63 protein-coding genes (1 of these 63 cut by a window edge) are annotated in these 54300 nt (G+C 57.4%); 25 read left to right on the top strand and 38 right to left on the bottom strand.

Translation table 11 applies throughout. The annotated features are described in order from the left end of the window. Positions 1 to 107: 107 nt before the first annotated feature. The 6 genes from dnaA to ACR0DG_RS15980 form a co-directional block, all read right to left on the bottom strand. Positions 108 to 1493 (bottom strand): chromosomal replication initiator protein DnaA, encoded by a 1386-nt coding sequence (dnaA, locus tag ACR0DG_RS16005; protein WP_480698201.1) that lies wholly within the window; start codon positions 1491 to 1493, stop codon positions 108 to 110. Between the two features lie 137 nt (positions 1494 to 1630). After that, a complete protein-coding gene (locus tag ACR0DG_RS16000; RefSeq protein ID WP_480707221.1) occupies positions 1631 to 1762 on the bottom strand; it encodes a hypothetical protein in 132 nt (43 codons plus the stop codon). A gap of 280 nt (positions 1763 to 2042) precedes the next feature. After that, on the bottom strand, positions 2043 to 2306 hold the full coding sequence (gene rpsT / locus ACR0DG_RS15995) for a 30S ribosomal protein S20 (protein WP_170351928.1): 264 nt from the start codon (positions 2304 to 2306) through the stop codon (positions 2043 to 2045). A 226-nt stretch (positions 2307 to 2532) separates the two neighbouring features. After that, on the bottom strand, positions 2533 to 3309 hold the full coding sequence (locus tag ACR0DG_RS15990; protein ID WP_480698203.1) for an enoyl-CoA hydratase: 777 nt from the start codon (positions 3307 to 3309) through the stop codon (positions 2533 to 2535). Between the two features lie 66 nt (positions 3310 to 3375). Further along, the gene (mutM, locus tag ACR0DG_RS15985; protein WP_480698205.1) at positions 3376 to 4227 is read right to left on the bottom strand and encodes a bifunctional DNA-formamidopyrimidine glycosylase/DNA-(apurinic or apyrimidinic site) lyase; all 852 of its coding nucleotides are present in this window, start codon (positions 4225 to 4227) and stop codon (positions 3376 to 3378) included. Beyond that, positions 4185 to 4871, bottom strand: a complete 687-nt coding sequence (locus ACR0DG_RS15980) for a hypothetical protein (RefSeq protein WP_480698207.1) — start codon at positions 4869 to 4871, stop codon at positions 4185 to 4187. Before ACR0DG_RS15980 ends, mutM begins: the two co-directional genes overlap by 43 nt. Before the next feature lie 160 nt (positions 4872 to 5031). Here ACR0DG_RS15980 and ubiE point away from each other — a divergent pair, with 160 nt between their 5' ends. Continuing rightward, entirely contained in the window at positions 5032 to 5784 is a 753-nt protein-coding gene (gene ubiE, locus ACR0DG_RS15975; protein ID WP_480698209.1) for a bifunctional demethylmenaquinone methyltransferase/2-methoxy-6-polyprenyl-1,4-benzoquinol methylase UbiE, read from the top strand. Further along, positions 5784 to 7313: a 2-polyprenylphenol 6-hydroxylase gene (gene ubiB, locus ACR0DG_RS15970; protein WP_480698211.1), complete on the top strand. Its 1530-nt coding sequence runs from the start codon at positions 5784 to 5786 to the stop codon at positions 7311 to 7313. The genes ubiE and ubiB overlap by 1 nt, the downstream gene beginning before the upstream one ends. A 97-nt stretch (positions 7314 to 7410) precedes the next feature. Here the strand turns inward: ubiB and ACR0DG_RS15965 are convergent, their stop codons facing one another. Beyond that, entirely contained in the window at positions 7411 to 8586 is a 1176-nt protein-coding gene (locus tag ACR0DG_RS15965; RefSeq protein ID WP_480698213.1) for an acetyl-CoA C-acyltransferase family protein, read from the bottom strand. Between the two features lie 115 nt (positions 8587 to 8701). On the opposite strand from ACR0DG_RS15965, the gene ACR0DG_RS15960 reads away from it, so the two are divergent. From ACR0DG_RS15960 to ACR0DG_RS15935, 6 genes are all read left to right on the top strand, one after another. After that, a complete protein-coding gene (locus ACR0DG_RS15960; RefSeq protein ID WP_480698215.1) occupies positions 8702 to 9265 on the top strand; it encodes a helix-turn-helix domain-containing protein in 564 nt (187 codons plus the stop codon). Positions 9266 to 9511: 246 nt separating this feature from the next. Next, positions 9512 to 10699: a glycine C-acetyltransferase gene (locus tag ACR0DG_RS15955; RefSeq protein ID WP_480698217.1), complete on the top strand. Its 1188-nt coding sequence runs from the start codon at positions 9512 to 9514 to the stop codon at positions 10697 to 10699. After that, positions 10696 to 11646: a PLP-dependent cysteine synthase family protein gene (locus tag ACR0DG_RS15950; protein WP_480698219.1), complete on the top strand. Its 951-nt coding sequence runs from the start codon at positions 10696 to 10698 to the stop codon at positions 11644 to 11646. The genes ACR0DG_RS15955 and ACR0DG_RS15950 overlap by 4 nt, the downstream gene beginning before the upstream one ends. Before the next feature lie 19 nt (positions 11647 to 11665). Then, on the top strand, positions 11666 to 12694 hold the full coding sequence (gene tdh, locus ACR0DG_RS15945; protein ID WP_480698491.1) for an L-threonine 3-dehydrogenase: 1029 nt from the start codon (positions 11666 to 11668) through the stop codon (positions 12692 to 12694). 62 nt (positions 12695 to 12756) lie between these two features. Continuing rightward, entirely contained in the window at positions 12757 to 13641 is an 885-nt protein-coding gene (locus ACR0DG_RS15940; RefSeq protein WP_480698221.1) for a tryptophan 2,3-dioxygenase, read from the top strand. Then, the gene (locus ACR0DG_RS15935) at positions 13642 to 14469 is read left to right on the top strand and encodes an alpha/beta hydrolase (RefSeq protein WP_480698223.1); all 828 of its coding nucleotides are present in this window, start codon (positions 13642 to 13644) and stop codon (positions 14467 to 14469) included. A gap of 63 nt (positions 14470 to 14532) precedes the next feature. On the opposite strand, the gene ACR0DG_RS15930 is transcribed toward ACR0DG_RS15935, so the two are convergent. From ACR0DG_RS15930 to pip, 7 genes are all read right to left on the bottom strand, one after another. Further along, on the bottom strand, positions 14533 to 15294 hold the full coding sequence (locus ACR0DG_RS15930) for a caspase family protein (protein WP_480698225.1): 762 nt from the start codon (positions 15292 to 15294) through the stop codon (positions 14533 to 14535). A 315-nt stretch (positions 15295 to 15609) separates the two neighbouring features. Next, positions 15610 to 18084, bottom strand: coding sequence for a translation initiation factor IF-2 (gene infB / locus ACR0DG_RS15925; RefSeq protein ID WP_480698226.1), 2475 nt, complete (start codon positions 18082 to 18084; stop codon positions 15610 to 15612). 8 nt (positions 18085 to 18092) lie between these two features. Further along, on the bottom strand, positions 18093 to 18716 hold the full coding sequence (locus ACR0DG_RS15920; RefSeq protein WP_480698228.1) for an RNA-binding protein: 624 nt from the start codon (positions 18714 to 18716) through the stop codon (positions 18093 to 18095). Positions 18717 to 18740: 24 nt separating this feature from the next. Beyond that, on the bottom strand, positions 18741 to 20351 hold the full coding sequence (gene nusA, locus ACR0DG_RS15915) for a transcription termination factor NusA (protein ID WP_480698230.1): 1611 nt from the start codon (positions 20349 to 20351) through the stop codon (positions 18741 to 18743). Next, positions 20351 to 20941: a ribosome maturation factor RimP gene (gene rimP / locus ACR0DG_RS15910; RefSeq protein WP_170386826.1), complete on the bottom strand. Its 591-nt coding sequence runs from the start codon at positions 20939 to 20941 to the stop codon at positions 20351 to 20353. Before rimP ends, nusA begins: the two co-directional genes overlap by 1 nt. 159 nt (positions 20942 to 21100) lie before the next feature. Further along, complete coding sequence (locus ACR0DG_RS15905; protein ID WP_480698232.1) at positions 21101 to 21922, bottom strand: ABC transporter substrate-binding protein; 822 nt, start codon at positions 21920 to 21922, stop codon at positions 21101 to 21103. Next, positions 21919 to 22896 carry a prolyl aminopeptidase gene (gene pip / locus ACR0DG_RS15900; protein WP_480698234.1) on the bottom strand — a complete coding sequence of 326 codons (978 nt, stop codon included), beginning with the start codon at positions 22894 to 22896 and terminating at the stop codon, positions 21919 to 21921. The genes ACR0DG_RS15905 and pip overlap by 4 nt, the downstream gene beginning before the upstream one ends. Before the next feature lie 48 nt (positions 22897 to 22944). On the opposite strand from pip, the gene ubiG reads away from it, so the two are divergent. Further along, entirely contained in the window at positions 22945 to 23691 is a 747-nt protein-coding gene (gene ubiG / locus ACR0DG_RS15895) for a bifunctional 2-polyprenyl-6-hydroxyphenol methylase/3-demethylubiquinol 3-O-methyltransferase UbiG (RefSeq protein ID WP_480698236.1), read from the top strand. On the opposite strand, the gene ACR0DG_RS15890 is transcribed toward ubiG, so the two are convergent. From ACR0DG_RS15890 to ACR0DG_RS15875, 4 genes are read right to left on the bottom strand one after another with little or no spacing between them, the layout of a single operon-like run. Beyond that, on the bottom strand, positions 23688 to 24134 hold the full coding sequence (locus tag ACR0DG_RS15890; RefSeq protein ID WP_480698238.1) for a MarR family winged helix-turn-helix transcriptional regulator: 447 nt from the start codon (positions 24132 to 24134) through the stop codon (positions 23688 to 23690). The genes ubiG and ACR0DG_RS15890 overlap by 4 nt on opposite strands. Before the next feature lie 14 nt (positions 24135 to 24148). Further along, positions 24149 to 24979 carry a carbon-nitrogen hydrolase family protein gene (locus ACR0DG_RS15885; RefSeq protein ID WP_480698240.1) on the bottom strand — a complete coding sequence of 277 codons (831 nt, stop codon included), beginning with the start codon at positions 24977 to 24979 and terminating at the stop codon, positions 24149 to 24151. Beyond that, positions 24979 to 25236: a glutaredoxin 3 gene (gene grxC / locus ACR0DG_RS15880; RefSeq protein ID WP_480656496.1), complete on the bottom strand. Its 258-nt coding sequence runs from the start codon at positions 25234 to 25236 to the stop codon at positions 24979 to 24981. The genes ACR0DG_RS15885 and grxC overlap by 1 nt, the downstream gene beginning before the upstream one ends. Positions 25237 to 25272: 36 nt before the next feature. Then, entirely contained in the window at positions 25273 to 25971 is a 699-nt protein-coding gene (locus ACR0DG_RS15875; protein ID WP_480698242.1) for a double zinc ribbon domain-containing protein, read from the bottom strand. Between the two features lie 46 nt (positions 25972 to 26017). Between ACR0DG_RS15875 and ACR0DG_RS15870 the strand changes: the two genes are divergently transcribed. Next, positions 26018 to 26848 carry a methyltransferase domain-containing protein gene (locus ACR0DG_RS15870; RefSeq protein WP_480698244.1) on the top strand — a complete coding sequence of 277 codons (831 nt, stop codon included), beginning with the start codon at positions 26018 to 26020 and terminating at the stop codon, positions 26846 to 26848. Between the two features lie 57 nt (positions 26849 to 26905). Beyond that, complete coding sequence (gene hemH / locus ACR0DG_RS15865) at positions 26906 to 27955, top strand: ferrochelatase (RefSeq protein ID WP_480698245.1); 1050 nt, start codon at positions 26906 to 26908, stop codon at positions 27953 to 27955. A gap of 79 nt (positions 27956 to 28034) precedes the next feature. Here the strand turns inward: hemH and ACR0DG_RS15860 are convergent, their stop codons facing one another. After that, positions 28035 to 28217, bottom strand: a complete 183-nt coding sequence (locus ACR0DG_RS15860) for a hypothetical protein (protein ID WP_005979327.1) — start codon at positions 28215 to 28217, stop codon at positions 28035 to 28037. Positions 28218 to 28356: 139 nt separating this feature from the next. After that, the gene (locus ACR0DG_RS15855; RefSeq protein ID WP_480698247.1) at positions 28357 to 28956 is read right to left on the bottom strand and encodes a L,D-transpeptidase; all 600 of its coding nucleotides are present in this window, start codon (positions 28954 to 28956) and stop codon (positions 28357 to 28359) included. Between the two features lie 169 nt (positions 28957 to 29125). Between ACR0DG_RS15855 and dalA the strand changes: the two genes are divergently transcribed. Next, positions 29126 to 29641: a divisome-associated lipoprotein DalA gene (gene dalA, locus ACR0DG_RS15850; protein WP_480698249.1), complete on the top strand. Its 516-nt coding sequence runs from the start codon at positions 29126 to 29128 to the stop codon at positions 29639 to 29641. Positions 29642 to 29702: 61 nt separating this feature from the next. On the opposite strand, the gene ACR0DG_RS15845 is transcribed toward dalA, so the two are convergent. The 7 genes from ACR0DG_RS15845 to ACR0DG_RS15815 form a co-directional block, all read right to left on the bottom strand. After that, positions 29703 to 30167: a PTS sugar transporter subunit IIA gene (locus ACR0DG_RS15845; RefSeq protein WP_480698251.1), complete on the bottom strand. Its 465-nt coding sequence runs from the start codon at positions 30165 to 30167 to the stop codon at positions 29703 to 29705. A 60-nt stretch (positions 30168 to 30227) separates the two neighbouring features. After that, complete coding sequence (hpf, locus tag ACR0DG_RS15840) at positions 30228 to 30791, bottom strand: ribosome hibernation-promoting factor, HPF/YfiA family (RefSeq protein WP_480698253.1); 564 nt, start codon at positions 30789 to 30791, stop codon at positions 30228 to 30230. A 252-nt stretch (positions 30792 to 31043) separates the two neighbouring features. After that, a complete protein-coding gene (lptB, locus tag ACR0DG_RS15835) occupies positions 31044 to 31802 on the bottom strand; it encodes an LPS export ABC transporter ATP-binding protein (RefSeq protein ID WP_480698255.1) in 759 nt (252 codons plus the stop codon). Continuing rightward, on the bottom strand, positions 31802 to 32293 hold the full coding sequence (locus ACR0DG_RS15830) for an LptA/OstA family protein (protein ID WP_480698256.1): 492 nt from the start codon (positions 32291 to 32293) through the stop codon (positions 31802 to 31804). The genes lptB and ACR0DG_RS15830 overlap by 1 nt, the downstream gene beginning before the upstream one ends. A 3-nt stretch (positions 32294 to 32296) precedes the next feature. Next, entirely contained in the window at positions 32297 to 32878 is a 582-nt protein-coding gene (gene lptC, locus ACR0DG_RS15825; RefSeq protein ID WP_480707218.1) for an LPS export ABC transporter periplasmic protein LptC, read from the bottom strand. Positions 32879 to 32907: 29 nt separating this feature from the next. Beyond that, complete coding sequence (locus tag ACR0DG_RS15820) at positions 32908 to 33876, bottom strand: KpsF/GutQ family sugar-phosphate isomerase (protein WP_480698260.1); 969 nt, start codon at positions 33874 to 33876, stop codon at positions 32908 to 32910. Then, positions 33873 to 34487 carry a ribonuclease D gene (locus ACR0DG_RS15815; protein WP_480698262.1) on the bottom strand — a complete coding sequence of 205 codons (615 nt, stop codon included), beginning with the start codon at positions 34485 to 34487 and terminating at the stop codon, positions 33873 to 33875. Before ACR0DG_RS15815 ends, ACR0DG_RS15820 begins: the two co-directional genes overlap by 4 nt. A gap of 182 nt (positions 34488 to 34669) precedes the next feature. Between ACR0DG_RS15815 and ACR0DG_RS15810 the strand changes: the two genes are divergently transcribed. The 7 genes from ACR0DG_RS15810 (at position 34670) to ACR0DG_RS15780 (ending at position 41450) form a co-directional block, all read left to right on the top strand. Further along, positions 34670 to 35902: an MFS transporter gene (locus ACR0DG_RS15810; RefSeq protein ID WP_480698493.1), complete on the top strand. Its 1233-nt coding sequence runs from the start codon at positions 34670 to 34672 to the stop codon at positions 35900 to 35902. Positions 35903 to 35935: 33 nt separating this feature from the next. After that, positions 35936 to 36364, top strand: coding sequence for an Lrp/AsnC family transcriptional regulator (locus ACR0DG_RS15805; protein ID WP_480698263.1), 429 nt, complete (start codon positions 35936 to 35938; stop codon positions 36362 to 36364). A gap of 73 nt (positions 36365 to 36437) precedes the next feature. After that, positions 36438 to 37127: a transglycosylase SLT domain-containing protein gene (locus tag ACR0DG_RS15800; RefSeq protein ID WP_480698265.1), complete on the top strand. Its 690-nt coding sequence runs from the start codon at positions 36438 to 36440 to the stop codon at positions 37125 to 37127. A 9-nt stretch (positions 37128 to 37136) separates the two neighbouring features. Next, positions 37137 to 39224, top strand: a complete 2088-nt coding sequence (gene flhA / locus ACR0DG_RS15795; protein WP_480698267.1) for a flagellar biosynthesis protein FlhA — start codon at positions 37137 to 37139, stop codon at positions 39222 to 39224. Beyond that, on the top strand, positions 39221 to 39994 hold the full coding sequence (locus ACR0DG_RS15790) for a flagellar biosynthetic protein FliR (RefSeq protein WP_480698268.1): 774 nt from the start codon (positions 39221 to 39223) through the stop codon (positions 39992 to 39994). Before flhA ends, ACR0DG_RS15790 begins: the two co-directional genes overlap by 4 nt. Beyond that, entirely contained in the window at positions 39991 to 41079 is a 1089-nt protein-coding gene (locus ACR0DG_RS15785) for an EscU/YscU/HrcU family type III secretion system export apparatus switch protein (protein ID WP_480698270.1), read from the top strand. Before ACR0DG_RS15790 ends, ACR0DG_RS15785 begins: the two co-directional genes overlap by 4 nt. Further along, complete coding sequence (locus tag ACR0DG_RS15780; RefSeq protein ID WP_480698272.1) at positions 41076 to 41450, top strand: hypothetical protein; 375 nt, start codon at positions 41076 to 41078, stop codon at positions 41448 to 41450. The genes ACR0DG_RS15785 and ACR0DG_RS15780 overlap by 4 nt, the downstream gene beginning before the upstream one ends. A 28-nt stretch (positions 41451 to 41478) precedes the next feature. Here ACR0DG_RS15780 and ACR0DG_RS15775 read toward each other — a convergent pair whose 3' ends face one another. Genes ACR0DG_RS15775 through ACR0DG_RS15735 form a run of 9 tightly spaced genes read right to left on the bottom strand, consistent with a single transcriptional unit; the run spans position 41479 to position 46030 of the window. Next, positions 41479 to 41988, bottom strand: a complete 510-nt coding sequence (locus ACR0DG_RS15775; RefSeq protein WP_480698273.1) for a flagellar basal body-associated FliL family protein — start codon at positions 41986 to 41988, stop codon at positions 41479 to 41481. Positions 41989 to 42000: 12 nt separating this feature from the next. Then, a complete protein-coding gene (flgH, locus tag ACR0DG_RS15770; protein ID WP_480698494.1) occupies positions 42001 to 42732 on the bottom strand; it encodes a flagellar basal body L-ring protein FlgH in 732 nt (243 codons plus the stop codon). Continuing rightward, positions 42732 to 43148: a flagellar basal body P-ring formation chaperone FlgA gene (gene flgA, locus ACR0DG_RS15765; RefSeq protein WP_480698497.1), complete on the bottom strand. Its 417-nt coding sequence runs from the start codon at positions 43146 to 43148 to the stop codon at positions 42732 to 42734. Before flgA ends, flgH begins: the two co-directional genes overlap by 1 nt. Then, positions 43148 to 43933, bottom strand: coding sequence for a flagellar basal-body rod protein FlgG (gene flgG / locus ACR0DG_RS15760; RefSeq protein ID WP_480698275.1), 786 nt, complete (start codon positions 43931 to 43933; stop codon positions 43148 to 43150). The genes flgA and flgG overlap by 1 nt, the downstream gene beginning before the upstream one ends. A gap of 22 nt (positions 43934 to 43955) precedes the next feature. Continuing rightward, on the bottom strand, positions 43956 to 44666 hold the full coding sequence (locus ACR0DG_RS15755) for a flagellar hook-basal body complex protein (protein WP_480698276.1): 711 nt from the start codon (positions 44664 to 44666) through the stop codon (positions 43956 to 43958). Next, complete coding sequence (locus ACR0DG_RS15750) at positions 44666 to 44938, bottom strand: flagellar biosynthetic protein FliQ (RefSeq protein WP_058282142.1); 273 nt, start codon at positions 44936 to 44938, stop codon at positions 44666 to 44668. The genes ACR0DG_RS15755 and ACR0DG_RS15750 overlap by 1 nt, the downstream gene beginning before the upstream one ends. A 4-nt stretch (positions 44939 to 44942) precedes the next feature. After that, positions 44943 to 45233 carry a flagellar hook-basal body complex protein FliE gene (gene fliE, locus ACR0DG_RS15745; RefSeq protein WP_480698278.1) on the bottom strand — a complete coding sequence of 97 codons (291 nt, stop codon included), beginning with the start codon at positions 45231 to 45233 and terminating at the stop codon, positions 44943 to 44945. An 11-nt stretch (positions 45234 to 45244) separates the two neighbouring features. Continuing rightward, complete coding sequence (gene flgC, locus ACR0DG_RS15740) at positions 45245 to 45631, bottom strand: flagellar basal body rod protein FlgC (RefSeq protein WP_480656548.1); 387 nt, start codon at positions 45629 to 45631, stop codon at positions 45245 to 45247. A 12-nt stretch (positions 45632 to 45643) separates the two neighbouring features. Next, complete coding sequence (locus tag ACR0DG_RS15735; RefSeq protein WP_480698280.1) at positions 45644 to 46030, bottom strand: FlgB family protein; 387 nt, start codon at positions 46028 to 46030, stop codon at positions 45644 to 45646. Between the two features lie 87 nt (positions 46031 to 46117). Here ACR0DG_RS15735 and ACR0DG_RS15730 point away from each other — a divergent pair, with 87 nt between their 5' ends. The 6 genes from ACR0DG_RS15730 (at position 46118) to ACR0DG_RS15705 (ending at position 53355) form a co-directional block, all read left to right on the top strand. Then, positions 46118 to 47455, top strand: coding sequence for a FliI/YscN family ATPase (locus ACR0DG_RS15730; protein ID WP_480698282.1), 1338 nt, complete (start codon positions 46118 to 46120; stop codon positions 47453 to 47455). An 84-nt stretch (positions 47456 to 47539) separates the two neighbouring features. Next, positions 47540 to 48376: a flagellar motor protein MotB gene (locus tag ACR0DG_RS15725; protein WP_480698284.1), complete on the top strand. Its 837-nt coding sequence runs from the start codon at positions 47540 to 47542 to the stop codon at positions 48374 to 48376. A gap of 97 nt (positions 48377 to 48473) precedes the next feature. Continuing rightward, positions 48474 to 49769 (top strand): flagellar hook protein FlgE, encoded by a 1296-nt coding sequence (locus ACR0DG_RS15720; RefSeq protein WP_480698285.1) that lies wholly within the window; start codon positions 48474 to 48476, stop codon positions 49767 to 49769. 33 nt (positions 49770 to 49802) lie between these two features. Then, positions 49803 to 51254, top strand: a complete 1452-nt coding sequence (gene flgK, locus ACR0DG_RS15715) for a flagellar hook-associated protein FlgK (RefSeq protein ID WP_480698287.1) — start codon at positions 49803 to 49805, stop codon at positions 51252 to 51254. Positions 51255 to 51256: 2 nt separating this feature from the next. Beyond that, positions 51257 to 52264, top strand: a complete 1008-nt coding sequence (locus ACR0DG_RS15710; RefSeq protein ID WP_480698289.1) for a flagellin — start codon at positions 51257 to 51259, stop codon at positions 52262 to 52264. Further along, positions 52261 to 53355, top strand: coding sequence for a flagellar basal body P-ring protein FlgI (locus tag ACR0DG_RS15705; RefSeq protein WP_480698291.1), 1095 nt, complete (start codon positions 52261 to 52263; stop codon positions 53353 to 53355). Before ACR0DG_RS15710 ends, ACR0DG_RS15705 begins: the two co-directional genes overlap by 4 nt. Before the next feature lie 63 nt (positions 53356 to 53418). Here the strand turns inward: ACR0DG_RS15705 and ACR0DG_RS15700 are convergent, their stop codons facing one another. After that, positions 53419 to 54063 carry a DUF1523 family protein gene (locus ACR0DG_RS15700; protein ID WP_480698293.1) on the bottom strand — a complete coding sequence of 215 codons (645 nt, stop codon included), beginning with the start codon at positions 54061 to 54063 and terminating at the stop codon, positions 53419 to 53421. 11 nt (positions 54064 to 54074) lie between these two features. After that, positions 54075 to 54300: the 3' portion of a hypothetical protein gene (locus tag ACR0DG_RS15695; RefSeq protein WP_480698294.1), read on the bottom strand. The gene runs 41 nt beyond the window's last position; the window shows 226 of its 267 coding nt (coding positions 42-267); the start codon falls outside the window, past its right edge; it ends in the stop codon at positions 54075 to 54077.

Genomic DNA, 54300 nt, shown 5'->3' with positions numbered 1-54300 from the left:
GCGTGACCCCTTTGGCACAGTTCATGCCGGACCGTGGGCAATTTCGCACAAGAAAACGCCCCGGGCGTGAGGGTCCGGGGCGTTTCCAGAGTGGTCGGGGATGGACCTCAGGCTTCCAGCGAACGTCGCAGCATTTCCACATCTTCGGCGATCTGGCCGTCTGTGGTTTTCAGTTCTTCGATGCGCTTCACGCCATGCATGACCGTTGTATGATCGCGTCCGCCAAACCGACGACCAATCTCGGGCAGGGATCGGCTGGTGAGCTGTTTGCACAGATACATCGCCACCTGACGTGGACGCGCGTAAGACCGCAGGCGTTTGGGGCCGATGATATCCGACAGGCGAATGTTATAGTACTCTGAGACCTTGCGCTGAATTTCTTCGACGGTGATCTTGCGCTCGGACGCGCGCAGAACGTCGGCCAGACAATCCTGCGTCAGCTCCATGTCGATCTCACGGCCAACCAGCGAAGCAAAGGCAAAGAGGCGTGTCAGCGCGCCCTCAAGAACCCGGACGTTTGTCGAAATGCGATGCGCCAGAAATTCCAGCACGCCATCGGCGATTTGCAGATCAGGATAGGTGCTGCTGTGGTGCTGCACTTTGTTCTGCAGAATACCCAACCGCAGTTCGTAATCCGTTGGATGCAGATCGACAACAAGACCACATTGCAGACGAGACTTTACCCGATCCTCAAGGTCCTTGATCTCACCGGGGGCGCGATCGGCCGAGATGATGATCTGTTTGTTCTGATCGACCAGCGCGTTGAAGGTGTGAAAGAATTCCTCCTGAGTGGAATCCTTACCAGCGATGAACTGCACATCATCCACCATAAGCACGTCGACTGAACGGAAGAGGTGTTTGAAATCCATCATCCGACGCTCGCGCAGTGCTTGCACGAAACGGTACATGAACTGTTCCGCCGAAAGGTATAGCACATTCAGGTCGGGGCGCTTTGTCTTCAGCTCCCATGCAATGGCGTGCATCAGGTGCGTCTTACCCAGCCCCACACCGCCATAAAGAACCAGCGGGTTGAACGTCACCGGGCCACCTTCTGAAACACGGCGCGCGGCAGCATGCGCCAATTCGTTTGGCTTGCCGACCACAAAGCTGTCAAAGGTAAACCGTGCATCCAACGGCGCGGCCTGCAGTGACTCAAGCGCGCTGTTGGCAACTTCTGGCTGTTGCGGCGTTTCGGTCTCCTGAACTTCAACTGGCGCAATCTCGATGTCGGTCGTCGGCCGCACAGGTGAGTTCGCCGCAACACGAAATGCCAGCCGCTGGACGGATTCCCCGGCGGTATTCATCTCGTATAAGATCAGGTCAGCAAAATTCTGGCTAACATAATTGCCCATAAAGTTGGTCGGCACCGAGAACACCGCAACGCCGTCCTGCAGCTCTTGGAACTGAAGAGGCTTGATCCAGGTGGTGTAGTTGTTTTGTCCGATCGCCTTGAGCAGTTTGTTTTGCAGTAGTCCCCATTTTTCTTGTGTCATTCAGCGCCTCACGCATCCCATTCTTTATTGGCCTGTCGGCCTTATTGCTAAGCCCGGTTGCCCGGTATGTGCGGACACTCGGCAAAGGGTTCCCATCCACCGGATCGAATTGATCCGGCGTTCATCCCAGAAAACGATTACATCCAGAACAGAAGACGCCCCAACACCGGAGCACCCCCGGAAACCGGGATGCATATCGCAATCTCAATTTTCGACAGGGCTGGAATACTTGGTTGTGCCAAGTCCCGCAGCAGATCAGCAACCGGCATGGCCGGCAACCGACATTCGTTCCAAGATCGTCCTGATGCCCGTCAATCTGATCTGTGAAACAGCCTGTCCCCCCAAGCGAGTGAATCGCTGAATCAGTGGTAACAAGAGGGCGGCGGTCGCGGCAACGAAACTCTGATATTGACTCGGGTCTTTCGGCGAAAGAATCTCTCGGTTTCGTGAGGACGCGGTATTCTGGCAACAGCAGAAAGGGCGCCGCACGGTGCGACGCCCCCTAAAATATATCAGTCTTTCTTACGTGACCAAGGGTCACCCGAAAGCTTAGCCCAGCGCTTTGACGCGTGCCGACAGACGCGACATTTTACGTGACGCGGTGTTTTTGTGGAAAACGCCTTTGGTGACGCCGCGCATCAGTTCGGGCTGCGCTGCGCGTAGTGCTGCGGTTGCCGCGTCCTTGTCGCCGGAAGCAATAGCTTCTTCGACTTTGCGCAGGTAGGTGCGGATGCGCGAACGGCGTGCTTTGTTGATTGCAAAACGCTTTTCGTTCTGACGTGCGCGTTTCTTTGCCTGGGGCGAGTTAGCCATGTGTCTCTGACCTTTGTTCGGTACGGTTATCTAGGGTTGCGCGCCACGGAAATTATCCGCACCGGATCAGAAATCACGAGTGTGAGTCGGGCCAAGCGGGCCGCACGCGCATGTATAGCGGCGCTTACTATCCAACTCGTGAGGGTTTGCCAAGCAGATTCTTGAGTACACAAGATGGATACAAAAAAGGCGGGCAACTGCCCGCCAAAGCTTTTTCTAAGATCGCTTACTTGTCGCGAAACTGCGCGGCTCGTTTTTCCAAAAACGCGGCCATGCCTTCCTTTTGATCTTCGGTCGCAAACATCGAATGGAATACGCGACGTTCAAACAACATGCCTTCGCTCAGCGGCAGTTCGTAGCTGCGGTTTACCGCCTCTTTAGCAGCCATCGCACTGAGCTGAGATTTCTCGGCGATCTTATGGGCGGCTCCCATGGCCTCTTCCATCAGTTTCTTGGCAGGGACGACGCGGCTGACAAGACCTGCTCGTTCGGCCTCTTCGGCATCCATGAAACGGCCGGTCAGGTTCATATCCATCGATTTGGACTTACCGACAAAACGCGTAAGGCGCTGGCTGCCGCCCAATCCCGCTATGACGCCCAGATTGATTTCTGGCTGACCGAACTTGGCCGTATCGGCGGCAATTATGAAATCGCACAGCATGGCCAGTTCGCAACCACCGCCCAGCGCATAGCCGGCAACCGCGGCGATGATCGGTTTGCGAATGGCGCTGACGCGGTCATTCACATCCGCAAACAGGTTGGTGGTGTACACATCGACAAAGCTCATCTCGGACATTTCCTTGATGTCCGCGCCTGCGGCAAATGCCTTGTCCGAGCCCGTGACGATGATGCATCGCACCTTGTCGTTCTGATCCGCTTCTTCCAAAGCCGTGCACAATTCCTGTGTCAGCTGCGCGTTCAGCGCGTTCAAAGCATCAGGTCTGTCGAGCTTGATTAGGGCGACGTGGTCTTCGATTTCGACGATGATCGTCTCAAAAGCCATGAGGTGTAAGCTTCCGGTTGTTCCGTTCAGATACGATTCATTATCACGCGAAAACCTTGGATCAAGTTATCTTTGGCATTGCGCACAGTAGAAGGATGAGCGACCGGACTGGGTGATTCTTTTTATAGCAGCGCCGCAACCCTCTGTCCGACAAGGCTCGCCCTCGCGCCCGTAAACGTCAAAGCTGTGCTGAAAATATCCAAGTTCTCCATCAGCTTGCCGGAAATCGCGCAAAGACGATCCACCGGCCTGAATGGCGTCTTGCAGCACCTGGCGGATGATAGGAACCAACGCCGCGACACGCTGCACTGAAATCTGTCCCGCCTTGCGACGTGGCGACACTCCGGCGCGATAAAGTGCCTCGCAGACGTATATATTCCCCAATCCGGCAACGATTCCCTGATCCAGCAATGCTGACTTCACCGGTGTGTTCTTACCTCGAAACGCATCGACCAGGTGTTGTTCGTGAAAGTCATTCCCCAAAGGTTCTGGCCCCAGAACCGACAGAAGCTTGTGTTCGTCCGCTGTGGCCGTCGGCAACAGATCCATAGCACCGAACCGGCGCGGGTCGTTGAATGTGACGCGCGCGCCATTTGCCATGTGAAACACCACATGGTCGTGTTTCTCGGTTTTGGGATGGTCGTGCACGAATTGCCCCAGCGGATCGCCCGAGACCGTCATACGCCCCGACATACCCAAGTGAATCAGCAGCGTCTCACCACTGTTGAGATCAGCCAGAATGTATTTCGACCGGCGGCGTAACCGCTCCACCCTCTGACCGGTCAGGCGCTCGGCCATACGTTCAGGGAAAGGCCATCGCAAATCGGGGCGGTTTACATCCGCGCGTTCGATCACCACCCCTTCCATCGCAGGCGTTAACCCACGGCGGACCGTTTCGACTTCGGGAAGTTCCGGCATGCCTTCTCCTGATTTGCTGCAAGGGCACGTTCCAGCGCCTGCACCATTTCATCATGTCCGGTTACATATTTCAGAATCCGCGCGGTCTTCCCATCCGAAAAACGCAACACGTAGTTTCCGTTGTGTCGCAGCCTTATCTGGCAGAGCTTGGTCAGGTCAAAATACCGCCGTTGAAAAAAGGGGGTCATGGTTGCCAATTCCGATCCGTCAATCGTAACGAAATTGGCGAAATGATAGATCAGCGTATAAACAACCAATGCCACGAGGCCCAACTTTATCAGAACGGCCGTTTCAGGATCACCAACGGGTATGAACAGTTCGGACGGGGCAAGCTCGGGCCTTATGAAGCCGATGTAAACAAGAATACACAGCACAATCGCCGTGACCGCAATTACGCCGGGTGTGGCGCGAAAGGTCAGGCGGGTCAGCGATTGCTGCGCTGGCCTTTCACTGCCGGCGCGCAGCATAGACTCGTTTACGATATCATTGGGAAAGTGTCGCGCGGCCGCGTCAATCTTGTCCGCAAAACTTCTGGCGCGATGCACCCTGAGGACGGTGAGAAACACCGCTCTGACCCGCCACAATATGAAAACAAAGGACAGGATCACCCCCGCCCAAACGGCAAAACTTGTATAATCTGACATCTTTTAAATAACTGCTTTTTAGACAATTCAGATTCTACCGAGCGAGTGTGGAGAATCTAAGGCAACCCAGCGCCTCGAACCACCTGCTACCTTTTCGCGCGATTGTCTTCCCTGCCGCGGGGCCTATAAGGATGAACAACACTGACAAAGGCATCCTTTCATGTCCGACACCAACGACAAGACCACTCATTTCGGCTTTGAAACCGTGCGTGAGGCTGACAAGGCCGGGCGTGTGCAGGGTGTGTTTAACTCGGTCGCTTCGAAATACGACGTCATGAACGACGTGATGTCCATGGGTATCCACCGGGTCTGGAAAGACGCGATGATGGACTGGCTGGCCCCGCGCCCCGGTCAGCGCCTGCTGGACGTTGCAGGTGGTACGGGTGATATCTCGTTCCGCTTCCTAAAGCGTGCAGGCCACGGTCACGCCACTGTTCTGGACCTGACCGAACCGATGCTGGTCGAAGGTCGCCAACGTGCCGAGGCCGACCAGATGTCGGACAGCCTGAACTGGGTGGTGGGCGACGCCATGGCCCTGCCGTTCGAGGATAACACGTTCGATGTCTACACAATCTCGTTCGGCATCCGAAACGTCACCCGCCCGCAAGAGGCCCTGAACGAGGCGTTCCGCGTTCTCAAGCCCGGCGGTCGTCTGATGGTGCTTGAGTTCAGCCAACTGCCCAATGACGGTTTGCAAAAACTCTACGACCTCTACAGTTTCAACGTCATCCCACGCATGGGCAAGCTGATCGCGAATGACTACGACAGCTATCAATATCTTGTGGAATCGATCCGCAAGTTCCCGGATCAGGAAACCTTTCTGGGAATGGTCCGCGCTGCTGGTTTTGAAAACGCCAAATACCGCAACCTCAGCATGGGCATCGCCGCGCTGCATTCCGGCTGGAAAATCTGATGCGCGGACCCCACAATATTATTCGCCTGATCCGCACAGGCGCCACTCTGGAGCGCACCGGTGCCATGAACGTTGTACTGGACGCGTTCGAAGCCCCGCGCGCCCTGCGCATCGTGGCGCATACCCTCGGCAAACCCTTCCAATGGCTGGGTTATAAAGGCGACCCTGAAATGCCGCCCGCGACCCGCGCACTGACAGCTTTGGGTCCGGCCTATATCAAGTTCGGTCAGGTCCTCTCGACCCGCCCCGATGTGGTCGGCAACGAACTGGCCGCGCAATTGCGCGTGCTGCAGGACAAGCTGCCCCCCTTTTCCAAAGCCGAAGCCATGGCCGAGGTTGAGCGGGAACTGGGCCAACCCGTCTCGGAAATCTTCAGCGATTTCAGCGAACCCATCGCCGCCGCGTCCATCGCCCAGGTCCACAAGGCCAAGCTGACCAGCACGGGCGAAGACGTCGCCGTCAAGGTCCTGCGCCCCGGCATCGAACGCGCCTTTCGCAAGGATGTTGACGCTTTCTATTTCGCCGCCCGCATCGTTGCGCTTTGCGCCCCGGGCGCCCGCCGCCTGCGCCCGATGGAGGTGATCGAGCATTTCGACGGCGTCGTGCGCGGCGAGCTTGACCTGCGCCTCGAAAGCGCCGCGGCCTCGGAATACGCCGCCAACACCAAAGACGACGCAGGTTTCTGGCTGCCCCCCGTGGTCTGGTCTTTGTCCGCCCGCCGCGTGATGACCCTCAGCTGGGCCGATGGCATCCCGCTGGGCGACAATGACGCATTGGACGCAGCGGGCCACAACCGCCGCGATCTGGCCGAGCGGGTCCTGCGCCTGTTCCTGCTGCATGCTCTGCGCGACGGCTATTTCCACGCCGACATGCATCAGGGCAACCTCAAGGTCGCCGCCAACAGCGATATCATCGCCTATGACTACGGCATCATGGGCCATATCGACGAGTATACTCGCCGCGTCTATGCCGAGATCCTCTTCGGCTTCATCCGCCGCGACTATAAACGCGTGGCCGAGGTGCATTTCGAAGCAGGCTATGTCCCCGCAAACCAGGATGTCGACGAATTCGCCCGCGCCCTGCGCGCAGTGGGTGAGCCGATCTTCGGTATGGATGCCACCCATATCTCGATGGGCCGTCTGTTGAACTACCTGTTCGAAGTCACCGAACGCTTTGGCATGGAAACCCGGACCGAGCTCATCCTGCTGCAGCGTACCATGGTTGTGGTCGAAGGGGTTGCACGGTCGCTGGACCCACATATCAACATTTGGGAGGTCGCGCGCCCGGTCGTCGAGGATTACATCAAGAAATCAATCGGCCCCCGCGCAGCGTTGCGCGACTTTGGCAAAACAGCCCTGGTGCTCGCCCGTTTTGGCCCGCGCCTGCCGGATCTGGTTGAAAACGCGTTGATTGCTCAAACCCAAAAAGACGAAGCGCGAAGATCGCCTATTTGGTCCACGGCGCTAACCGCAGCGGTCGGAGCCGTCGCCGGTGGCGCGTTGGTCCTACTGCTGAACGCGATCAGCTAGTGACGTCTCACCTGCTTCATCTGGCCAAAAATATCCTCGGGGGGAATCGCGCCATGGCGCGATGGGGGGCAGACAGCCCCCCTGCAACGGCCCCAGATCAGAGCCGTTCGATGGCCAAAGCAATACCCTGACCACCACCAATGCACATGGTGATCAAACCTTTGGTACCGCCGGTGCGCTCTAGTTCGTAAAGCGCCTTCAACGTGATGATTGCGCCGGTTGCACCCACCGGATGACCCAATGCGATCGCGCCACCGTTGGGATTCACTTTTGCAGCATCCAAACCCAGCTCTTTGTTGACCGCCAACGCCTGAGCCGCAAAGGCTTCGTTGCTTTCGATTACGTCGAAATCCGTGATCGACAAGCCGGTCTTGACCAATAGGTTCTGCACAGCCGGAACCGGACCAATACCCATGACCTCGGGGCGAACGCCGGCATGGGCATATCCCAGAATACGCGCTTTGGGTTTCAACCCAGCTTTTTCAGCGGCGTCTGCCCTTGCCAGAACCATAGCCGCCGCACCATCGTTGATGCCCGACGCGTTTCCAGCCGTGACGCGCCCCTCTTTCTTGAAGACCGGGCGCAGGCCTGCCAGCACCTCAGTGGTCGTGGCCTTTGGGTGTTCATCGACCTTGAAATCCACCATGTCCCGTTTGACCTTGACTTGCACGGGCGCGATCTGGCTTTCGAAATAACCAGCCTCAATCGCGGCTGCTGCACGATCCTGGCTGGTAACGGCGAACGAATCCATCTGTTCACGGGTGATCTGGTGTTCATCCGCAACGTTTTCTGCAGTGACACCCATATGGCCGGTACCGAACGGGCAATTCAGCGCGCCCAACATCATGTCCAGCGCACTGACATCGCCCATCTTTGCGCCCCACCGTGTCTGCTGCATGATGTGTGGCCCGCGCGACATGCTTTCAGCACCACCTGCAACCGCAAAATCCGCGTCACCCAACATCAGGGACTGTGTGGCCGAGACGATCGCCTGTGCCCCCGACCCGCACAAACGGTTTACGTTCATCGCTGGAGTTCCGTTCGGAATGCCGGCCTGCATCGCCGCGACACGGGAAAGGTACATGTCGCGTGGTTCAGTGTTGATCACGTGGCCAAAGACGACATTACCGATCTGTGCGCCCTCAACACCCGATCTTTCCAACGCCGCTTCGGTTGCGACGGTCGCCAAATCGATAGGGGCCGTGGATGCCAGGGCACCGCCAAAAGTTCCGATGGCAGTACGCGCACCGTCCAGAATCACCACATCAGTCATATTATTCTCCTCCAGAAATCTCGGGCATTATGCACCTGCAGCATAATCTTTAAATCGGACTCTCTGTCACGCCCCGAATTGACATTACCGTGTGCAAGGCGCACTAGATTCCGTCATGACGGAAAACCCAGACGATATCCTAACACTTTTGCCTGCCCGGCTAAAGGACGCCCGGCGCGCAAAAGGGCTGTCTCTTGAAGCAGTTGCCAATCTCAGCGGCGTTTCCAGATCCATGGTCAGCCAGATCGAACGCGGCGAAAGCAGCCCGACGATTTCGACGCTATGGAACCTTACACGAGCCCTGCAGGTCGATTTTGCGGGCCTGTTGGAAGATGGCAAAACCGCCGACCAGATCGAAGTTCTCAGGGATTCCGAAGTACCCAGTATCGACAATATGGGTGAAAAATGCCGAATCCGCATCCTCTCCCCTCCAGAAGAGGCTGGCGGCCATGAAGTTTACGACATTCGGTTCGACGCAGGCGGGGCACTGAACAGTCAGCCTCATGCCCGAGGTGCGCATGAGCAATTGACGGTACTTGATGGTGCCGTGCGTGTTACCTCGGGCTCTGCGGTCAGCGATTTGAAACAAGGCGACACGGCGCGATACGCGGCAGATGTTCCGCATGCCATCACGGCGGATGGCCCCGCGCGCGTCTTTCTTATTGTCAAAAACGCCTGATACACAAAACGCGCGGGTGTTTGTGGAAACACTGTTGTTCATTCAGATTGGGTGTCTTGTCGTCTGCAATTCGGCCGTAGACTTTCGGATGAGGGTCAGCACCCTGAATACATGCCAGTAAAAACTGGGGTTCAGGGCACATATTCTGAATTTCCATTATTATGGATTTTTTTCCGTAATTTCGAATTCCCCTATTTCGGATTCTTTTCCGTTATGGTAGATACACCCTCATGCTAGGAGGATTCGATGTCTCAAGATTTCCTGAACCACGTCGCTGACACGCTTGATCAAATCCGGGCCGAGGGACTTTTCAAGACCGAGCGAATGATCACCTCGCCTCAGGGCGGTGAGATCACTGTGGGCGACAACCGGGTCATCAACCTTTGCGCCAACAATTATCTGGGTCTGGCCGATCATCCCGCACTGATCAACGCTGCCAAGTCCGCGATGGAGCCCAAAGGGTTTGGCATGGCCTCAGTTCGCTTCATTTGCGGCACGCAGGATATCCACCGCGAGCTGGAACAGAAGCTGGCCGCGTTCCTGAACAAGGACGACGCGATCCTGTTCGCGGCCTGTTTCGACGCGAACGGAGGGCTGTTTGAGCCTTTGTTAGGGCCTGAAGATGCAATCATCTCGGACAGTCTGAACCACGCCTCGATCATCGACGGGGTGCGGCTGTGCAAGGCCAAGCGCTATCGCTATTTGAACAACGACATGAATGACCTCGAAGCGTGGCTGAAACAGGCGCGCGAGGATGGGGCGCGGCACATCATGATCGCGACCGATGGCGTTTTTTCCATGGATGGCTATCTGGCCAACCTGCCGAAAATCCGTGAACTGGCCGACAAATACGATGCCATCGTCATGGTGGATGACTGCCACGCCACCGGCTTCATGGGCCCGCGTGGAGCGGGTACGCCGGACCATTTCGGCGTCGATGTGGACATTCTGACGGGAACTTTGGGCAAGGCACTTGGGGGGGCAATCGGCGGTTACATCGCCGGGCCGCAGCCAGTGATCGACCTGCTGCGGCAGCGGGCGCGGCCCTATCTGTTCTCAAACTCGCTGCCGCCCTCCATCGTCGCCGCCGGGCTTGAGGCCATACGTCTGGTCGAACAAGGCGACATTCTGCGCGCCCAATTGTTCGGCAACGCCAAATACTGGCGCGCAGGTTTGGAGAATCTGGGGTTCGACCTGTTGCCGGGCGAACATCCCATCATCCCCGTGATGCTGGGCGAGGCCACTCTGGCGCAAGAGATGGCGTCAAAACTGTTTGACGAAGGCGTCTATGTTTCGGGCTTTTTCTTCCCGGTTGTCCCGCGCGGTCAAGCGCGGATCAGAACGCAGATGAATGCGGCCCTGACACGCGACGAACTGGACCGCGCACTGGCTGCCTTTGGCAAGGTCGGCAAGGACCTCGGAGTCATCTCATGATCCTGCCCTCTGTCATTGGCGCGATGGAGAACACACCGCTGGTCGACCTGTCGCGCGTCTGCACGCAGCTTGATCTGGACGGGCGCATTCTGGCCAAGCTGGATTACCTGCTGCCCGGATTTTCAAAAAAAGACCGTGCGGCCCGTTCGATCATTGAATTGGCCCGCGCCGACGGTACGCTTGCGCCGGGGCAAACCGTGGTCGAGCTGACCTCGGGCAATATGGGCACGGGTCTGGCCATCGTCTGCGGTATTTTGGGTCACCCCTTTGTTGCGGTGATGAGCGCCGGAAACTCGGTCGAACGCGCCCGTATGATGCGGGCGCTGGGGGCTGAGGTGATCATCGTACCCCAAGCCGACGGTAGCAAACCGGGCGAGGTCTCGGGTGCCGATCTGGCGCTGGTGGATGGGGCCGCGCAGCGCATCACGGCCAAGCGGGGCGCCTTTCGCGCCGATCAGTTCGGTCATTCCGGCAACCCCAAGGCCCACCAGACAGGCACCGGGCCTGAAATCTGGGACCAGTCCGGCGGATCCGTAACGGCCTTTTGCGATTTCGCCGGATCCGGCGGGACGCTGGCCGGGGCCGCCGCCTATCTGACCCCGCACGGCGTGCGATGCTATGCCGTTGAACCCGAAGGCGCGCGGGCCATCGCCGGGGAAACCGTGACGGCCCCTGATCACCCGATTCAGGGCGGTGGCTATGCCATGGACGATCTGGCCCACCTGACCGATACCGCGCTTGCAGGCCATCTGGCTGTTTCCGGTGCGCAAGCTCGCGATTGCGCACGCCTTCTGGCCCGGGCCGAAGGGATATTCGCCGGCTACTCGGCCGGCGCCAACCTTGCGGCGGCCATCCAGCTGTTAAACGGGCCGGAAAAGGGCGGTTGCGTCGCAATTGTGATGTGCGACAGCGGCCTTAAATACCTGTCCACCGATCTTTGGGAGTAATCACATGCGACCCAACACCATGAAAGCGCTTGAGAAATCAAAACCCGAGGAAGGTCTGTGGATGGTACAGGCCCCGGTGCCCGAGATCGGCCCGGATGAGGTTCTGATCCGCGTCAACAAGACCGGCATCTGCGGCACTGACATTCACATTTGGAACTGGGATGACTGGGCCTCGGCTACGGTGCCTGTTCCCATGATCACCGGTCACGAATTCGCCGGTGAGATTGTTGAGATGGGGCGCAATGTGACGGGGCTTGAGATCGGCCAGCGCTGCTCGGGCGAGGGCCATCTGATCACCAATGACAGCCGCCAAAGCCGCGCGGGCAAGTTTCACCTCGACCCCGGTACGCGCGGTATTGGCGTGAACGAACAGGGCGCGTTTGCCCAATACCTGAAGCTGCCTGCGTTCAACGTGGTTCCCCTGCCCGATGACATACCGGATGAGATCGGAGCAATTCTTGATCCGCTCGGCAACGCCGTGCACACCGCACTGAGTTTTGATCTGCTGGGAGAGGATGTTCTGATCACCGGCGCAGGCCCCATTGGAATCATGGCGGCTGCCGTCGCCCGGCACGCAGGCGCGCGGCATGTCGTGATCACCGACATCAACCCGGATCGCCTCAAACTGGCCGAGCACGTTGTGCCGACCGTGCGCAGCGTAGATGTGTCTCAAGAAGACCTGCAGGACGTCATTTCCGAGCTAGGCATGACACAAGGCTTTGACGTCGGGCTTGAAATGTCCGGCTCCCAAGCTGCGCTGGATCAGATGGTCGAGGCACTTGTGATGGGTGGCAAGATCGCTCTGCTGGGGATCCCGCCCGGTAAATCCCCGGTTGACTGGTCTCGCATCGTCTTCAAGGCCATCACAATCAAAGGCGTCTATGGGCGCGAGATGTTCGAGACCTGGTACAAGATGATCGCCATGTTGCAGAACGGCTTGGACGTCAGCCGTGTCATCACCCATCGGTTTAGCGTCGATGACTTTACCCAAGGGTTTACCGCGATGAAGTCTGGCCAATCCGGAAAGGTCGTTCTGGACTGGACCTGACACGCTGGATAGGTGCAAAATAAGGCTCTAAAAAGGTCAAAAACACCGCATCAGAGGTCAGCATGAGTGACAAGGAAGACAGGTTTCTGGAACGCGGAATCGAGGAGTCTCTGGTCACTGATTTCGCGGAAACTCACCGCAAATCCTATGGCGATTTCCTGCAGCTCAAGACCCTGCTGAATCTGCAAAAGACATTTCAGGATCCCGCCCAACCCGATGAGATGCTGTTCATCATCATCCATCAGGTCAGCGAGTTGTGGCTGAAACTGATGCACCACCAACTGGTCGAAGTGCGCCGGTTTCTACAGCAAGACGACTTTGGCCCGGCGATGAAAAACCTAGACCGCGTGAAGGCAATCCAACGACAATTGATTGCATCTTGGGAAACCCTGCTGACGATGACGCCCAGCGATTACATGACCTTTCGGCAGGCTCTGGGCAGTTCATCTGGGTTTCAAAGCTATGGCTACCGCCAGATCGAATTCATTCTGGGCAACAAGGACGCCGCGACCCTGAAAGTTCACGCGCACGACAGCGACGTCATGGAAATGTTGACTGCCGCGCTCAACAAGCCGTCGCTGTATGACGAGGTTTTGCAGATGATGGCCCGGCAGGGGTTTTATGTACCGGATGATCTGCTGGATCGGGACTATGCGCAGCCTTATTCCGGTGACCCTCGGGTCGTGAAACTGTGGGTGGAGGTGTTTCGCGACACCGACAGATATTGGGATCTGTATGCGCTGGCCGAAAAACTGATGGATGTTGAATCCTTGTTCCAACGCTGGCGTTTTGATCATGTCACCGCGGTCGAGCGTGTGATTGGCAATCAACCGGGCACAGGAGGCTCAAGTGGTGTTTCGTTTCTGCGCAAAGCCTTGGATTTGCGCTTTTTCCATGATCTTTACGACGTACGCACCGAGCTGATGTATTCGGAACAGGAAGATTAGATGCTGTATCGCGGCTTTACGCAAAGTGAACTGGATCAGGAATATTCCCCACGGTCGATGATCGGTGGCGACCTGACGCCCTATATCGACAGCTACGCTGCGCTCAGCGCGCAAAACCGTGCGCAGATGGACTGCCAACAGAACCTTGCCTACGGAGACGCGCCCGCGCAGGTGCTGGATTTCTTTCCGGCAAAAGGCGCAGGCGCACCGCTGCATGTGTTCATCCATGGCGGTTATTGGCAGGCACTCAGCCAGCGTGAGTCCGCGATGATGGCCCCGGCGCTGATCGAGGCCGAGCAGTCCTTTGCCGCCCTGAACTACACGCTCGCCCCCGAGGCCCGCATCGGCGATATGATCGAGGAATGCCGCAACGCTCTGCTCTGGCTGGCGGCACATGCACCTGACCTTGGGTTCGATCCATCGCGTGTCACGTTATCAGGGCACAGTGCAGGTGGGCATTTGGCGGCCATGGTCATGGCAACATCGGCTGATGCGCTGGCCCGTGCCGGCCTGCGCGTGCGCGATGTGATCCTGATCAGTGGGGTTTACGATCTGGAACCGATCAGCCTGACGCCCGTCAACGACCCGCTGCAACTGACCCCGGTTGAGGTGCACGACCTGTCGCCCATCCTGCACCTCCCCGCCCCCGGCCCGCGCTATCGCGTGACCGTGGCCGAGCGCGACACGCCGGAATTCATTCGCCAGAGCCGGGACTATGCGGAACTGCTGCGCAAGGGCGGGCATTCGGTGAGTTTCGATCTGCAGAAGGGGATGCAGCATTTCGACATCATCATGCATCCGGGAACGTTTTTGACCGAAACCCGATAGGCAATGGTCTGGGGCTTCAGACGGATTCAAAGACTAAAGATAACACTGCGGGCACTAGTCCCTTCAGCGTACAGCCGGGTCCTTCATACCTATTTTGATGTTTAACGACGACCGGGCCCAAGGGGACTGAATGCCATCCGTTTCGCCAATCACATCAGTTCGCACTTGTTCGAACATAGGCTCTAAAGACAGGCTAGAAGTACTGATCGCACGTGCAATCGCGGATGTGTAAGGGCTATTTGTACCGGTCCCGTCCAAGGCGACTTCGCCGGGGCCTGTTGCGTACGCGATCAGATTGTTCGGCCTGGCAGTCATACGTGCAAGCCCGTCGCCCAAGTCCACGATCACATCCGATTGGTTGCCAAATGGATTATCGCGGCAAGCATCCAGGATCATGACACTAACAGCTTGTGGCGTGTGAACGCGGTCCAGTATCCACTCCGCCGGAACGGCTTGGTTTGCGATATCAGCCTCGGACTGAATGTTCACACCCAGCGGTAGAAGGTAGTTAAAACCATCGCTGCGCACACCGTGCCCCGCGAAATAAAACACGGCCAATGCCTCGGACCCCGCCGCGCGCACTGTGCTGGCAAAGGTCTCAACTTCACCCGTCATCTCATCAAGGTTCGCATCTGTCAGCGTCGTTACTTCGAAACCGGCACCCCGCAATGCGTCGCTCATCAGACGGGCGTCGTTGACAGGATTATCAAGCGCCGGGACATTTGTGTATGCAGCGTTACCAATCACCAAAGCGAACCGCTCATGCGCCGCGGATGGTCCAGCCAACAGCGTGAAAATAATATGAAGCACCGCCAAAATACGCATCGATTGAATCTCCAAGTTTACCAAACCAGAGACGCCAACCGATCGCTTCCCAGCAACTACCTGTTGCGCGTTCCCTCAACCAAAACGAGTAACAAATCAGAGCTATGCTTCCAACGCCTATATGTTGAAGGCTACTTTGTACCTTGCGTTTAACACATGGTCAGTTTCATCTGCCTTCGAGCAAACAACTTTTTGGGGCTTTGCGCTGCGTACGTCCCTAATAAAACCAAAAAAACAGACGAATTATCTGCGCGATCCCACAAAAAACAGCGGCCCGAGAGGACCGCTGTTTGTTGATTTCTGCAAGCTACCGGATCAGTCCAGTGTCCGTGTAACCTCTTCGCGCTCGAAGATTTCGATCACGTCGCCTGCGCGGATGTCGTCGTAGTTTTCGAACGCCATACCGCATTCCTGACCCGACTGAACCTCGGCCACTTCGTCCTTGAAGCGCTTGAGCGTTTTCAGCGTGCCTTCGTGGATCACAACGTTGTCGCGCAGCAGGCGGACACCGGCAGAGCGACGCGCCACACCTTCGGTGATCAGACAGCCAGCGACCTTGCCGACGCCAGTGACCTTGAAGACTTCGCGGATCTCGGCGTAGCCGATGAACTTTTCGCGGATCTCGGCGCTCAGAAGGCCCGATGCGGCGGCTTTCACGTCGTCCACCAGATCGTAGATCACCGAGTAATAGCGGATCTCGACACCTTTTTGGTTCGCGGTGTTCCGCGCCGAAGCGTTGGCACGGACGTTGAAGCCGAAGATCGGCGCGCCGGAGGCTTCGGCCAGACCCACGTCGGTTTCGGTGATCGCACCCACGCCCGAGTGCAGGACACGCACGCGTACCTCATCGTTTCCGATCTTTTCCATCGCCTGAACGATGGCTTCGGCCGAACCTTGTACGTCCGCTTTCATCAGAATCGGCAGTTCGGTGACGTTTTCGTCTTCTTTGGCCTTCTGCATCAGCTGCTCAAGGGTGGTCGCGGCACCGGCGGCGGCGCGTTTGTCCTTGGCGGCTTGTTCACGATAGGCGGCGATTTCACGGGCCTGCGCTTCGGTCTCGGTCACGTTCAGAACGTCACCCGCTTCGGGCGTACCGTTGAGGCCCAGAACCTCAACCGGAACCGAGGGGCCAGCTTCTTTGACGCGGTCGCCCTTGTCGTTGATCAGCGCACGGACTTTACCGTATTGCTCACCCACAACGAAGATATCGCCTTGGCGCAGCGTTCCGTTCTGGACCAAAACAGTGGCGACGGGGCCGCGGCCCACATCCAGCTGCGCCTCGATCACGGCACCTTGGGCGGCGCGATCGGGGTTGGCTTTCAGTTCCAGAATCTCGGCCTGCAGCGCGATGGCTTCCAGCAGTTCGTCCAGACCCTGACCGGTGATGGCAGAGACTTCGACGTCCTGAACCTCACCCGACATTTTCTCAACGATCACTTCGTGTTGCAGCAGATCGGTGCGGACCTTGTCCGGGTTCGCATCGGGTTTGTCGACCTTGTTGATCGCCACGATCATCGGCACTTCGGCCGCTTTCGCGTGGTTGATCGCCTCAATCGTCTGCGGCATCACCGCGTCGTCGGCAGCAACCACCAAAACCACGATATCCGTGACCTGAGCACCGCGCGACCGCATCGACGTAAACGCCGCGTGGCCCGGAGTATCCAGGAAGGTCAGCGTGGTGCCGCCATCGGTTTTCACCTGATAGGCACCGATATGCTGGGTGATACCACCAGCCTCACCGGCCACAACGCGCGCATCGCGGATTGCATCCAACAGCGAGGTCTTACCGTGGTCAACGTGACCCATGATGGTGATGACCGGCGGACGCGGCTGCAGATCATCATCGCTATCTTCGACTTCCTTGATGACGTCTTCAACATCCGAATCGGATACGCGAGTGACCTTGTGGCCGAATTCTTCGATAATCAGTTCAGCGGTGTCAGCGTCGATGGTCTGGTTCTGAGTAACCATCATGCCCATCTGCATCAGCGATTTGACAACGTCAGCCACACGCTCGGCCATACGGTTGGCCAGCTCCGAGACCATGATCGCCTCGGGCAGCTGTACATCGCGGATCACCTTTTCCCGTTCGACCGGACCGCCCATGGCTTTCTGGCGCGCACGCTCTTGCTTGCGCTTCATCGACGCCATCGAACGCTGGCGATTGCCCTCGCCACCTGTGGCCTGACCTAGTGTCAGTTTACCCGAACGACGGTTGTCATCACGGCCTTTGCCACGACCGCGCTGCTCACGCTCACGGTCCTGCTTGCGCGGGGCTGCGGCGGGCGCGGGTTTGCTGGCCGGAGCACGGGCAGCCTTGGGTTCTTCGGGTGGAGGTGCAGCGGCAGCGCGTTTGGCGGCTTCTTCCGCCTCTTTGCGTTTACGCTCTTCCTCTTCCGCCTTGGCGCGGGCGCGTTCTTCAGCTTCGCGCTGCTCGCGTTCCTTGGCTTCCTGTTCCGCACGACGGCGGGCGCGCTCTTCTTCACGCGCTTTTTCTTCGGCCTCACGGGCCGCAGCCTCTTCGGCCTCGCGGGCCTTGGCAGCCTGCAAAGCTTTCATCCGGCGCGCCATTTCCGCGTCGGAGATCCCGGCTGGGCGGCGCGACGGATCACCCGAAGGCGCAGCTCCGCCACCCGGCTTGCTGGCACCCGGCTTGGGGACCACCACGCGTTTGCGCTTGGTTTCCACCACGACATTTTTGGTGCGTCCGTGGCTGAAACTCTGTTTCACATTTCCGGGGCGTGCCCCGCCACGAAGACCTAATGTCTTTTTGCCGTCATTATCGCTCATAAAGCTTCTTACCCTTCCGCGCGGCCCCTGCCGCCGTCATCCGTTTCGCGCAAGCCACGCAGGCGCTGCGCTTCCTCTACAACACGTTTGGCGAGTCCGCCAGAGGCCAGCGCCGCATGAATCACGGTTTGGCGCCCAAATGCCGCCCCTAACTCGTCCGCCGTCAGCCAACCGATGTATTTTCCGAAGTGCGGCGTGCTGAGTTTCGACTTGCCGCGCCCCGATCCATCAGAGGCCTGAATCAGTACCTGGGCCTCTTCCCGGTCCAGCCACGTCTTGACCTTTTCATATCCGGCAACCGCGTCACCGGATTTGCGCGCCAGGCTGATCAGCTCGATCACCCGCCGCGCGACTTGCTTTTCAACCTCGTCTGTCAGGTCCTTTGACGCGCTGACCTGCGCCTTGAACCCACGAGAGAACAGTTTCTTGCCAACGGCCTTGTCCAGCGCGGCGCGATCCGCCGCCACATAGACCCCACGTCCCGGCAGTTTCGCCGCAACATCGGGAAAGACCTGACCGTCCGGCCCCATCACAAAGCGGATCAGCCCGTATTTGGGCTGAACCTCGCCCGTGGCGATGCACTTGCGCTCGGGGCCTTCCGACCGATCCTTATGGACGCCACCGCGACCCATTCACGCCACCCCGAGGCCCTGAGATCAGGCCTCGGCCTCCTCTTCGACGTCGCCGTCTTCTTCTGCCTGTTCAAGCTCGGCCGGATCGACCCAGCCCAGCATGATACGGGCGGTCATAACCAGATCCTGCGCTTCTTCCAGCGTTACGCCGAAAGGCTCAAGCACACCGTCATCCTTGATGCGCTCGCCGTCGACCGTGGTCCAGCCACCGGCCAGTTCCCAGTCGGCACAGGTTGCGAAGTCTTCCAAAGTCTTCACGTCATCCTTGGCCAGCGCCTCTACCATCTGGGGTGTGAGGCCCTCGAATTCAATAAGGCTGTCCTCGGCACCCAATGCACGGGCTGCATCCAGCGCCGCTTTGGCTTGTGCTTCCAGGAATTCGCGGGCACGGGTTTGCAGTTCCTGCGCAGTGCCTTCGTCAACACCGTCGATTACCAGCAGTTCGTCAATCTCGACATAGGCGACTTCTTCAAGGTTGGTGAAACCTTCGGACACCAGCAACTGGGCAAAGAACTCGTCCAGATCCAGGCTTTCCATGAACAGCTGGGTGCGGGCTTCGAACTCTTTCTGACGACGTGCCGATTCTTCGGCTTCGGTCATGATGTCGATGTCCAGATTGGTCAGCTGGCTGGCCAGACGAACGTTCTGACCGCGGCGACCGATGGCAAGGCTCAGTTGTTCTTCGGGTACCACGACTTCGATCTTGCCGGCTTCTTCGTCCAAAACCACCTTGGAGACCTCGGCGGGCTGCAGCGCGTTCACCAGGAAGGTCGGCTGATCTTCGTTCCACGGGATGATGTCGATCTTTTCGCCCTGCAGTTCGTTCACAACGGCTTGCACGCGGCTGCCGCGCATACCAACGCAAGCACCCACAGGGTCGATCGAACCATCATACGAGATCACGGCAATCTTGGCGCGCGAGCCGGGGTCACGGGCCACGGCTTTGACCTCGATGATGCCATCATAGATTTCCGGCACTTCCATCTTGAACAGCTCGGCCATGAATTCCGGCGCAGTACGCGACAGGAAGATCTGGTGGCCACGCACTTCGCGGCGCACTTCCTTGATGTAAGCGCGCACGCGGTCATTCGGGCGATAGCTTTCGCGACCGATCTTGTCGTTGCGGCGCAGAACAGCCTCGGCACCGCCCAGATCGACGATGACATTGCCAAACTCTTCGCGTTTGACCGCACCGTTGATGATGGTGCCTGCGCGATCCTTGAACTCTTCGTACTGACGGTCACGTTCCGCTTCGCGCACCTTCTGAAGGATCACCTGCTTGGCGGACTGAGCGGCAATACGGCCCATTTCAACCGGCGGGACTTCTTCCACGAAGACGTCACCGACCTCGGGGTTTTCCATATACTGTTTGGCCTGCTCGACGGTGAACTCGGCCTGATAGTTCTCAAGCTCGTCATCCTCGACAACGGTGCGCACGCGGGTAAAGGTCGCCTTGCCGGTCTTGCGGTCGATGGACACGCGGATGTCCATCTCGGCCCCGTAGCGGCTCTTGGCGGCGCGGGCGAGCGATTCCTCCATCGCTTCGACAACCAGACCGGGGTCGATCATCTTTTCGCGGGCCACGGCCTCGGCGGTCTGCAGCAGCTCCAGCTGGTTGGCTGAGGTGATTGCCATCAGTTCGTCTCCTCTTCGGACCCTTCGGTCTCAATCTCGTCGAAAGCGTTTTCGTTCAGGGCACCAGCGTCTTTGCGCTGGCGCAGCATTTCCTTGATCAGATCATCGGTCAGCACCAGCTTGGCGTCGCTCAGCCAGTCGAATTGCAGACCGATGGTGATCGTCTCAGACCCTTCGGGGATGTTGATCAGAACCTCATCCCCTTCGATCCCGGCCAACTCGCCTTTGAAGCGGCGACGGCCGTCGATCAGTTCGGCGGTCTCGATCTTGGCCTCATAACCCTCGAACGTCTCAAAATCCTTGAGACGGGTCAGAGGGCGGTCGATCCCGGGGCTGGATACCTCAAGCGTATAGGCGTCAAGGATCGGGTCTTCGACATCCAGCGTGGCGCTGACGGCGTTGGAAATCTCGGCGCAGTCATCGACTTCGATGCCCCCATCAGGCTTGTCGGCCATGATCTGCAGCGTGGTCTGCTTGCCGCTCATCAAACGGATGCGCACAAGCTCATACCCCAGATCTTCGATCACGGGGGTGATGATCTCGGCCAGTCGCCGGTCAATGGCAGCTTTGGCTATCAGGTCGTTTGTCATTCGGGTCTCTACCCTTCAATCGGGCACAAAAAAACGGGCGCGCGGCCCGTCGTATTTTCCGGTGGAGCCTTGAACCAGAAGTCCAACGCGCCGCTGTTGCAACCGCATATACGCAGGGTTTCCCGAGTCTGCAACCCCCGGCGAAAATCGTGATCGAATTTACGCCAACCACCACCGTTCGGCAATGCGCCCATCGTCCAGTACGCGATTACTGCCGATCTGTCGCGGCATCCCGACATGCCCAGCTACAGCCAGCGCCATATCGTCCTGACTTGGGTGATAGCGAAGACCGCGCTGGTCTTTCAGATCGTCCCCGTCGGGCAAAGCGGCCACATCTACATAACCATCGCGCAAGGCCTCAGCCCGTACGCGCGCGTCCGGGATCACGATGACTTCGACAGCGTCGGCCCAACCTGCAGTGCCGTTCTTGTAGTGACCCGCCACTTTTCGGCCCAGGAAATTGCGACCATCTTCAGCGCGCTCGACTCTGTAGCAGCCGGTGCCATTGGCCGCGTTCAACGGCGTCACGCCTTGACCCGAACGGGTTATAACGAAACGGGTATCTGCCAGCATGAAGGGCAGGCCTGCATTGGCTTCAGTCAGTTCCAGCCGAACTGCGTCCTCGGCAAGGGCCTCGGCCTTTCCGAATTCGCGCAGCACCGACACCACGTCTTCCACATGCAGCGCCGCGCCATCATGGAAGGTCACATCTTTGCACAAATCAAACCGCCAGACCCGCGCGTCAGAATCAGTCTGCCAACCAGAGGCAAGTTCACCGCGCAGAGTTCCATCGGGTGCAATTTCGGTGAGGTTATCAAACACCGCACCACGGGCCACCTGCTCTAAACTGTCGTCGCGTGGCACGGCCAGTCTGAGCGTGCCGCCCTTCTTTGGCGTATCCGCCAGCGAAGCCCCAGTCGCCGCCAGCAAAGCCGCGGCGGCACCTGATGCGAATAGCGCGCGGCGGTCGATCCGGGTCATGTCGCACCCTCGGCAACCCGATCCATTATGCGGACCAGTTCAGCGCTGATACCGGGCTCGGACAACGCATGGCCTGCCTGACGGACCATCTTGAGGTCTGCATTCGGCCAACGCTCGGCCAGAGACCATGCAGCCTGAGGCGGGCAGATCATGTCATAGCGCCCCTGCACGATATGGCCGGGGATATGAGCGATCCGGTCCATCTGATCCAGAATTTGCCCATCCTTCTCAAGAAACGCGCCATTTATGAAATAGTGATTCTCGAGCCGCGCAAAAGCCCGCGCGTATTCGCCGGGGCTTTCGCCTGTGGACCCGTGCGAGTGGATCGAGGCCAACGCGTTTTCCCAGCTGGACCACGCCCGCGCATACAAAATCTCGGTCGCCCGATCCCCTGAAAACAGGCGCTTGTTATAGGCCCGGATCGTATCCGACAAATCACCCTCGGACAGCAGGGCAGTGAATTTCGCCCATTGTTCCGGCCAGAACCGCCCTGCGCCGCCCCCATAGAACCAATCCAGCTCGGCCTGCGTTGCCAGAAAGACGCCGCGCAGCACCAGCCGGTTAACGCGATCGGGATGCGCTTGCGCGTAGATGAGGGCCAGCGTCGCCCCCCAACTGCCGCCAAACACAGTCCAGTCGTCGATATCCAGCAGCACCCGTAGGCGTTCAATGTCTTCGACCAGATGCCAGGTTGTATTGTCCGCGACCGAAGCATGGGGCCGCGATCGTCCGCAGCCGCGCTGATCAAAAAGAATCACCCGGAACACATGTGGATCAAAATACCGGCGCATGGCAGGGCTACAGCCGCCACCCGGGCCTCCGTGCAGAACCACCACCGGCACCCCATCAGGATTGCCGCATTGTTCCATATAAATACGATGTCCATCGCCCACATCCACCATGCGCTGATCGAACGGGTCGATCGGCGGGTACAGATATTGAACTGCGCGCTTTTGGTCCGGGTACTTGTCCATTATGGCCCTATATAGTCCTTAAACGTAAAAGAGCACACGGAGACAGGAATGCAAGCGCATCCGAACACGGTAGACCCGTCCGAGATCGCAAAATTTGAGGCGATGGCCGCTGAATGGTGGGATCCTCACGGGAAATTCAAGCCTCTGCACATGCTCAATCCGTGCCGTCTGGATTATATCACACAACAGATTGCAGGTGAATTTGACCGTGATCTGACCACCCCAAAACCGTTCGAGGGGCTGCGCCTGCTGGATATCGGCTGCGGTGGAGGGCTGCTGAGCGAACCGATGGCTCGCCTTGGCGCGGATGTCGTCGGAGCCGACGCCGCCGAGCGTAACCTGCCAGTTGCCCGAATCCATGCCGAACAATCAGGGCTGGAAATAGACTATCGCCACACCACTGCCGAAGACATGGCAGCCGCAGGTGAACAATTCGACGTGGTGCTGAATATGGAGGTCGTCGAACACGTAGCGGACCCCCTAGGGTATCTCACCGCGACGCAACAGTTGCTGATACCCGGCGGGTTGCAGGTCTGTTCCACCATCAACCGCAACCCGAAATCCTATGCCATGGCCATTTTCGGGGCCGAGGTCGTCATGCGCTGGCTGCCGCGCGGCACGCATGAATGGAACAAGTTCATCACCCCGGATGAGCTGTTCGATCTGCTGCGCCAAGCCGGGCTGGAACCGGTGGATCGCAAGGGGTTCGTGTTCAACCCAATTCTGTGGAGCTGGTCGATCTCGGACCGGGATCTGAGCGTGAATTATGTAACGGCGAGTGTGAAACCGGCTTAGGGCTTTTCACCTTCCAACTGCAGACGCAAATCCCGCAGCACGGGCAACGTGCTGCGGACGCGGTCCAGACCCAGCTCTCCAACTACGCGGTTGATCAGGGGGCTGATTGATGAAATCGCCTGATCCCGCGCGCGGCGGCCTGCCGGGCTGATGGCGACCATCTTACGGCGGGCATCATCCCAATCGGGCCGAATGTGGATGTATCCCGCCCATTCCAGCTTGGCCAAAGTATTCGTCATGGCACCGCGCGTGACATGAAATGTGCTGGCAAGCTGTGCTGGCGTGCGTTCGTCGCCGACGTAGACCAAATGGTTCAAGACCGAAAAATGTGAGATTTCCATGCCCTTAGGCAGCACTCGGCTCAGCCGGTTGCGCAATAGCTGGTCGGCGGTCAGGATCTCGCTGAATAGCGTGACCGCAAGGGCATTCTGATCGTCGGTCATGGTCCGGTTCTGGGTCAGGGCCCACTAAATGGGCGCAGGTGAGTCAGGGAAGGCACGCGATGGCGCGCCTCTGTCACAGAACTATCATCCAAATCGAAAATGTGAATGCCTGGATCGGTCCCTGCGTCGATTACGACCTCTCCCCACGGGGCGACAACAAGGCTGTGGCCATGGGTTACACGTGTTTTCCCGCGCGTTTTAGGGTGCTCACCCGTCTGCGCAGGTGCCAGAACCCAACAGCCGGTTTCGATTGCCCGTGCCCGCAACAGCGATTCCCAATGCGCGGCACCCGTCACCGGCGAGAAGGCGGCCGGAACAGTCAGAACCCGTGCGCCCGCCTGTGCCAATGCGGCAAACAGATGAGGAAAACGGATATCGTAGCAGATTGTCAGGCCCACCTTTCCGAAATCGGTTTCGGCGATGACGGCAGTATCGCCCGGGCGATAGTTCTTTGATTCGCGGAATGTCTCGGTTTCCGAGACCTGCACGTCAAACATGTGGATCTTGTCGTATCGCGCGACGATCTCGCCTTGCGGGTCGATCATAAAACTGCGGTTGGCGAAACGACCGTCAGCGTCATGCGTCTTTACCGCCAAAGACCCGATCAGCAGCCATATCCCTAATGAGGCGGCCTGCTCACGCAGCCCCGCCAGCGTCTTATCGTTTTCTTCGTGCTGCAGAACCTCACGCTGACGCGTGGAGCTTGTTGAAACGCAGTTGGTGACCTCTGGCGTCAGAACGAATTTCGCACCCTGCCCGGCCGCATCTGCCAGCAGGTCGCACACCATGTTGAGGTTTTCAACCGGATCATCCGAAGAGGTGATCTGCAGCAGCGCCGTTTTCATCAGGCAGCCAGAAGGCGATCCAGTTTGCCCTGACGATCCAGCTCATACAGCTCATCACAGCCGCCCACGTGCTGCGAACCGATGAAAATCTGCGGCACGGTACGCTTGCCACCGGCACGTTTAATCATCTCGGGCTTGCGCTTGGGGTGCATGAACACATCGACCTCTTTGAACTCGACGCCTTTCTGTTTCAGCAGGCGTTTGGCCGCGTGGCAAAAGCCGCAAAGCGGCGAGGTATAGATTTCTACCGGTTTCATAGTTCGTCCCTTGGGTTTTACATATTCTTGGGCGAATTATGCATCCTTGGCAACGCGCGCTAGGGTCAACACGAAAATATGATTTGCACCTGCATCTTTACAGGCACGGGCGCAGGCAGCCAAAGTCGCCCCCGAGGTCATCACGTCATCAACCACCAACACATCGCGACCCTGCATCCGATGCGTCCGCTTTGGGTGGGCCGCGATAGCTTGTTCCAGCGTCTGGGTCCGTTCCGCCGCCGTTTTCCCATCTAAAACAGGGGTTTTTCTCCGGCGCGTTAGCAGATCAGGGCATACGTCCAGCCCGGTTATCCACCCAAGGTGCTGCGCCAGCAGTGCAGATTGATTGTATCGCCGCTTTAGCAGGCGTGACCAATGCAAAGGTACCGGGGCCACCAGCATATCCTTGTGAAACAATTCCCGGCCTGCCTGTGCCATCCACCCGGCGGCTGGTCGCGCCAGCTCGGGCCTGTCGCCATGTTTCAGAGCCAGAATAAGCGAACGCGCCTTGCCTGCATAAAGCAACGCAGCGCGCCCGGCCTGCCAGGGGCGCTGGGCTTTCATACAGTCATCACACTCGATCCGGTGGCCGTCTGCCTCACCTGGCAGGGCAACGCTGCAACTGTCGCACACCGTCCCACCGATAAAGGGCGTTTCGCGCCAACACGTGCCGCACAGGCCAAAGTCCGATTCCGTCAACGCCCCACACCCCATGCAACGGGGCGGATAGATCATCTGAACTGCGGTTTGAATTCGCGGCCAGATGCGATAGTTGCGCCCTATGAAACTGCCTGAGTCCAACGCACCCTCTCTGTTTGATCGCAGGGCTTTGACCCGGCACCGTGCCCGCGCGCAGGACGACGCCTTGTTTCTGCATCACGCTGCTGTGGACGAGGTGCAGGATCGGCTCTCCATGGTTAACAAATCCTTTACGGCCCCGGCGATCATCACGCCGTTTGCGCAAATCTGGCAGGACGTATTGCCCGATGCGAACCTGATTGCCGATAACGAGGTGCTGGACCTGACACCCGGCGCTCATGATCTGGTGGTTCATGCCATGGCGCTGCATTGGGCCAATGACCCGGTCGGTCAGCTGATCCAGTGTCACCGCGCATTGCGCCCCGATGGGCTGCTGCTGGTGGTCTGTCTGGGCGGAGAAACCCTGCACGAGCTGCGCGCCGCCCTCGGGCAGGCTGAGATTGAGGTAACCGGCGGCCTCAGCCCGCGCATTGTACCAATGGCGGAACTGCGCGACCTAGGTGGGCTGCTACAGCGCGCCGGTCTGGCCCTGCCCGTCGCCGATACAGCGTGCCTTAAGGCAGAATACCGCGACATATACCATCTGATGCACGATCTGCGGGCGATGGGTGAAACCAACTGCCTGACAGACCGCGTCAAACATCCAACGCGACGCGCGGTATTTGACCGGGCGCAGCAAACTTACGCCGACAATTTCGCAACACCTCAGGGGCGTCTGGCCGCCACCTATGAATTGATCTGCCTGACCGGCTGGTCCCCGGATGACAGTCAGCAAAAACCGCTACGGCCCGGATCAGCCCAAACCCGCCTTGCAGAGGCGCTTGGAACGAAAGAAGGCAAACTGTCCGATTGACGAAAGAGCAATTCCGTTTATCTCAGCCCCGAACGACCGATTTTCAGGAAAGACAACATGTTTGACGCCACCCGCCCTGTTCATGCCCCTGCGGACCATCCAAAGGTCAAAATGGGCCGCGTCGGCATCTTGCTGGCCAACCTCGGTACACCAGATGACTATAGCTACTGGCCCATGCGCCGGTACCTGAACGAGTTTTTGTCAGACCAGCGCGTCATCGATTACCCAAAATGGAAATGGCAGCCCATTCTGCAGGGCATTATTCTGACCAAACGCCCTTTCAGCTCGGGCGAGGCGTATAAGTCGATCTGGAACCATGACAAAGGCGAAAGCCCACTGATGACGATCACCAAAGATCAAACGGCCAAAATGCGTGACGCGATGCAAGCGCGCTATGGCGATCAGGTGATGGTTGATTTCTGCATGCGCTACGGGAATCCGTCGACGAAATCCAAAGTACGTGAAATGGTCGCTGCGGGGTGTAACCGCATCCTGTTCTTCCCGCTGTACCCCCAATACGCAGGAGCCACGACCGCCACAGCCAATGACCAATTCTTCCGCGCGCTGATGGAGGAAGCGTGGCAACCTGCAAGCCGCACAGTACCAGCCTATTTCGACGAGCCCGCCTATATAGACGCCCTCGCGGGATCTGTTGAGCGGGCTTATGCCGAGCTGAGCACAAAGCCGGACATACTGGTCTGTTCCTATCACGGAATGCCGGACCGTTATTTGCAGCAGGGTGACCCGTACCATTGCCAATGCGCAAAGACGACGCGACTGTTGAAGGAACGGCTGGGATGGGACGACACTCAACTGGTCTCAACCTTCCAGTCGAGGTTCGGCCCTGAAGAGTGGTTAAAGCCGTACACGGTAGATCATGTGGCCGAACTGGCGCGTCAGGGCAAAAAGAACATCGCCGTCATTGCGCCCGCGTTCTCTGCCGACTGCATCGAAACACTCGAAGAGATCAACGAAGAGATCAAAGAGAGCTTTGAAGAAGCTGGCGGTGAAAGCTTTACCTATATCCCCTGCCTCAATGACGATGATTCTCACATCGCGGCATTGGGGAAAGTCATCGAAGACAATCTGAAGGGATGGCTGGACTAGTCACCCATCTGAACATTCAGGCATGAAAAAAGGCGGTGGAAAACTCCACCGCCTTTTTCATTGGATAATTCGCGAAGAATTAGCCTGCTGCAACAGCTGCGGCAACTACGACCAGCAGGATCAGCGGCAGGATGATGCCTTGCGACGAACCTTGTGTTTCTTCGACAACAACAGGTGCCTCAACAACCGGCTCTTCCAGGTTGCCAGCATAAGCGGTCGAAGCAGCAGCAGTCAGCGCAGCGGCGAGAACGAGTTTCTTCATATTAACCTCCAGAATACGCACGGTTCCAATTAGCGAAACCGCACACCCAAGACTTACCTCGTGTTTTTTTCTAACCAGCTATCCGACTGGAATGCAAATGGAACTTGCTTCGCAAGCGGGTTCGCGCGCGAAAATGTCGTCAAATAAGCAACACTTGCGTGCCAACTTTCGCCATTGAAAACAACTCGGCAATATCTTCGTTGAAAAGACCGATGCATCCGTTGGATGACCTGCGTCCGATTTTGCGTGTATCGTGTGTTCCGTGAATTCTGTAGTATTTCCAGCTTAGATATAAAGCGTGTGTTCCCAATGGGTTATCCGGCCCCGGAGGAATGTAGTCCGGCCATTCCGGGTTGCGCTTTTTCATCGACGGCGTGGGCGCCCAGCTTGGTCCTTCAACTTTTCGGATCACACTGGTGCGGCCGCGACGTGTCAATTCTTCGGTCAGCGGAACCGATGAAGGATAGAGTTTGTACACTCTTTGATCTTCTGACCAATAATGCAGCGCCCGCGACACCGTATCGACCAAAATGGCGCCGTTATTGGTGTTGTCGAAATAAGGCTGCCAATTCAGAGCACGGAATCCCGAAATGTTGCGACGCACTTCCGGTTCGGGCTCTGGAGCCGGGCGCAGCGGATCGCCAGGAATGTACTGAGCGACGGCAGGCGTGGCCAGAAAGGCCGAGGCACCAGCCAAAAACCCGCGCCGCGATGAAGTATGAATGCGTTTCTTGACCATGTCCTGTGGTCCTTTTGTAAACCAAACTTGAAAATCTGACGTATTTTATTGCCAGAATACGTCATTCGCAAACCAAACCGGCAAAATCACGCGAGAATCAGCCATTGCAGGTTTGCCCAAGCCGGTTGGGCGCGTTATTGCGTAGGATAACTCAAATATCAGGTCGACCATGACGCGTATTATTTCCCTACTGTTTCTTTGCTTTGTTGCGTTGGCAGCATGTACCCCAAGCAGCACCCCGACCTATGGATCCGATGGTCGCCCCCTGCCCAGCGTTTACAAGATTCGCGGGAACCCGGAAAAACTGCAGTTCCGCATGCTTGATTCGGTAAATGCACTGCGTCAGGCCTCTGGTCTGCAACCAGTTCAACTGAACGCCCAGCTGAATGCTGCGGCAGCGACCCATTCAAAGGATATGGCGCGCCAGAACCGGCCCTGGCACTTTGGTTCGGACGGGTCTTCGCCAATCGACCGCGCAGCGCGTGTCGGGTATTTTGGAACTTTCCTCGGCGAAGCGATCTCGGAAACTTTTGAAACCGAGACGGAAACCCTGGCGGCTTGGATGCAAGAGCCCGGCCCAAGGTCTGTTATCCTTGATCCCCAAGCAACCCAGATGGGTTTTGCATGGCATCAGGAAACCGGTGGAAAAATCTGGTGGACACTTGAGATGGGGACTGGTGGTTGACCACCTGATCCAAAAGAAAAAGCCCCCGTTTCTCGGGGGCTTTTTTATTATTAACAATGATTTAAGCGGCTTGCATTGACTGAGCCTCTGTCAGGATCGCATACAGCTTAACCGGATCAGGGTTTGCCCGCAGCTTGGCGCATACGGACGTGTCGCGCAGCGTCCGTGACACAAGGGCAAGCGCTTTCAGGTGATCTACACCAGCTTCTTCGGGCGCGAACAACGCAAATGCGATATCAACGGGCTGCCGGTCAACCGAACCGAAATCGATCGGTTTTTCCAACATGACAAATACACCAGACACAGCTTCAAGCTCAGTCATACGTGCGTGCGGCAAAGCCACACCGTGTCCAACGCCGGTCGGGCCAAGGCTCTCACGCTCGAGCAAACTGTCGACCACGACCTGAGACTCCAGCCCCAGCGTACCGGCCGCAACATCGGCGATTTCCTGAAACAGCCGCTTCTTACTGGAAGCCGCCGACAATACACGCACTGCTTCGGGCTTCAGAATGCTCGAAAGCTCCATGATCATGCTCCATGGCAAGGCCCCCACAATCGCGGGGGCGTGCCTTACTAATCTTGCCTGTTACGGATCGATCCAGCCGATGTTTCCGTCATCCCGACGGTAAACGACGTTCAATCCGTCCTTGTTCTCATTCCGGAATACCAGCACCGGAGCACCAGCAAGTTCCATCTGCATAACGGCTTCACCAACACTCAGCGATGGGATCTTGGTTTCCATCTCAGCCACGATCATCGGCTGCAAAGTTTCAGGCTCATCAGCCGACTCAGATTCGTCAGACGCGAGGATATAAGAGGAAGCTCCAAAGAGTTCAACCGGCTCAACCCGATCCTTATGGTGATCCTTCAAACGGCGTTTATATCGGCGCAATTGTGTTTCCATTTTGTCGCAGCAGGCCTCAAATGCTGCGTAAATCTCGATTGCATGGGCTTTGGCCTGGGCCGTCAGACCGGTGGAAAGATGCACGGTGGTCTCGCACACATATTCATGCGCAGAACGGGAAAAGACGACATTGGCATCGGTTGGTCGCTGGGCGTATTTGCCCACCACCTCGCCAAGTTCGGTCTGCACGTGGGTCTGAAGTGCTTCACCGATGTCGATCTGTTTTCCGGTTATTTGGTAACGCATGTGATCTCCTTCACAATTCACACCCATTCTGACGCCGCAGAAAACGACGCGCTTGTTTTTATCGGGTGGGGGATATCGGCATGTTCCGCGATTGCCCAAAGGGGGTCCCTTCAAGGAAGGGGCATCGTGATCCAGACTGGAACCGAAGAAATGCCATAACCCAATTGAGGCAAGAGACGGCGGAAGAGTCAATAAAAACAGGCGTGTATATACGCGATTTCCGCCATTCGATCAGCGCAATGCCGCGCAAGCTTATGAAATACGGAAGTTTTCGCCCAGGTAGACGCGTCGAACGTTCTCGTTTTCAACCACTTCGTCAGGGGTCCCGGACATCAGAACCTGCCCATCGTGCAAAATGTAAGCGCGATCAACAATTTCCAGTGTTTCCCGTACGTTATGGTCGGTGATCAACACGCCGATACCGCGCTTTTTGAGGTCTGCAACCAGATGCCGGATATCGCCCACACTGATCGGGTCCACCCCGGCAAATGGTTCATCCAGCAAAAGATATTTCGGATCGGCGGCCAGACAGCGTGCAATTTCAACACGCCTGCGCTCACCACCCGACAAGGCCAACGCCGGTGCGCGGCGCAGATGCTCGATCGAGAAATCCGACAGCAATTCTTCCAGTCGTTCTTTGCGCCGATGCGCGTGATTGACCGTGATATCGAGAACGGCTGAGATATTATCCTCAACGCTCATACCTCGGAAGATCGACATTTCCTGCGGCAGGTAACCGATCCCAAGGCGCGCGCGGCGATACATTGGCAACGTCGTCACGACCTGCCCGTCGATTGTCACGGTTCCCGCTTCGGGAAACACAAGCCCTGCGACCGAGTAAAAGGTCGTCGTTTTACCCGACCCGTTTGGCCCCAGCAGTGCGACGACTTCGGATCGCCCCAAAGTCATCGACACATCGCGGATCACCGTCTTTTTCCGGTAAGACTTGCGCAACTTCTCGATCTTGAGACCTGAACTGCCTTCGGTGAGTGTCAGGTTTGCGGACGCCATCAGTTGGCACCCTGTTGCAAAATGGTTTTTACGTTTCCGCTGACGGTTGCCGTACCTGTGGTCAGGTTGGCATTCATCTGGTCCCCGCTGATCGTACTGGGCCCTTGCGTCAGCAACACATTACCGCGCATTTCAATTTCGCCCGAATCGATCGTGTATTCGGCCCAGTCGCCTTCGGCTGCATCAGGCGGGCTGACCAGAACAACGTCTTCGGTCGCCTCCATACGCTCGATCCCCGAGCGATCTGCGTTGTATATGACCAGAACGCGCCCCGCCGTCAGTCGCATTTCGCCCTGGATGACGATGACATTTCCGATGAACTCAGCCGAGCCGTTTTCCTGATTTACGTTCAACGACTCCGAGGTCACCTCGACCGGCAGACTAGGGTCGGCCTTGACCGCCCCGAACGCGACCTGAGCTTCCTGCGCAACCGCAGATATCGGGCTGGTCAACAAGGCAAGGCCAGCAATGGCAAATCGAAAATCGAACACAGGTTATCTTTCTGCTCTTTCAGGCTCGTATATCAGCTTCACGCCGTCTGTAAAAATAATATGGACCGGGCCATCCTTTTTTTCCGTACCAAAGGTCATTCGACCGGCAGAGAAATCGCCGATAATTCCGGTACCCTGTACCTGACCGGGCGTATCCCCGCGAATTTCATCAAGCGCCGTATTCAATCTGTCCGTCGTCACCTGAATCCCGTCTGTCGACGTAATCAGGACATCACCGATAAATGTAGCAGTGTTCTTGTCGGGTCGGATCATACCCGAATTGGAATCCAGCGTTATGACCCCGCCTCCGGACAGACCCAGCCGACCTCGGAATTCAGAGGCGGTCGGAACCGAGTTTTCGGTGCCCTGCGTGGCCTGGGTCGCCTCGATCTGCACCTCTTCGCCTTTGCGTGTCGTGCCACGATAGTTTGGGCGCGTCACAACCTGATCGGCAAGACGCTCTTCGATATCACGCTGCGTGAACGGCACGGTGACATTGGTTTCGATACTGCGGGAGAACAGGAAAACAGTGGACAGCAAGACAATGGCCGCCAAAGGCAGCAAGACCTTCAAGAATTGCACCATTCTGGAGTGGCTGTCCAAGCTGTCCCCTCCTAACCCAGCCCGACGCGCAGGCAGTCATGAATGTGCAGCAATCCTTCGACCACTCCATCCGCATCTGGTGAAACCACGAACAAGGACGTGATCTTGCGGTCGTTCATGACTGCCACGGCCTCTTCTGCCAGGGCATCTGGGCCGATGGTCGAGGGGTTTTCAGTCATAACCTGTTGCGCCGATTTTGACAGCAACCCATCCATATGCCGACGCAAGTCACCGTCCGTTATGATCCCTGCCAACCGATTTTGGCTGTCGACGACACCTGCTACACCGAACCCCTTCTGACTGATTTCAATTAGGGCATCGCTCATCGCGACATCGGACGCAAGCAATGGCAGAGCAGAGCCTGTATGCATCAGATCGCGCACTGTACTAAGCCGCGCGCCCAGCTTTCCGCCAGGATGAAAGGCACGGAAATCTTCTGGTTTGAAATCGCGATACTTCATCAGCGCAATTGCCAGCGCATCCCCCATGGCCAGAGTCAACGTGGTCGAGATCGAAGGGACCATGCCAAACCCGCAGGCCTCTCCCATCGAGGGGATCAACAGGTGCACATCTGCCTGTTTCATCAGCGTGCTTTCGGGTTTGCTGGACAGGCCAATCAACGGAATACCAAAACGTCGTGTAAAGGCCAGCAGGTTGGCCAGTTCCGGTGCCTCACCCGAGTTCGAGATCGCAAGCACGACATCACCCTTGGACACCATCCCCAGATCACCGTGGCTCGCCTCGGCAGGGTGCACGAAGTAGGCGGGTGTGCCAGTGCTGGCCAAAGTGGCGGCGATCTTGTGTCCGATATGGCCTGACTTACCGATGCCACTGATGATGATACGTCCGGTGGCTTGCAGGATCAGTTGCACGGCCTCGGCAAAGTGTTCGTCCAGGCTTTCGGCCAGGACGTCCAGCGCGCGGGCCTCATCCGTGACAACCTGTCGGGCTGTTCTCAGAAATGCTTCGGTATCGGTCATGAGTGCGCAAAAATATCCGTTTCGGGCCAACCGGCGAGGTCAAGTTTCGCACGCATCGGCAAGAAGTCAAAACACGCCTGAGCCATTTCGGTCCGACCTTCGCGGGCCAGACGGCCGTCCAGCGCCTCGCGTAGCTGATGCAAGTACAAAACGTCGGACGCAGCATAATCCAGTTGTGCTTCTGTCAGGGTTTCTGCACCCCAATCGCTCATCTGCTGCTGCTTCGAGATATCGACGCCAATCAGTTCTTGGCACAGGTTCTTCAACCCGTGTCGGTCGGTGTAGGTACGAACCAAACGGCTGGCGATTTTTGTACAATAAACCGGCGCAGCCAATGCACCGAACGTGTGGTACATCGCAGCGATATCGAAGCGGCCAAAGTGAAACAGTTTCAAAACATCAGGGTTTTGAAGCATGGCGCAAAGATTTGGAGCCTGCGTCTGGCCTTTTTCGACCTGCACGATGTGGCTGTTGCCGTCACCGCCTGACATTTGAATGACACACAGCCGGTCGCGATGCGGGTTCAAGCCCATGGTTTCACAGTCGATGGCCACAACCGGGCCAAGATCCAGCCCATCCGGCAAGTCGTTTTTATAGAGGTGGTTCGCCAACGCTGTCTTCCTTTGTGCGATATCGCCCCCGAGATAGGCGGTTTGATCCGCAAACTCAACGCCATCTCGGGAATGGCGCCAATATGCGCGGAATTCTTGACCATGCGCCCCTGGGCTGGAAAATTACGATGCAGCACACACCGCAAAACCGGTGCACATTGATCCCGGCAAAGGACATGCAGATGCTCAGCGTTCTGCAAAATCGCGTTTACCGCCATTTGCTTGCGGCACAGGTCGTCGCGCTGACCGGAACCGGGCTGGCGACCATTGCGCTGGGTCTGCTGGCCTATGATCTGGCCGGAGAGGCCGCAGGGTTGGTTCTGGGAACGGCCCTGACAATCAAGATGGTGGCATATGTTGTCATCGCACCAATCGCTGCCGCCTTTGCCGAACGCCTGGACCGGCGGCGCATGCTGGTGGCGCTGGATCTGGTGCGCGCGGTCATTGCGGTTTGCTTGCCATTCGTAACCGAAATCTGGCAGGTATATGTGCTGATCTTTTTTCTGCAATCTGCCTCAGCCGGATTTACACCCGCGTTTCAGGCCACGATTCCTGACATTTTGACCGACGAGCAAGATTACACAAAGGCGCTTTCCCTGTCTCGATTGGCCTATGATATTGAAAGTGTCGTCAGCCCCGCATTGGCAGCCGCGCTTCTGACGGTCGTGAGTTTCGACAGTCTTTTCTGGGGAACCGGCTTTGGGTTTATTGCCTCGGCCCTGCTGGTGGTTTCTGTCTACTTGCCTTCGCCACAGCCAACGACGCAACGGGGCATTTATGATCGCACCACGCGCGGTCTTCGTCTGTATCTGTCCACGGCCCGCTTGCGGGGCCTGCTCGCGCTGAACTGGACCGCTGCCGCGTTAAGCGCGATGGTCATCGTTAATACCGTCGTGATCGTTCGCGCCGAACTGGGGTTGTCGGAAAGCGCAGTTGCCATTGCCATGGCCGCTTACGGAGGCGGGTCCATGACGGCCGCTCTGGCTTTGCCCGCGCTCTTGGAAAAATACCGCGATCGCAGGGTCATGTTGACAGGCGCGGTATTTGGAACCTTCTCCATGGCACTTTGGGCTTTGTTGTTTTTCGCGGGTTGGGCGAGCTTACCGCTTCTTATTCTGATCTGGGCCAGTGTTGGTTTCGGCTATGCTGCCATCCTGACACCAGCCGGGCGATTGCTGACCCGCTCATCCCGCCCCGAGGACAGACCCGCTATGTTTGCCGCTCAATTCACGCTGTCGCATGCATGCTGGCTGGTTCTGTACCCTTTCGCCGGATGGTTGATGACAAACGGAGGATCGACCCAAGCCGCAATCTGGATGACAGTCGCTGCCGCAATGGGCCTGATTGCTGTTGGCTTTCTTTGGCCGCAAACTCAGAAAAGACTCACGGGCGCAGATCAACCTGACAAGCCTTGAGGACCATCCCAAATCTGCTTTACACCTTGGCGCATGGATCAACTTGACCGACGCATAATCGCCGCTTTGCAACACAACGCGCGGGCTTCAACGACAAAGATCGCTGCCAAACTCGGTGTGGCGCGCACAACGGTGCACGAACGGATCAAGCGGATGGAAGAAACCGGCATAATTGCCGGGTATTCGGTCGTCCTGAGCACATCAGAAGATGATCCACGCGTGCAGGTTGTCGTCATGCTTGAAGTTCAGCAGAACGAAACGACCCGCATCATCAAAAGGCTTGAAGCCTATCCCGAAGTCAAACGGTGCCTCTCAATCAATGGTGACTTCGATCTGCTTTTGTCTGCCGAAGCGCCTCGGATAGAAGATCTGGACATTCTGGTGGATGAGCTGGCCAAGATCCCGGGTGTGCTGCGCACCAATACCAGCGTCGTTTTTGGTCGCAGGATTGATCGGAACTGAACCGCCGCTAACCCTCTGTAAACCCTGCTGCCGCTAGTTTGACCGGGACCACACAGAATCCCGGACCGGTAGAATGCCCAATCGAACACTTACAGGTCTGATCTTTGCTGCGCTGAATCTGGCGCAACCTGCCACCGGTATGTCTGACGCGCGCACGGCGGATATCTGCGACCGGGCCGCCCAGCGCGCCGCAATGGCCGAAGGTGTTCCGCTAAAGGTCCTGCGGGCGATATCCCGGGTCGAAACTGGCCGTGCATTGGACGGAAAGCTTTCACCCTGGCCCTGGACGATCAATGTTGAGGGCGCGGGTTTTTGGTTCGCCTCAGAATTCGAAGCAAAATCATACGTTTTCAAAATCTTCAAAGCTGGCAAGCGCAGTTTTGATATTGGTTGTTTTCAAATAAATTACCGCTGGCACGGCAAGGCCTTCCGATCCATCGACGCCATGTTCGATCCCGATGAAAACGCAGCCTACGCGGCCCGCTTTGTCAAAGACCTTTATGCCGAACTGGGCTCTTGGGATGCTGCAGCAGGTGCCTATCACTCTCGCACCACGCACCTTGCACAAGCGTATACGACCCGATTTCGGAATGTTCTGGCGCAACTTGATCAATCAGACACACCGGTCGCCGTCACGCATGATCCATTCACCACTGCAGCATCTCCTTTGTTCCCGCAAACGATAGAACAACCCCGCAGCGCCGGTCTTGGCTCCCTTGTTCCGACAACCGGAACCGTCAAAGCCTTTATCCCGTTCAACTAGGAAAGTCGCGTGCCCCAGATCGACGCCCGTTCCCTCTTTTCCCCGACCGTGTTGCTGGCCGTTGCCCTGATGACGGTCATCGTGATGATGATCCTGCCGATGCCCGCATGGGTTCTGGACGTCGGGCTTGCAGCCTCGTTCGCATTGGCGATCCTGATATTCACTCTGACCCTGTTTGTCGAAAGACCACTGGATTTTTCCTCGTTCCCGACGATCCTGCTAGCTTCGCTGATGCTGCGACTGTCACTGAATGTGTCCTCGACAAAGCTGATCATCGGGCAAGGTCACACCGGCCCCAACGCGGCCGGTGACGTCATCGAAGGCTTTGCCAATTTCGTCATGGGCGGCAGCATCTTTCTGGGTCTCGTGGTTTTTGGCGTTCTCTTGATCGTCAATTTTATGGTGATCACAAAGGGGGCCGCGCGCATGGCCGAAGTCGGCGCGCGTTTTGCACTGGATGGGATGCCTGGCAAGCAATTAGCGATCGACAGCGACATGTCCGCGGGCGCGATTGATCACCAGCAGGCCAAGGAACGACGTGAGCGCGAACAGCAAGAGACAACCTTTTTCGGCTCGCTCGACGGGGCTTCAAAATTCGTAAAGGGCGACGCGGTTGCCGGTTTGCTGATTACGCTTCTGAACCTTGTCATGGGTCTTGTCATGGGCGTCGTCGTGCACGGGATGCCAATTGCTGCGGCGTTTGAAACCTATGCCATTCTGACGGTCGGGGACGGGCTGGTCACGCAGATACCCGCCGTGATCATTTCGATTGCATCGGCCCTCCTGTTGGCGCGCGGCGGTACACAGGGTGCAACCGATAGCGCTCTGTTCTCGCAGCTGGGCCGCCATCCGGCCGCGCTTGGCACAGTTGCGGTTTTGATGGTTCTTTTTGCCTTGGTTCCCGGTCTACCATTTCTCCCGTTCATCCTGGGTGCAGCGGTTCTGGGCTATACGGCCTATCGCGTGCGACGCAATCAGCAGGCAGCAGAGGCCTCTTCAAGCGCGCCCGATCCCACGGACGAAACGCCCGTTTCGCAAGCCATCGGTGACATTCTGGATCTCGACGACGTTCATCTGGAATTTGCGCCCGATCTTGTCAGCATGGTGCTGAACCCAGGCACCGGGCTGGATGCCCGGATTGCCAATATGCGAACCTATGTTGCATCGACCTTCGGGCTGATCCTGCCAGATATCCGGCTGACCGACCGCGCAGATTTGGCGATGGGAACCTATGTCGTCAAAGTACAGGGTGTCGAACAGGCACGCGGCGTGTTGAACCCCGATCTGGTTCTGGCACTGGTGCAGGAGGGTCATGACCTTCTCCCCGAAGGGAATGACGTGACAGAGCCCGTCTATGGTGCACCAGCCCGCTGGATCCTGCCCAAGGATCAAGAGACCGCCGCAATGAGCGGGGCAACCATCGTGTCACCACCTGAAATCCTGGCGACGCATCTGCTGGAAATCATCAAGCAGAACTTCTCGCGTCTGCTCACGCTCAAGTCCCTGCGCCGCCTTTTGGCCGAGATGACCAAGTTGAGCGACCCGATCCGGGCCGAGGCCAATCGCAAACTGCTGGACGAACTGATCCCAGACAAGGTCCCAATAGATACCTTGCATGCCGTTCTGCGCCTGCTGCTGGATGAAAAAGTGTCGATCAGAAATATGGCCTTGATCCTGGAAAGCGTGGCCGAGGCTCGTTTGAGAACCACACAACCCGAAGGGATCTGCGAACTGGTCAGACAGCGTCTTGGCTTCCAGTTGATCGCCGAGATGAAGCGCGAAGATGGTTCAATCCCGCTCATCCAGTTGGCCCCCGAATGGGAGGACACCTTTGTCACCTACCAGATCGACGCGCCAACAGCGGGTCTTGATGTGGCATTGCCGCCCAATCTGTTCAACAAGCTGGCGGATGGCGTTGTCGAAAGCGTTGCACAATCCGCAGACCATGGCCTTTTTCCGGCTGTAGTCACATCAACCAGACGACGCCGGCTTCTACGTACCATCATGCAGGCGCGAGGTGTTTCAAACCCCGTCCTGTCGTTCGAGGAAATCGGACTCGAGGCGCGTCCGGCGCTTGTCGGAACCGTACCTGCGTGATTGCGCTGCCACCCGAACTCCTCCCCCGATTGGGCGATGAGATTTGGCACGCCTTCGCCGTTTTCGTGCGTGTTTCAGCCTTGGTCTCCTTGCTTCCTGCGTTCGGCGAGAGGAGTATTCCAAGCCGCGTAAAGCTTTCTGTAGCGTTGGCATTCACCCTCGTCGTCACCCCGGCTGTCCCGGATCTGACACCTGATGCCGGGTTACTGCCGTTGACGCGTTTGATATTCATTGAGGTTCTCATCGGTGCCGCCTTGGGTCTGGGACTGCGCCTTTTCGTTTTGGCCCTTCAAACCGCGGGGTCCATCGCGGCGCAAGCAACGTCACTTTCGCAAATCCTGGGGGGCGCTGCCGCAGATCCGGTTCCAGCCATGGGGTATCTTTTGACCCTAGCGGGGCTGACAGTTGCAGTAATTCTGGACCTGCACGTTCGTATCGCCGAATTCCTAATCCTTAGCTACAAAGTGTTCCCGGCAGGAGTGGCGCCAACTGCAACCGATCTCTCGCAATGGGGTGTTAGAAACATCGCGCGTAGTTTTGGGCTGGCCTTTAGCCTGTCGATGCCTTTCGTGATCGCGTCACTCATCTACAATCTGGCACTTGGTGTGATCAATCGCGCGATGCCACAGTTGATGGTCGCGTTTGTCGGTGCTCCGGCAATCACATTCGCCGGTCTGTTTTTACTATTCGCGGGAACCCCTTTGATTCTGGCCGTGTGGTCAGATGCTTTGTTCGATTTCATAGGTGACCCGATCGGAACCGACAAATGAGTGCCGGTGATGACGATAGCGATAAGTCGTTCGAACCAACGCCACAAAAGCTTCAAAAAGCGCGTGACAAGGGCGAGGTTGCCAAGTCCAACGATTTATCGGTGGTCGCGGCTTATTCGGGGTTTTTGGTTGCCATTCTCGCGTTGGGCCAATTTGGCGTTCAAGAAATAGGCACCCTTTTTGTAGTTTTCCTGGATCAGGCCGACACGTTGTCAGACCTTGTCGTCGAAGGGCCCGCCGCCAGCCCGGTTGGTGGAATGCTCAAAACCACACTGGTCGCAATCTCGGCGATGTTCGTGGTGCCAGCTTTGGCCGTTGTGTTGGCCCTGCTTGCCCAGCGCGCGTTAGTCTTTGCCCCCTCAAAGCTGAAACCCAAACTGTCGCGGATATCGATCCCGTCAAATGCGAAAAACAAATTTGGCCGAGGCGGATTATTCGAGTTCGCCAAGAGCTTTGTAAAGCTGGCGATCTACGGCACATGCTTGGCGCTTTTTCTCCGCTCCCATCTCGATAAGATCCTCTCTGCCAGTGCTGTCCCAGCCCAAACCTCTTTGCTGCTGATGATGGATCTGTTGTTCCGCTTCATGTTCATCGTGGTTGCAATAGCTCTGGCGATCGGAGCGGTTGATTACCTTTGGCAACATGCTGAACACATCCGAAAGAACCGCATGTCTCGCAAAGAAATCCAGGATGAAACAAAGGATGCCGAGGGTGATCCCCATGTCAAACAACAACGGCGCCAACGCGCTCAAGAGATTGCATCAAACCAAATGATGGCAGATGTCCCGACGGCAGATGTTGTTATCGTGAACCCCACCCATTTTGCGGTTGCTTTAAAATGGTCACGCAAGGCCGGTTCCGCGCCGGTTTGTGTGGCCAAGGGTGTCGATGCGGTCGCAGCCACGATCAGATCAACCGCGGGGGAAGCTGGGGTTCCCATCCATTCTGATCCTCCGACAGCCCGGGCGCTGCACGCCAGCGTCGACATCGGACAGGAGATTTCCCAAGAGCATTACCAGCCAGTTGCCGCTGCCATTCGGTTCGCAGAGGTCATGCGAAAACGCGCGAAAGACAAAATTGCATGAAGATATCTAAAGTCTCAGATTTGGCGGTCGTGACGGAAGCCACTTTTCAAAAAGAGCTCCAACATCTCAAGCCCGCGTTAGACGCAGAGGCAAAAGTCCAACAACAATTGGCGCAGTTGAACGCATTGGTCAGGCAGTCGCGCGCGGAAGAGACCCAAGACTATTTGCTGACAGGCGCCGATGTTCTTTGGAACGGTTGGGAGGCCAAGACACGCCGCCAACTGAACATGGACCTAGCACGGGCCAAAGCCCGCAAGCTTGCCGCGTTGGACCAGTTGCGGAACGCATTTGGGCGCCAGCAAGCTGTAGCCGAACTGTCGAGACTACAGTTTGCTGAGCGCCATCAAAGATCACGCAACAAAACGCCCTAGCCAAGGCTAGCCAAAACCTGACTGCTTTTTAGGTGTCTTGTCGATTCACACTCGTAATCAGAATTTCAGAAACGCTGTCGCCCAGATCTTTTTGCGCAACCTCCAACAAGGACTGCCGCAAGGTGTCCAGATTGTCCGAGTGCGTGAAGTTCCCGTCAAACCCACCCATATTGGCGTGGTCGAATAGGACCTGAAGGAAACGGTCTCTCAGCTTGGGCTCAAGGGTATAAAAACGGTCGGCGATACTCGGGTCGGCCTCAAGGCTCAGGGACATTGTGACCATTCCCGCGATGCGATCTGCCTCAACAATCGGGATCACAAATTGCTTGGTCAGCTTGAGATATTCCATTTCACCCGGCTTATCTTTTTTGCCCGACGGTTTTGTTTTTTTGTCTGCCGCTTCGTCCTTCAGCCCTGCTTCTTTGACCTCGGTATCTGCAGCTTTTTGGGCTTCACCTTTGGGGGACAGAACAACACCCGCACCGATACCGATACCAAGGCCTGCCAAAAGCAAAACAATGGGGAGGAGTTTTCTCATCAATATACAGCCTCAAAAAGGTAGAAGAGTATCCAGAACCTGCTGCCCGTAGCGCGGCTGCTGAACGTCAGTGATTTGCCCGCGACCGCCGTAAGACACACGTGCGGATGCGATCTTGTCATAGGTGATCTCATTCTGGCGCGAGATATCCTGAGGGCGCACATAACCTGCCACCAGCAGTTCGCGCAGCTCGAAATTGACCCGCAATTCCTGTGACCCAGAAATCGACAACACTCCGTTCGGCAAGACATCAACAACGGTTGCCGCGACACGCAGCGTCAGTTTCTCTTTGCGCTTGACCGAACCCCTTCCCCGACTTGACGAAGCCGAGTCAATTGACACCGCTTCATCCAGAGATGCACCTTCAGGCAATTGTTCTGCCGCGCGTTGAGGCAGGCCGAACAAACCCGGCACCTCAAGGCTTTCTGACCCAGCGCGCGAGCGATTGGTGTCGTTAGAAATTTCGGCCTTTTCGTCCAATTCGATCACGACCGTCAGGATGTCACCTTTCTTGATCGCCCGCTGATCGCCCAGCAACGAATGTTGGCCGCCGCTCCACAAGGACGCTTGATCAACGGCGCGTTGGGGTTGGGTGTGCAGCGGTAATCCCGGCCAAAGCATGGCGACCTGCTCTGCGGAATCCTCGTTGGGCGTGAAACTGGGCGGTTTTCCCAAATGATCCACCCGCCCGCAGGCCGTCAGAAACAAGACACCAAGTAAGAGCGATTTTGAAAATCCCGACATCATTTAACCTCAATTTGTCCGTCTGGTCGGATGAACCCCATGACTGTTGTGCGCGACGACAAATTCATGACGCGAATACGGTCGCCCACAGCGCCCCGACCCAATGCGCGACCTTCGGCCGTTATTGACAGGGCATGCTGATCAAAGACCAGCACGACCAGGTCATTGCGATCCACAACTGCCGGAGGCCCGACATCCTCTTTGCGGATGGGTCGCCCGGGGTAGAGGGCAATGCGCGCCTCCTGCCCGATCAGATGATCCAATCTGGAAACAGCACCCGGGACATCCTGATCTTTGACCTCAAGATCTTGCGCCGCGATTAATTCCTTGGCGCGAATGGTCCGGACCGGCACTACGATTTCCGCAAGTGCACTAAGCGGACTAAAGGCGGCCAAAGCGACAATCAGACCTCGCATCATCTTACCTGCGTTGTTGCGCCCATCATCTGATCGACGGCTGAAATGACTTTGGCGTTCATCTCATACCCCCGCTGGGCCTCAATCAACTCGGTGACTTCGCGAACGGCATCAACTGAGCTGTCCTCAAGATACCCTTGTCGCAATGTGCCCAACCCATCCTCACCCGGAGTACCAACAACAGGGGCGCCGGACGCTTCGGTTTCCTTGAATAAATTGCTACCGATCGCCTCCAGACCCTTTGCGTTTGAAAAGCTCGCAAGGTTAAACTCACCCAGCAACTGACCCTCTGGCGCGTCATCAAAGTAAGCATAGACCTCGCCTGAAGCGTTGATCGAGACTGAGCGCGCATCGTCTGGAATCGTGATTTCCGGAGCCACCGAAAAACCGTCCGACGTCACGATCAGCCCCTCGGCCGAACGTTTCAGGCTGCCGTCGCGGGTAAAGCCCGACTGGCCGTTGGGCAGCGTGACCTCAAGATATCCTCGGCCTTCGATTGCCACGTCGAGATCATTACCAGTCGCCGAAATCGCGCCTTGCGCCAGTTGCACAGTTACAGCCGCGGGGCGCACGCCCAAACCCAGTTGAATACCTGTTGGCAGAACCGTTCCATCGTTGGCGTTAATACTCCCGGCGCGCGCCATCTGCTGATAGTGGAGATCGGCAAACTCGGCCCGCCGCGCGTTGTATCCGGTTGTGTTCATATTCGCGAGGTTGTTCGAGATCGTCTCAACCCGCATCTGCTGCGCCGTCATGCCCGTCGCTGCGATTTTCAATGCCCGCATGTTCAAATCCTCCGTTCTAAAGTCAGCGCATCAGCGCCTTCAGCGCCCCGCGTACACGTTCGTCTTCGGTTTCCAGAAAGCTTTGGCCCAGCTCATAGGCCCGTTGAATTTCAACCAGTCGGGTGACCTGATGCACCGCGTTCACGTTCGAGCCCTCAAGGAACCGGTGCAGAACCACCGGATTGTCCACCGGATCGATCTGAGCCTCGGCGCGGAACTGGGTGCTGCCCTCACGCACCAACGTCTTGGGGTCTTCGACCCGGTAAACACCGATCTGCCCCAATAGCTGCCCCTCGATGCTGAGCGTGCCGTCGCTGCCCACGTCGATCGAGGCCGCGTCCGGCGGGATAAAGACCGGCGCACCGTTCACATCCAGAACCCGGTGGCCGTCCATGGTCACCAGATCACCTTCGGCACTGGGGGAAAACGCCCCCGCCCGGGTCAGGCGATTGCCACCGGGTGTTTCGACCATGAAGAAACCGTCGCCCTCGATGGCGAAATCGAAATCCCCTCCGGTCTCGGTCAGCAGACCCTGTTGCAGCGAGGTATTGCGCACCTCGGCCCGTGCCATGGACAGGGATGGATTGCCCGGCATGTCGCGCACGAATTCGGAAAACACCAAGCCTTGTGCGCGGTAGCCTGTGGTGTTGGCATTGGCGATGTTGTTTGCCACCAGCCGCATTTCGTTCATCAGCCCCGACTGGCGGGACAGGGTGGTATAGGCGGTATCCATCAGCGACCTCCGGCGATCAGCGGGATGAGGGTTGTGGTGAAAAAGGTCACCAGCGTCTGGGTCATGAAGCCCATGGAGATCCAGAACACGATGACGATGGCGATTAGTTTGGGCACGAAGGTCAGCGTCATCTCCTGCACCGAGGTCAGCGCCTGGAACAGGCCCACGATCAGGCCCGAAACCAGCGCCACCGCCAGAATCGGGACCGAAGTGATAACCGCGACCCAAAGCGCCTGACGCACGATGTCATAGAAGAGACCTTCGCTGAGCATCAGGTCAGACCGGCATCCGCAGAATTTCCTGATACGCCTCAACCACCTTGTTGCGGACGATCACGGCGGTTTCCACGGCCAGTTCGGTCTGTGCCAGCGCTTGAACCAGCGCATGCGGATCGGCCTGCCCGGTCATGGCCGCCTGTGATATCTGTTCAGACTGTTTCAGCGTCGCGGTGAAGTCCTGAAACGTGCTGCGCAGCCCTTGCGCCATTCCGGCGTGATCGGGATCGGCCTGCGTGGCCGGGCGGGCAACGGCATAGTTCTGTGCCGCGGTCAGGGATCGGATATCCATTCTGGTGTCCTTTATTTTCTGAGAAGTTCCATAAGGCTCGACGACATCTGCCGTGTCTGGTCGAACATCTTGAGATTGGCCTCATAGCTGCGCTGCGCCTCGCGGGCGTCGGCGATCTCGATCATCAGATCGACATTCGAGCCGCGATAATGGCCGGTCTCATCCGCCATAGGATGGCCGGGGTCGTAAATGCGCGAACCGTCGCGGCGGTCCAGCTTGACCCGCCCGGTCTGCACCACCTCACGCCCGTCTTTCTGCACGGTTTCAAACGGCACGGTCTTGCGACGATAGCCCGGTGTGTCAGCATTCGAGATGTTCTCGGACACGTGCCGCAGACGCGCCGATTGCGCGCGCAGGGCACTGGTCGAGGCGGCAAGGGAATGGGAAAAATCGCTCATCTCTCGGCCCCCTTACGCCCGGCCCAGACTGCTGCGCAGGATGTTCATCGAGGATTTGTAGATGGTCAGCGCGCGGTCATGCTGACGCTTGACCTCAATCGCCTTGAACATCTCTTCCTCAACCGAGATGCCGTTTCCATTCGGATCGCCCGAAGGCGCGACCTCATACTCGGCCCAGGGCTGCGGGGCGCTTGAACCGTTCAGATGCGCAGCGCGGGTGGCGGTCATCGCAACCTCACCCCCCGATTTTTCAAATGCTTTTTGAAAGCCCTCAAGATCGCGGGGCTGGTAGCCCGGCGTATCCGCATTGGCCATGTTGCGCGCTATGACCGCCTGCCGTTGCCCGGCATGGGTTGCCATTGCGTACGCTGTTTTAAAGACGTTCAGGTCAGAGAACATCGGGGCTTCTCCCTCGATCAATTTCAATCAAGGCTTAACCCCGATTCCTTTAGAAACCGTTTTCAGAAACCCGTTGGAGAACCCACGATGTCCGATCTCGACCCAAGCTTGCTGAAATGCGAATTCGACCGTCTGTCTGTCGTGCGCCATATGGGCCTTGTGTCCGGTGTGGCGCGCGGAGTCGTTGAAATTCAAGGACTTGAAGGGCAGGCACGGATTGGCGACCACCTGACTTTGCGGCGACGCAGCGGCCCGGATCTGGCCGGAGAGGTGCTGCATGTCGAATCGGATCTGATTCACATGATGCCCACGGCGGCACCCGATGGCGTCTGTCTGGGGGATCGGGTGATTCTGGAGCAGACGCCTGAGTTTGCACCGGGGATGCATTGGCTGGGGCGGGTGGTCGATCCGTTCGGGAAACCACTGGATGGCAAACCTCTGCTCTCTGGTACGCAAGAGCGTGACATCATGCAGGCACCGTCCCCAGCCGTCACCCGCAAACCGCTGGGCGCGCGGATGGAAACCGGGCTGGCTATCCTCAACACCATGCTGCCTGTGGTTCAGGGTCAGCGGATCGGTCTGTTCGCCGGGTCTGGCGTGGGTAAATCGACCTTGCTGGCCACATTGGCCAAGTCAATGCAGGCGGATGCCGTTGTTGTCGCTTTGATCGGGGAACGCGGGCGTGAGGTGAATGAATTTGTCGAACATGCCTTGGGCGCGGAAGGGATGAAACGGTCGGTTGTGGTGGCCGCCACGTCCGATCAGTCGGCGCTGGCGCGCAGGCGCTGTGCGTGGTCGGCGATGTCCGTGGCCGAATACCTGCGCGATCAGGGGCTGAATGTTCTGTTCCTGGCCGATTCGGTGACCCGCTTTGCCGAGGCCCATCGCGAAATTGCCGTCGCCATGGGCGAATCCCCGTCGCTGCGCGGTTTCCCTCCGTCCGTGACACCTCTGATCGCCGGCCTGTGCGAACGTGCGGGACCCGGCACTGCAGATCAGGGCGACATCACCGCCGTGTTCAGCGTTCTGGTAGCCGGATCGGATATGGATGAGCCTGTGGCCGACATCCTGCGCGGCGTGCTGGACGGGCATATCGTGCTGAACCGCGACATTGCCGAGCGTGGGCGATTCCCGGCCATTGACCTCAGCCGATCGGTCTCGCGCAGCCTGCCCGGCGCGGCGTCCGACGAGGAAAACCGTATGATTGCGGAAACCCGCAAGCTGGTTGGCAGCTATGAACAATCCGAGGTGATGATCAAAGCGGGGCTGTATTCCGAAGGCGCCGACCCGCTGCTGGATCAGGCCGTGCGCGTGCATGAGGACCTGGATGCCTTCTTTGGCAAGGCCGAGCCGGGTGGGATCAAGAACAGCTTCAACCATCTGCAACTGATCCTGCGACGGGCCGGACCCATGGCACCGCGGTGAAATCTGAACAGTTTTAAGTGTTAAGCCCACCTTAAGACCTGCCCGGCTACGCCTGTCATTGGGTGATAGAAAAAGGTGGTGGAGATGGGTGCGCAAACCAATGCGGCGCCAATCATCATCAAGAAGAAACGTGTGTCCGGTGGCGATGGCCACCACGGTGGCGCGTGGAAAGTCGCATATGCCGACTTTGTCACGGCCATGATGGCGTTCTTCATGTTGATGTGGCTGTTGAACGCAACGACAGAAAAACAACGCAAGGGGCTGGCGGACTATTTCTCGCCAACAATACCTCTGAGTCCTTCATCGGGTGGCGGCGATGGCGCTTTTGGTGGGAACAATATGTTCTCGGAGGAGACACTGGTCATGGATGGTTCAGGCGCCAGCAAGCGCAGCCCGACCACGGCGCGTCAGGCGCGCGGCTCGATTGGCGTCAGCGCCGAGGGCGGGCGTAACAGCACCGAGGCATTCTCGACACTTGAGGCCCACCTTATGGGGCGTACCGGCGAAAGTATGGTGTCGGACAAAGTCCTGAAACATATCGTCACGCGCGTGACGGACGAAGGGCTGGTGGTAGAGCTATTTGACACCGAGGATCAGCCGCTTTTCGAATCAGAAAGCGATGTTCCGACATCCATGATGCGCGCGCTTGCTTTGTTGGTGGCGCGGTCCTCGGACCTTGTGACAAACCAAATAGCCGTCGAAGGACATGTCAGTTCCACGCCTGTCGTGTTGGCGCAAAACCCGACTTGGAACCTGTCGACCTCACGTGCACAAAAGGTGCGGCAGATGCTTCAAAACAAGGGGGTTTTACCTGGCAGGGTGGATCGAGTCGCTGGCCACGCCGACCGAGAACTGGCCCACGACAACCCAATGGCTGTTCGAAACAACAGGATCGAGATCATCTTCCTGCGCAATCCCTAGAAGAAAAGGATAGCGCGCATTTTAGCTGTTAGCGCGCTGTTAAGAGCCCGCGCGTTAGCTGTTGCTTCAAGGATTGACGCAACAGAAGGGCGTGCCAATGACAATTTCATCTTCGCTGAACGCCGGTGTGGCCGCACTTAAGGCCAACGCCAACCGGCTGGCCACGATTTCGGACAACATCGCAAATTCCTCCACTTTTGGGTACAAGCGGGTTGAAACGGATTTCCATTCAATGGTCACGTCCGGACAGGGCGGCAGCTATTCTGCAGGCGGTGTCAGGACAACCAGCCAGCGCCTGATCGATCAGCGTGGTTCACTTGTAACAACCAATAATTCAACCGATCTGGCCGTGCGAGGCCGCGGCATGCTGCCAGTGCGACCCAGTTCTCAGATCGCTGGCGGTTCGAATGAGATGCTTTTGACCACCACAGGTTCGTTCCGCACCAACGAAGAAGGATACCTTGTCACCGAGTCTGGTTTGGTACTGCTGGGCTGGCGCGCAAATCCTGATGGTTCGATACCGTCAGTGCCGCGCGATACACCTGCGGCGCTTGAACCCATCCAACTCAGCGTCAACCAACTGTCCGGTGCCCCAACCACGCAAATGAACCTGCGTATGAACTTGCCCGCAACAGCAACAGATGCAGGCGCGCCCGGTGATACTCAGCCTTTGTCTGTCGAGTACTTCGACAACTTGGGCAAGTCTGAGAGCGTAGATATCGAACTGGTTCCGACTGTTCCTGCTACAGGCTCCAGCAATGAATGGACAATGATCCTGCGCGACTCGGCTTCGGGCAATGCGATCATCGGGGAATACACGCTGACCTTTACCGATAGCCGGACGGCAGGCGGTACATTGGCCAGCGTGACAGCCGTGTCCGGTGGTCCCTACGACCCGGCGACCGGCAGCGTCGTCGTGAACGTCGCGGGCGGCCCGATGGAAGTGAATATCGGTCAGCTCGGCGATGCGGATGGCATCACTCAGCTATCGGACACTTTTGCGCCGGTCTCGATTACGCGCGACGGTTCGGCGGTCGGGACAATGACCAGCGTTCAGGTTGATGAAAACGGGTATGTCTATGCTTTCTATGACACAGGGGTCAGCCGGCGGATGTTCCAGATTCCGCTTGCGGATGTACCAAACCCAAACGGCCTGACCGCGCTGGACAGTCAAACCTATGCGCCATCGCGTGAAAGCGGCACATTTTTCCTCTGGAACGCAGGCGAAGGTCCGACCGGAGATTTGGTTTCCTTTGCGCGCGAAGAATCCACAACGGACGTGGCAACCGAACTGACCTCGATGATTCAGACACAGCGGGCGTACTCTTCAAGCGCCAAGGTAATTCAGACCGTCGACGAGATGCTGCAGGAAACCACGAATATCAAACGCTGATTTGAACGTTATTTCTGAAAAGGGACCTGTGTCATGAACATGTCGACTGCCTTGAACAACGCCATCGGCGGGTTAACTGCGGCCAGCCGCGGTGCCGCTGTGGTGTCCGACAACATTGCAAATGCCCTTACCCCCGGATTTGCGCGCCGAAGCCTTGAGCTTTCCACCAACACAATCGCCGGTCACGGTGTGAAGTCGGTGGGAGTTGTTCGACACCAAGACCCGGTTCTTACGGCGAACCGTCGCACCGCCGAGGCGGACCTGACGCAGAAATCCACGATATCCGACTTTTATGACATGCTGGAAAGGCTGGTCGGCACTGCCGACGACCCCACTTCGATTTCTAGCCGCCTTTCTGATTTCGAGGCCAGCCTGATCACGGCTATCAGCCTTCCGGATTCGTCGGAAAGACTGGATCAGGTTGCACGCACCGCGCGTGATCTATCCGATAGTCTGAACGCAGCGTCCGAGGGTCTTCGACAGGTCCGTTCGGGCGCGGATCGGGCAATCGGAAAGTCCGTAGAGGCACTAAACCAGACGCTCAAAGATATCGAAGCACTGAACGCGCGTATCCCGGCAGTCAAATACGCGGGCGGCGAGATTGGCGCGCTGCTGGATCAGCGTCAGGTACTGATAGACCAGGTCAACGAACTGATTCCGGTTAACGTTGTTCCGCGCGCCAATGATCAGATTTCTCTTTATTCGAACGGCGGCCTGATCTTGCTTGAAGGGACGGCTGCTGAGTTGTCCTTCAACACTACCGGTGACACGAAACCTCATATGACGGTCGCCAATGGTCTGTTGTCCGGACTGCAATTGAACGGCAACCCTGTTCGCACGGAAGGGAACAGTGCACAGATAAAAGGCGGGGCCTTGGCCGCGCAGTTCGAGATCCGAGACTCGCTGGCGATTGAAGCTCAGACAAACTTGGATGCTGTGGCTCGCGACTTGATCGAACGGTTCGAGACACCTGGCCTCGACCCGACCGCTGTACCCACTGACCCGGCCCTGTTTACAGACGCAGGCAATCGGTTCGACGCAACAGCACCCGCAGGGCTGGCGTCGCGCATTCGCCTGAACGCCATCGTCGACCCGGACAATGGCGGACAAAGCTGGAAGTTACGCGCAGGCATCGGGGCAGTAACGCCAGGGGACGCGGGTAGTGCCGCACAGCTCATGGCATTTGGAGCGGTTCTGGAACAGGCGCGTCCGGTTGCCGGGTCAGTCTTTGGCACCGGAGACATGCGCGCCAGCGACCTGACAGAAGCCCTTTTGTCAAAGGTCGGTGCGGACGCGCACACTGCCAACCAGCGCCGCGTCTTCGCCAACAGCACCCATGTGGAAATGACCAAAATCGAAGCGGAGCAAGGCGTGGATACAGATCAAGAGCTACAGCGCCTGATGCAGATTGAGCAAGTCTATGCCGCAAATGCACGTCTCATCTCGGTGGTGGATGAACTTATGGAAACGTTGTTGAGGTTGTGAGCATGAATCTGACATCCATCGGAGACCTCGCCAGAGGGCTGACTTTGAAAACCCGCGCGACGGAGATCAAAGGCCAGATCGAAACCCTGTCGTACGAAATGTCTACGGGCAAGGTGCAGGACGTGTCCGGGCGCCTTGATGGGGATTACTCTCATCTTCTGGATCTTGATCGTAGTTTGGTTCGGCTGGATGCGTTTCAGGTTGCGACCGCCGAGGCTGGTTTATTCACGGATGCCATGCAGCGCAGCCTGACAACGATTGACGACTCGGTCAGTGAAATTACCGCAGCCCTACTGTCATTTGGCACGTCGAACCAGGCGGTCACGCATGAAAACGCGTCTGTTCAGGCCCGAAACAAACTGGACACGATTATGTCTGCATTGAACTCCAGGGCCGGAGGTCGCAGTCTGTTTTCCGGTACCGCAACGGATGTGTCCCCTCTGCCTTCAACAGATACTCTGCTCACCGCTTTGGAGGCCGAACTGACTGGCCTGACAACCACAGCAGATATTCAGTTGGCGGCAGAAAACTGGTTCAACGATCCGACCGGATTCGATGCGGTGATCTATCAAGGCTCTGATACAACGCTTTCACCGATGCAGATTTCCGAAAATGAAAGCGTCACCGTCCCGTTGACTGCGACGGACCCGACTTTGAAAGCAGCCCTGCGCGACATCGCAGTTGCTGCGTTGGTATCGGACAACGGTCTAAACCTTCCGCGTGATCAACGAACCGACCTTTTCACAAATCTTGGTGTCCAATTGGCCAACACGCAGAACGAAACCGTCAACTTGCGCGCTCAGGTCGGCGCAGCAGAGGCACGGATTGAACAGGCCGCCACGCGAAATAGTGCCGGGCGTACAAGTTTGGAATTCAGCCGAAATAAGCTAATCGCAGCAGATCCATATGAGACGGCTGCACAACTGCAAACCGTGCAATTCCAGCTAGAAAGCCTGTATTCTGTCACAGTTCGCAATGCGAACCTGTCGTTAGTGAATTTCCTGCGATGAGAGCTTTGATATTTCTTTTGTTCCTGTTGCCCGGCTTGGCATCAGCCGGCGCGATCCGCTTGAAAGATCTGGTGGATTTCGACGGAGTTCGGGGCAACGATCTGGTTGGCTACGGCCTTGTTGTCGGCTTGAACGGCACCGGAGACGGGTTGAGGAACTCTCCGTTCACCGAAGAGATCATGTCCAACATTCTCGAACGTCTGGGCGTCAACGTCACCGGTGAAGATTTCCGGCCCAAAAACGTGGCTGCGGTCTTGGTAACAGCGAGCTTGCCACCATTCGCCAGAGTAGGTGGACAGATCGACGTTACCGTGTCTGCAATCGGGGATTCCAACAGCCTGCTGGGCGGAACCCTGATCATGACGCCACTGAACGCAGCCGATGGGCAAATCTACGCGGTCGCCCAAGGCACTGTTTTGGCCGGTGGTGCTGTCGCTGAAGGTGAGGCCGCCTCGGTCGTGCGCGGTGTCCCCACATCCGGGGTGATCCCGTCCGGTGCCCGTGTAGAGCGAGAAATCGACTTTGATCTCTCGACGCTGACGCAAATGCGGCTCGCGCTGCGCGAGCCAGACTTTACAACCGCAGGACGGATCGAGACGGCGATCAACTCGGAATTCAACCGCGCCGTCGCAATCATGCGCGATTCGGGCACTGTAGAATTGAACATCCCCGCCACTGAGGCTCTTTCGACGGCGCATGCCCTGCGGCGGATAGAGAACATCCCTGTCGAACCCGAAACCAAAGCTCGGGTCGTTGTTGATCAGCGGTCAGGGACAATCGTCATGGGGCAAGAGGTTCGCATTTCCCGTGTCGCCGTCTCGCAAGGCAATCTGACACTGACCGTCGAGGAAGCCCCGATCGCAGTTCAACCCAATCCGTTTGCCCGTGGTGAAACTGTGGTGGTCCCCCGGACAATCGCAGGCATCGAAGAAGACGAGGGGACAGGATTGGCCGAAATTCCCGAGGCAACCACCTTGTCCGAAGTGGTTGCGGGTCTGAACGCTTTGGGTGTCTCGCCCCGCGACATGATCGATATTCTCAAAACAATCAAAGCCGCGGGTGCACTGCATGCTGAATTTATCGTGCGCTAGACACGCCGGTGAATTCGTGACGTCAATTCGACCCACATCCGGGCAAGTACAGCCCAATGGTCGTCACCTGGATTTCCAACTGCTCAGCCATTGTTTGAATCTGCTGCCTCTTTCCTCGATCGCGTCGCCCGCAGCGTATAGCCCGTCTTCAACGTTTTCGATCATCGGGTCTACTCGTGCTTGTCTGAAACGACGCCAGCGGACCCAAATGGCCCAGAGCAAGGCCGCAAAAACAACAAGGAAAATGATGTTGAACCACGGAATAATCCGCACATTCGGATCGTCGACAGACCAGATTTTGACAGCGTTCGGGAAAATCGAAAGAAACTCACTGCGCCAGCCATAGTGACGAACCACGACCCAGCGCGGCGCCTCGGTCGTTGACTTCAAATCTGCGGCCTCGGCCTGAAGGTTCGAAGAGTTCAGCTTGAAATAGGGCGGCCAACCCCATCCGGTGTCCTCATTTCGGTATACCATGACCTTACCGTTGGTCTTGCGCGTCTGAATGAAAAACACATCTCGGTTTGGTGTCGTCGCGTCGCTTCCTACATCATGAACCGACCAGAAAATGCTGTTCTCACCCGGATCAATCCGCTTTTCATAAGTGTCTGAAATCCGAACCACATCATGCTGCGGAAGCGTATAGTTCAGCACCGAGGCTATCGTGCCCCAAAACAGAATGATGATGGCCCATTTGACGTAACGCATTTGCGAAACCCTCACATGAAATTCGATACATAAATCAGGATTGCGATCAGACCCAGCGGGACAACGTAAATCCCTAGGATCAGTTTTCGGCGAAATGATCCATCATATTTTTCCAATCCGCGCCGGACAAAAGCGTCCCGGTCCCCTGACAGCCCCTTTTTTTCCCAATGCGCGATCAATTTACCGCGTCGCACCCATCGTGAATAGAGCGACACTCCGACGTACAGAATGGTCAGG

Source organism: Ruegeria sp. BG8 (genome assembly GCF_056538325.1).
Note: the sequence above shows the minus strand (reverse complement) of the source record. Positions and strands in the feature narration are given on the sequence as shown.

Bases quoted from the DNA above. Each gene is read 5' to 3' on its own strand.
- dnaA (WP_480698201.1), bottom strand. From the start codon at position 1,493: ATGACACAAGAAAAATGGGGACTACTGCAAAACAAACTGCTCAAGGCG.
- ACR0DG_RS16000 (WP_480707221.1), bottom strand. From the start codon at position 1,762: ATGCCGGTTGCTGATCTGCTGCGGGACTTGGCACAACCAAGTATTCCA.
- rpsT (WP_170351928.1), bottom strand. From the start codon at position 2,306: ATGGCTAACTCGCCCCAGGCAAAGAAACGCGCACGTCAGAACGAAAAG.
- ACR0DG_RS15990 (WP_480698203.1), bottom strand. From the start codon at position 3,309: ATGGCTTTTGAGACGATCATCGTCGAAATCGAAGACCACGTCGCCCTA.
- mutM (WP_480698205.1), bottom strand. From the start codon at position 4,227: ATGCCGGAACTTCCCGAAGTCGAAACGGTCCGCCGTGGGTTAACGCCT.
- ACR0DG_RS15980 (WP_480698207.1), bottom strand. From the start codon at position 4,871: ATGTCAGATTATACAAGTTTTGCCGTTTGGGCGGGGGTGATCCTGTCC.
- ubiE (WP_480698209.1), top strand. From the start codon at position 5,032: ATGTCCGACACCAACGACAAGACCACTCATTTCGGCTTTGAAACCGTG.
- ubiB (WP_480698211.1), top strand. From the start codon at position 5,784: ATGCGCGGACCCCACAATATTATTCGCCTGATCCGCACAGGCGCCACT.
- ACR0DG_RS15965 (WP_480698213.1), bottom strand. From the start codon at position 8,586: ATGACTGATGTGGTGATTCTGGACGGTGCGCGTACTGCCATCGGAACT.
- ACR0DG_RS15960 (WP_480698215.1), top strand. From the start codon at position 8,702: ATGACGGAAAACCCAGACGATATCCTAACACTTTTGCCTGCCCGGCTA.
- ACR0DG_RS15955 (WP_480698217.1), top strand. From the start codon at position 9,512: ATGTCTCAAGATTTCCTGAACCACGTCGCTGACACGCTTGATCAAATC.
- ACR0DG_RS15950 (WP_480698219.1), top strand. From the start codon at position 10,696: ATGATCCTGCCCTCTGTCATTGGCGCGATGGAGAACACACCGCTGGTC.
- tdh (WP_480698491.1), top strand. From the start codon at position 11,666: ATGAAAGCGCTTGAGAAATCAAAACCCGAGGAAGGTCTGTGGATGGTA.
- ACR0DG_RS15940 (WP_480698221.1), top strand. From the start codon at position 12,757: ATGAGTGACAAGGAAGACAGGTTTCTGGAACGCGGAATCGAGGAGTCT.
- ACR0DG_RS15935 (WP_480698223.1), top strand. From the start codon at position 13,642: ATGCTGTATCGCGGCTTTACGCAAAGTGAACTGGATCAGGAATATTCC.
- ACR0DG_RS15930 (WP_480698225.1), bottom strand. From the start codon at position 15,294: ATGCGTATTTTGGCGGTGCTTCATATTATTTTCACGCTGTTGGCTGGA.
- infB (WP_480698226.1), bottom strand. From the start codon at position 18,084: ATGAGCGATAATGACGGCAAAAAGACATTAGGTCTTCGTGGCGGGGCA.
- ACR0DG_RS15920 (WP_480698228.1), bottom strand. From the start codon at position 18,716: ATGGGTCGCGGTGGCGTCCATAAGGATCGGTCGGAAGGCCCCGAGCGC.
- nusA (WP_480698230.1), bottom strand. From the start codon at position 20,351: ATGGCAATCACCTCAGCCAACCAGCTGGAGCTGCTGCAGACCGCCGAG.
- rimP (WP_170386826.1), bottom strand. From the start codon at position 20,941: ATGACAAACGACCTGATAGCCAAAGCTGCCATTGACCGGCGACTGGCC.
- ACR0DG_RS15905 (WP_480698232.1), bottom strand. From the start codon at position 21,922: ATGACCCGGATCGACCGCCGCGCGCTATTCGCATCAGGTGCCGCCGCG.
- pip (WP_480698234.1), bottom strand. From the start codon at position 22,896: ATGGACAAGTACCCGGACCAAAAGCGCGCAGTTCAATATCTGTACCCG.
- ubiG (WP_480698236.1), top strand. From the start codon at position 22,945: ATGCAAGCGCATCCGAACACGGTAGACCCGTCCGAGATCGCAAAATTT.
- ACR0DG_RS15890 (WP_480698238.1), bottom strand. From the start codon at position 24,134: ATGACCGACGATCAGAATGCCCTTGCGGTCACGCTATTCAGCGAGATC.
- ACR0DG_RS15885 (WP_480698240.1), bottom strand. From the start codon at position 24,979: ATGAAAACGGCGCTGCTGCAGATCACCTCTTCGGATGATCCGGTTGAA.
- grxC (WP_480656496.1), bottom strand. From the start codon at position 25,236: ATGAAACCGGTAGAAATCTATACCTCGCCGCTTTGCGGCTTTTGCCAC.
- ACR0DG_RS15875 (WP_480698242.1), bottom strand. From the start codon at position 25,971: ATGATCTATCCGCCCCGTTGCATGGGGTGTGGGGCGTTGACGGAATCG.
- ACR0DG_RS15870 (WP_480698244.1), top strand. From the start codon at position 26,018: ATGAAACTGCCTGAGTCCAACGCACCCTCTCTGTTTGATCGCAGGGCT.
- hemH (WP_480698245.1), top strand. From the start codon at position 26,906: ATGTTTGACGCCACCCGCCCTGTTCATGCCCCTGCGGACCATCCAAAG.
- ACR0DG_RS15860 (WP_005979327.1), bottom strand. From the start codon at position 28,217: ATGAAGAAACTCGTTCTCGCCGCTGCGCTGACTGCTGCTGCTTCGACC.
- ACR0DG_RS15855 (WP_480698247.1), bottom strand. From the start codon at position 28,956: ATGGTCAAGAAACGCATTCATACTTCATCGCGGCGCGGGTTTTTGGCT.
- dalA (WP_480698249.1), top strand. From the start codon at position 29,126: ATGACGCGTATTATTTCCCTACTGTTTCTTTGCTTTGTTGCGTTGGCA.
- ACR0DG_RS15845 (WP_480698251.1), bottom strand. From the start codon at position 30,167: ATGGAGCTTTCGAGCATTCTGAAGCCCGAAGCAGTGCGTGTATTGTCG.
- hpf (WP_480698253.1), bottom strand. From the start codon at position 30,791: ATGCGTTACCAAATAACCGGAAAACAGATCGACATCGGTGAAGCACTT.
- lptB (WP_480698255.1), bottom strand. From the start codon at position 31,802: ATGGCGTCCGCAAACCTGACACTCACCGAAGGCAGTTCAGGTCTCAAG.
- lptC (WP_480707218.1), bottom strand. From the start codon at position 32,878: ATGGTGCAATTCTTGAAGGTCTTGCTGCCTTTGGCGGCCATTGTCTTG.
- ACR0DG_RS15820 (WP_480698260.1), bottom strand. From the start codon at position 33,876: ATGACCGATACCGAAGCATTTCTGAGAACAGCCCGACAGGTTGTCACG.
- ACR0DG_RS15810 (WP_480698493.1), top strand. From the start codon at position 34,670: ATGCTCAGCGTTCTGCAAAATCGCGTTTACCGCCATTTGCTTGCGGCA.
- ACR0DG_RS15805 (WP_480698263.1), top strand. From the start codon at position 35,936: ATGGATCAACTTGACCGACGCATAATCGCCGCTTTGCAACACAACGCG.
- ACR0DG_RS15800 (WP_480698265.1), top strand. From the start codon at position 36,438: ATGCCCAATCGAACACTTACAGGTCTGATCTTTGCTGCGCTGAATCTG.
- ACR0DG_RS15785 (WP_480698270.1), top strand. From the start codon at position 39,991: ATGAGTGCCGGTGATGACGATAGCGATAAGTCGTTCGAACCAACGCCA.
- ACR0DG_RS15780 (WP_480698272.1), top strand. From the start codon at position 41,076: ATGAAGATATCTAAAGTCTCAGATTTGGCGGTCGTGACGGAAGCCACT.
- ACR0DG_RS15775 (WP_480698273.1), bottom strand. From the start codon at position 41,988: ATGAGAAAACTCCTCCCCATTGTTTTGCTTTTGGCAGGCCTTGGTATC.
- flgH (WP_480698494.1), bottom strand. From the start codon at position 42,732: ATGTCGGGATTTTCAAAATCGCTCTTACTTGGTGTCTTGTTTCTGACG.
- flgA (WP_480698497.1), bottom strand. From the start codon at position 43,148: ATGCGAGGTCTGATTGTCGCTTTGGCCGCCTTTAGTCCGCTTAGTGCA.
- flgG (WP_480698275.1), bottom strand. From the start codon at position 43,933: ATGCGGGCATTGAAAATCGCAGCGACGGGCATGACGGCGCAGCAGATG.
- ACR0DG_RS15755 (WP_480698276.1), bottom strand. From the start codon at position 44,666: ATGGATACCGCCTATACCACCCTGTCCCGCCAGTCGGGGCTGATGAAC.
- ACR0DG_RS15750 (WP_058282142.1), bottom strand. From the start codon at position 44,938: ATGCTCAGCGAAGGTCTCTTCTATGACATCGTGCGTCAGGCGCTTTGG.
- fliE (WP_480698278.1), bottom strand. From the start codon at position 45,233: ATGGATATCCGATCCCTGACCGCGGCACAGAACTATGCCGTTGCCCGC.
- flgC (WP_480656548.1), bottom strand. From the start codon at position 45,631: ATGAGCGATTTTTCCCATTCCCTTGCCGCCTCGACCAGTGCCCTGCGC.
- ACR0DG_RS15735 (WP_480698280.1), bottom strand. From the start codon at position 46,030: ATGTTCTCTGACCTGAACGTCTTTAAAACAGCGTACGCAATGGCAACC.
- ACR0DG_RS15730 (WP_480698282.1), top strand. From the start codon at position 46,118: ATGTCCGATCTCGACCCAAGCTTGCTGAAATGCGAATTCGACCGTCTG.
- ACR0DG_RS15725 (WP_480698284.1), top strand. From the start codon at position 47,540: ATGGGTGCGCAAACCAATGCGGCGCCAATCATCATCAAGAAGAAACGT.
- ACR0DG_RS15720 (WP_480698285.1), top strand. From the start codon at position 48,474: ATGACAATTTCATCTTCGCTGAACGCCGGTGTGGCCGCACTTAAGGCC.
- flgK (WP_480698287.1), top strand. From the start codon at position 49,803: ATGAACATGTCGACTGCCTTGAACAACGCCATCGGCGGGTTAACTGCG.
- ACR0DG_RS15710 (WP_480698289.1), top strand. From the start codon at position 51,257: ATGAATCTGACATCCATCGGAGACCTCGCCAGAGGGCTGACTTTGAAA.
- ACR0DG_RS15705 (WP_480698291.1), top strand. From the start codon at position 52,261: ATGAGAGCTTTGATATTTCTTTTGTTCCTGTTGCCCGGCTTGGCATCA.
- ACR0DG_RS15700 (WP_480698293.1), bottom strand. From the start codon at position 54,063: ATGCGTTACGTCAAATGGGCCATCATCATTCTGTTTTGGGGCACGATA.